The sequence below is a fragment of the Pararhodobacter oceanensis genome, from assembly GCF_003076755.1.
Classification (GTDB): Bacteria; Pseudomonadota; Alphaproteobacteria; order Rhodobacterales; family Rhodobacteraceae; genus Pararhodobacter; species Pararhodobacter oceanensis.
This window is the reverse complement of the sequence record NZ_QDKM01000013.1, coordinates 1-57671: the sequence shown is the minus strand read 5'-3', so window position 1 is coordinate 57671 and position 57671 is coordinate 1. Positions and strand designations below refer to the sequence as shown.

The 57671-nt window shown below is 61.5% G+C and carries 53 protein-coding genes and 4 pseudogenes (1 of these 57 running past the window's edge); 41 read left to right on the top strand and 16 right to left on the bottom strand.

Features of this window, described 5'->3' with window-relative positions:
• Together DDE20_RS17655 and DDE20_RS17650 are read left to right on the top strand one after the other, a co-directional pair.
• Nucleotides 1-142, top strand: partial view of a DUF3008 family protein gene (locus tag DDE20_RS17655; protein ID WP_116559853.1) — the 3' portion only. 44 nt of this gene lie to the left of the window's left edge; 142 of the gene's 186 nt are visible here — the last part of the coding sequence; its start codon lies off the left edge, out of view; its stop codon occupies nt 140-142.
• Between the two features lie 5 nt (nt 143-147).
• Nucleotides 148-243, top strand: a pseudogene (locus DDE20_RS17650) (IS6 family transposase); the annotation flags it as partial.
• A gap of 396 nt (nt 244-639) precedes the next feature.
• Here the strand turns inward: DDE20_RS17650 and DDE20_RS17645 are convergent.
• A complete protein-coding gene (locus tag DDE20_RS17645; protein ID WP_116559852.1) occupies nt 640-1326 on the bottom strand; it encodes a winged helix-turn-helix transcriptional regulator in 687 nt (228 codons plus the stop codon).
• A gap of 191 nt (nt 1327-1517) precedes the next feature.
• Between DDE20_RS17645 and DDE20_RS17640 the strand changes: the two genes are divergently transcribed.
• The 3 genes from DDE20_RS17640 to DDE20_RS17630 are packed head-to-tail and all read left to right on the top strand — an operon-like array spanning nt 1518 to nt 3425.
• A complete protein-coding gene (locus tag DDE20_RS17640; protein ID WP_116559851.1) occupies nt 1518-1871 on the top strand; it encodes a DUF1428 domain-containing protein in 354 nt (117 codons plus the stop codon).
• Nucleotides 1872-1874: 3 nt separating this feature from the next.
• Nucleotides 1875-2534 carry a glutathione S-transferase family protein gene (locus DDE20_RS17635; protein WP_116559850.1) on the top strand — a complete coding sequence of 220 codons (660 nt, stop codon included), beginning with the start codon at nt 1875-1877 and terminating at the stop codon, nt 2532-2534.
• 21 nt (nt 2535-2555) lie between these two features.
• Nucleotides 2556-3425 (top strand): alpha/beta fold hydrolase, encoded by an 870-nt coding sequence (locus tag DDE20_RS17630; protein WP_116559849.1) that lies wholly within the window; start codon nt 2556-2558, stop codon nt 3423-3425.
• Here the strand turns inward: DDE20_RS17630 and DDE20_RS19410 are convergent.
• Nucleotides 3361-3705: a Mu transposase domain-containing protein gene (locus DDE20_RS19410; protein WP_420812379.1), complete on the bottom strand. Its 345-nt coding sequence runs from the start codon at nt 3703-3705 to the stop codon at nt 3361-3363. The genes DDE20_RS17630 and DDE20_RS19410 overlap by 65 nt on opposite strands.
• A gap of 752 nt (nt 3706-4457) precedes the next feature.
• Between DDE20_RS19410 and DDE20_RS17620 the strand changes: the two genes are divergently transcribed.
• The 14 genes from DDE20_RS17620 (at nt 4458) to DDE20_RS17555 (ending at nt 18734) form a co-directional block, all read left to right on the top strand.
• On the top strand, nt 4458-5240 hold the full coding sequence (locus DDE20_RS17620; RefSeq protein ID WP_116559847.1) for a crotonase/enoyl-CoA hydratase family protein: 783 nt from the start codon (nt 4458-4460) through the stop codon (nt 5238-5240).
• Between the two features lie 141 nt (nt 5241-5381).
• Nucleotides 5382-5882, top strand: a complete 501-nt coding sequence (locus DDE20_RS17615) for a MarR family winged helix-turn-helix transcriptional regulator (protein ID WP_116559846.1) — start codon at nt 5382-5384, stop codon at nt 5880-5882.
• Nucleotides 5879-7693, top strand: a complete 1815-nt coding sequence (locus DDE20_RS17610; RefSeq protein ID WP_116559845.1) for a feruloyl-CoA synthase — start codon at nt 5879-5881, stop codon at nt 7691-7693. Before DDE20_RS17615 ends, DDE20_RS17610 begins: the two co-directional genes overlap by 4 nt.
• Before the next feature lie 10 nt (nt 7694-7703).
• Entirely contained in the window at nt 7704-8579 is an 876-nt protein-coding gene (locus DDE20_RS17605; protein ID WP_116559844.1) for an amidohydrolase family protein, read from the top strand.
• A gap of 420 nt (nt 8580-8999) precedes the next feature.
• Nucleotides 9000-10262 carry an imelysin family protein gene (locus tag DDE20_RS17600; RefSeq protein ID WP_116559843.1) on the top strand — a complete coding sequence of 421 codons (1263 nt, stop codon included), beginning with the start codon at nt 9000-9002 and terminating at the stop codon, nt 10260-10262.
• Complete coding sequence (locus tag DDE20_RS19370; protein ID WP_338066520.1) at nt 10237-10578, top strand: (2Fe-2S)-binding protein; 342 nt, start codon at nt 10237-10239, stop codon at nt 10576-10578. Before DDE20_RS17600 ends, DDE20_RS19370 begins: the two co-directional genes overlap by 26 nt.
• A complete protein-coding gene (bfr, locus tag DDE20_RS17590) occupies nt 10575-11060 on the top strand; it encodes a bacterioferritin (RefSeq protein ID WP_116559841.1) in 486 nt (161 codons plus the stop codon). The genes DDE20_RS19370 and bfr overlap by 4 nt, the downstream gene beginning before the upstream one ends.
• Before the next feature lie 61 nt (nt 11061-11121).
• On the top strand, nt 11122-12618 hold the full coding sequence (locus tag DDE20_RS17585; protein WP_240608204.1) for a di-heme oxidoreductase family protein: 1497 nt from the start codon (nt 11122-11124) through the stop codon (nt 12616-12618).
• A complete protein-coding gene (locus DDE20_RS17580; RefSeq protein ID WP_116559839.1) occupies nt 12618-13637 on the top strand; it encodes an imelysin family protein in 1020 nt (339 codons plus the stop codon). The genes DDE20_RS17585 and DDE20_RS17580 overlap by 1 nt, the downstream gene beginning before the upstream one ends.
• A gap of 4 nt (nt 13638-13641) precedes the next feature.
• On the top strand, nt 13642-14721 hold the full coding sequence (locus DDE20_RS17575; protein WP_116559838.1) for a DUF1513 domain-containing protein: 1080 nt from the start codon (nt 13642-13644) through the stop codon (nt 14719-14721).
• Between the two features lie 193 nt (nt 14722-14914).
• Nucleotides 14915-15907 (top strand): ABC transporter substrate-binding protein, encoded by a 993-nt coding sequence (locus DDE20_RS17570; protein WP_116559837.1) that lies wholly within the window; start codon nt 14915-14917, stop codon nt 15905-15907.
• A gap of 45 nt (nt 15908-15952) precedes the next feature.
• Nucleotides 15953-16765 (top strand): ABC transporter permease, encoded by an 813-nt coding sequence (locus DDE20_RS17565; RefSeq protein ID WP_116559836.1) that lies wholly within the window; start codon nt 15953-15955, stop codon nt 16763-16765.
• Nucleotides 16762-17514 (top strand): ABC transporter ATP-binding protein, encoded by a 753-nt coding sequence (locus DDE20_RS17560; RefSeq protein WP_116559835.1) that lies wholly within the window; start codon nt 16762-16764, stop codon nt 17512-17514. Before DDE20_RS17565 ends, DDE20_RS17560 begins: the two co-directional genes overlap by 4 nt.
• Nucleotides 17511-18734, top strand: a complete 1224-nt coding sequence (locus DDE20_RS17555) for an NnrS family protein (RefSeq protein WP_116559834.1) — start codon at nt 17511-17513, stop codon at nt 18732-18734. The genes DDE20_RS17560 and DDE20_RS17555 overlap by 4 nt, the downstream gene beginning before the upstream one ends.
• 115 nt (nt 18735-18849) lie before the next feature.
• Here DDE20_RS17555 and arsJ read toward each other — a convergent pair whose 3' ends face one another.
• From arsJ to DDE20_RS17540, 3 genes are read right to left on the bottom strand one after another with little or no spacing between them, the layout of a single operon-like run.
• A complete protein-coding gene (gene arsJ / locus DDE20_RS17550; protein WP_116559833.1) occupies nt 18850-20136 on the bottom strand; it encodes an organoarsenical effux MFS transporter ArsJ in 1287 nt (428 codons plus the stop codon).
• Nucleotides 20133-21131 (bottom strand): ArsJ-associated glyceraldehyde-3-phosphate dehydrogenase, encoded by a 999-nt coding sequence (locus DDE20_RS17545; protein ID WP_116559832.1) that lies wholly within the window; start codon nt 21129-21131, stop codon nt 20133-20135. Before DDE20_RS17545 ends, arsJ begins: the two co-directional genes overlap by 4 nt.
• A complete protein-coding gene (locus tag DDE20_RS17540) occupies nt 21128-21964 on the bottom strand; it encodes an arsenate reductase/protein-tyrosine-phosphatase family protein (protein WP_116559831.1) in 837 nt (278 codons plus the stop codon). Before DDE20_RS17540 ends, DDE20_RS17545 begins: the two co-directional genes overlap by 4 nt.
• Before the next feature lie 263 nt (nt 21965-22227).
• Here DDE20_RS17540 and DDE20_RS17535 point away from each other — a divergent pair, with 263 nt between their 5' ends.
• From DDE20_RS17535 to DDE20_RS17520, 4 genes are read left to right on the top strand one after another with little or no spacing between them, the layout of a single operon-like run.
• Nucleotides 22228-23187 (top strand): metal ABC transporter solute-binding protein, Zn/Mn family, encoded by a 960-nt coding sequence (locus tag DDE20_RS17535; RefSeq protein ID WP_205961700.1) that lies wholly within the window; start codon nt 22228-22230, stop codon nt 23185-23187.
• A gap of 14 nt (nt 23188-23201) precedes the next feature.
• Complete coding sequence (locus DDE20_RS17530; protein ID WP_116559830.1) at nt 23202-24026, top strand: metal ABC transporter ATP-binding protein; 825 nt, start codon at nt 23202-23204, stop codon at nt 24024-24026.
• Entirely contained in the window at nt 24023-25237 is a 1215-nt protein-coding gene (locus tag DDE20_RS17525) for a metal ABC transporter permease (RefSeq protein WP_116559829.1), read from the top strand. Before DDE20_RS17530 ends, DDE20_RS17525 begins: the two co-directional genes overlap by 4 nt.
• Nucleotides 25237-26172: a metal ABC transporter permease gene (locus DDE20_RS17520; RefSeq protein ID WP_116559828.1), complete on the top strand. Its 936-nt coding sequence runs from the start codon at nt 25237-25239 to the stop codon at nt 26170-26172. Before DDE20_RS17525 ends, DDE20_RS17520 begins: the two co-directional genes overlap by 1 nt.
• 76 nt (nt 26173-26248) lie before the next feature.
• Here the strand turns inward: DDE20_RS17520 and DDE20_RS17515 are convergent, their stop codons facing one another.
• The 3 genes from DDE20_RS17515 to DDE20_RS17505 are packed head-to-tail and all read right to left on the bottom strand — an operon-like array spanning nt 26249 to nt 28373.
• Nucleotides 26249-27046: a metal ABC transporter permease gene (locus DDE20_RS17515; RefSeq protein WP_116559864.1), complete on the bottom strand. Its 798-nt coding sequence runs from the start codon at nt 27044-27046 to the stop codon at nt 26249-26251.
• Entirely contained in the window at nt 27046-27816 is a 771-nt protein-coding gene (locus tag DDE20_RS17510; RefSeq protein WP_116559827.1) for a metal ABC transporter ATP-binding protein, read from the bottom strand. Before DDE20_RS17510 ends, DDE20_RS17515 begins: the two co-directional genes overlap by 1 nt.
• Entirely contained in the window at nt 27813-28373 is a 561-nt protein-coding gene (locus DDE20_RS17505) for a Fur family transcriptional regulator (protein ID WP_116559826.1), read from the bottom strand. Before DDE20_RS17505 ends, DDE20_RS17510 begins: the two co-directional genes overlap by 4 nt.
• A gap of 56 nt (nt 28374-28429) precedes the next feature.
• On the opposite strand from DDE20_RS17505, the gene DDE20_RS17500 reads away from it, so the two are divergent.
• From DDE20_RS17500 to DDE20_RS17485, 4 genes and pseudogenes are all read left to right on the top strand, one after another.
• Nucleotides 28430-29515 carry a zinc ABC transporter substrate-binding protein gene (locus DDE20_RS17500; RefSeq protein ID WP_116559825.1) on the top strand — a complete coding sequence of 362 codons (1086 nt, stop codon included), beginning with the start codon at nt 28430-28432 and terminating at the stop codon, nt 29513-29515.
• A 36-nt stretch (nt 29516-29551) separates the two neighbouring features.
• On the top strand, nt 29552-30217 hold the full coding sequence (locus DDE20_RS17495) for a DUF1007 family protein (protein ID WP_133240370.1): 666 nt from the start codon (nt 29552-29554) through the stop codon (nt 30215-30217).
• Nucleotides 30214-31089, top strand: a complete 876-nt coding sequence (locus DDE20_RS17490) for a nickel/cobalt transporter (protein WP_165814562.1) — start codon at nt 30214-30216, stop codon at nt 31087-31089. Before DDE20_RS17495 ends, DDE20_RS17490 begins: the two co-directional genes overlap by 4 nt.
• 230 nt (nt 31090-31319) lie before the next feature.
• Nucleotides 31320-31874 (top strand): annotated as a pseudogene (locus DDE20_RS17485) (IS6 family transposase); the annotation flags it as partial.
• 28 nt (nt 31875-31902) lie between these two features.
• Here DDE20_RS17485 and DDE20_RS17480 read toward each other — a convergent pair.
• The 3 genes from DDE20_RS17480 to DDE20_RS17470 are packed head-to-tail and all read right to left on the bottom strand — an operon-like array spanning nt 31903 to nt 35655.
• A complete protein-coding gene (locus tag DDE20_RS17480) occupies nt 31903-32970 on the bottom strand; it encodes an ABC transporter ATP-binding protein (protein ID WP_116559822.1) in 1068 nt (355 codons plus the stop codon).
• A 1-nt stretch (nt 32971) separates the two neighbouring features.
• A complete protein-coding gene (locus DDE20_RS17475; protein ID WP_116559821.1) occupies nt 32972-34651 on the bottom strand; it encodes an ABC transporter permease in 1680 nt (559 codons plus the stop codon).
• Between the two features lie 8 nt (nt 34652-34659).
• Entirely contained in the window at nt 34660-35655 is a 996-nt protein-coding gene (locus DDE20_RS17470; protein WP_116559820.1) for an ABC transporter substrate-binding protein, read from the bottom strand.
• A gap of 1223 nt (nt 35656-36878) precedes the next feature.
• Here DDE20_RS17470 and DDE20_RS17460 point away from each other — a divergent pair.
• From DDE20_RS17460 to DDE20_RS17450, 3 genes and pseudogenes are all read left to right on the top strand, one after another.
• Nucleotides 36879-37109, top strand: coding sequence for a hypothetical protein (locus DDE20_RS17460; protein WP_116559819.1), 231 nt, complete (start codon nt 36879-36881; stop codon nt 37107-37109).
• 264 nt (nt 37110-37373) lie between these two features.
• A complete protein-coding gene (locus DDE20_RS17455; RefSeq protein WP_116559818.1) occupies nt 37374-38576 on the top strand; it encodes a Fic family protein in 1203 nt (400 codons plus the stop codon).
• A gap of 147 nt (nt 38577-38723) precedes the next feature.
• Nucleotides 38724-38852: pseudogene (locus tag DDE20_RS17450) on the top strand (IS5/IS1182 family transposase); the annotation flags it as partial.
• A gap of 339 nt (nt 38853-39191) precedes the next feature.
• On the opposite strand, the gene DDE20_RS17445 reads toward DDE20_RS17450, so the two are convergent.
• Nucleotides 39192-40250, bottom strand: a complete 1059-nt coding sequence (locus DDE20_RS17445; protein ID WP_240608202.1) for a hypothetical protein — start codon at nt 40248-40250, stop codon at nt 39192-39194.
• A gap of 236 nt (nt 40251-40486) precedes the next feature.
• Here DDE20_RS17445 and DDE20_RS17440 point away from each other — a divergent pair, with 236 nt between their 5' ends.
• Nucleotides 40487-41374 carry a recombinase family protein gene (locus DDE20_RS17440; RefSeq protein ID WP_116559817.1) on the top strand — a complete coding sequence of 296 codons (888 nt, stop codon included), beginning with the start codon at nt 40487-40489 and terminating at the stop codon, nt 41372-41374.
• Between the two features lie 549 nt (nt 41375-41923).
• On the opposite strand, the gene repC is transcribed toward DDE20_RS17440, so the two are convergent.
• The 4 genes from repC to DDE20_RS17420 all read right to left on the bottom strand — a co-directional run bounded on the left by repC (nt 41924) and on the right by DDE20_RS17420 (nt 46479).
• On the bottom strand, nt 41924-43093 hold the full coding sequence (repC, locus tag DDE20_RS17435; protein WP_116559816.1) for a plasmid replication protein RepC: 1170 nt from the start codon (nt 43091-43093) through the stop codon (nt 41924-41926).
• 174 nt (nt 43094-43267) lie between these two features.
• A complete protein-coding gene (gene repB, locus DDE20_RS17430; protein ID WP_116559815.1) occupies nt 43268-44170 on the bottom strand; it encodes a plasmid partitioning protein RepB in 903 nt (300 codons plus the stop codon).
• 10 nt (nt 44171-44180) lie between these two features.
• A complete protein-coding gene (repA, locus tag DDE20_RS17425; RefSeq protein WP_116559814.1) occupies nt 44181-45359 on the bottom strand; it encodes a plasmid partitioning protein RepA in 1179 nt (392 codons plus the stop codon).
• A gap of 457 nt (nt 45360-45816) precedes the next feature.
• Complete coding sequence (locus DDE20_RS17420; protein WP_116559813.1) at nt 45817-46479, bottom strand: TetR/AcrR family transcriptional regulator; 663 nt, start codon at nt 46477-46479, stop codon at nt 45817-45819.
• 174 nt (nt 46480-46653) lie between these two features.
• On the opposite strand from DDE20_RS17420, the gene DDE20_RS17415 reads away from it, so the two are divergent.
• The 10 genes and pseudogenes from DDE20_RS17415 to DDE20_RS17370 all read left to right on the top strand — a co-directional run.
• Entirely contained in the window at nt 46654-47979 is a 1326-nt protein-coding gene (locus DDE20_RS17415; RefSeq protein WP_116559812.1) for an ABC transporter substrate-binding protein, read from the top strand.
• A 66-nt stretch (nt 47980-48045) separates the two neighbouring features.
• Complete coding sequence (locus tag DDE20_RS17410; RefSeq protein ID WP_116559811.1) at nt 48046-49242, top strand: cytochrome P450; 1197 nt, start codon at nt 48046-48048, stop codon at nt 49240-49242.
• A gap of 10 nt (nt 49243-49252) precedes the next feature.
• Nucleotides 49253-49570: a 2Fe-2S iron-sulfur cluster-binding protein gene (locus tag DDE20_RS17405; RefSeq protein WP_116559810.1), complete on the top strand. Its 318-nt coding sequence runs from the start codon at nt 49253-49255 to the stop codon at nt 49568-49570.
• Between the two features lie 406 nt (nt 49571-49976).
• Nucleotides 49977-51629: a CocE/NonD family hydrolase gene (locus DDE20_RS17400; RefSeq protein ID WP_165814561.1), complete on the top strand. Its 1653-nt coding sequence runs from the start codon at nt 49977-49979 to the stop codon at nt 51627-51629.
• Nucleotides 51626-52930 carry a TRAP transporter large permease gene (locus DDE20_RS17395; protein ID WP_116559808.1) on the top strand — a complete coding sequence of 435 codons (1305 nt, stop codon included), beginning with the start codon at nt 51626-51628 and terminating at the stop codon, nt 52928-52930. The genes DDE20_RS17400 and DDE20_RS17395 overlap by 4 nt, the downstream gene beginning before the upstream one ends.
• A 12-nt stretch (nt 52931-52942) precedes the next feature.
• Nucleotides 52943-53455 carry a TRAP transporter small permease gene (locus DDE20_RS17390; protein ID WP_116559807.1) on the top strand — a complete coding sequence of 171 codons (513 nt, stop codon included), beginning with the start codon at nt 52943-52945 and terminating at the stop codon, nt 53453-53455.
• A 23-nt stretch (nt 53456-53478) separates the two neighbouring features.
• Complete coding sequence (gene dctP / locus DDE20_RS17385) at nt 53479-54507, top strand: TRAP transporter substrate-binding protein DctP (RefSeq protein ID WP_165814560.1); 1029 nt, start codon at nt 53479-53481, stop codon at nt 54505-54507.
• A 59-nt stretch (nt 54508-54566) separates the two neighbouring features.
• Nucleotides 54567-56144: a sulfatase-like hydrolase/transferase gene (locus tag DDE20_RS17380; protein ID WP_116559805.1), complete on the top strand. Its 1578-nt coding sequence runs from the start codon at nt 54567-54569 to the stop codon at nt 56142-56144.
• A gap of 54 nt (nt 56145-56198) precedes the next feature.
• A complete protein-coding gene (locus tag DDE20_RS17375) occupies nt 56199-56783 on the top strand; it encodes a TetR/AcrR family transcriptional regulator (protein ID WP_165814559.1) in 585 nt (194 codons plus the stop codon).
• Between the two features lie 103 nt (nt 56784-56886).
• A pseudogene (locus DDE20_RS17370) lies at nt 56887-57549 on the top strand (IS6 family transposase); the annotation flags it as partial.
• Nucleotides 57550-57671 lie beyond the last annotated feature (122 nt).

The window sequence follows — 57671 nt, the reverse complement described above, 5'->3', positions numbered from 1 at the left end:
CCTGTCGGCGAAGCGCGGAGAGACCGAGAAGAGCGAGCTTCAGGGAGCGGCGCTTGAGATGTACGAAACAATGTCGGAAAGCGAGTTGGACGAGATGGCTTCGACTCCGCGCAAGGGCAAGCCAGAGTATAAGGATGATTGAGCGTGGCCCGTGCGGCCAAGAGATTTCTCCGTAAACTGATGCAGCAATGGGGCATACCACGGGTTCTCGTGACCGATACGCTGCGCAGCTATCGCGCCGCATCTGCAGGAGGGTGAGGTGAACGTCCTTCGGCTAAGCCTTCATCCAGAAGGACTCGCGCCGCGCATTCTTAACCTCGGCGAATGGCGAGGACATATCGCCTCGCGGCTCGATCATGAGGTCGAGGTGACAACAGACACCAGGCCAGCGGCGCTCGAACTAACTGCACTTCCCAGCAGAGCACCAACGCGCCGTGCTGCGCGCCAAGCGCAGAATATTGCCGTCCCGCTGCACCTAATAAGCAATGCAGGACCACGACCTTTTATCAGCACTGCTGACAGTGTTCGGCACGGTGGTGGATGTCACCCTGCCCGAAGTCATAATCGAGACGTTTTTCCTGCTGATCAGGAGACTGCGGATGTGATGGTGAGGCTAGGGCAAGGGGCCAAAAAGCGGCGCTATGTCGTGCATTGCGTAGGCAGCTCGAACAGGTCGACGAACCTTTGGCACAGGCCCGCATCACCAGTAATCACAACGCCAACCGTTTCGGGGGCCACGTTGCCGTAGAACACCGCAGCTAGCGGCGGAGCGGCGGGCGCCGTGAAATGCAGGTTGGGGGCATCCGTTTCCCCGCGTGTCACAGGCATCGCACCGTTTTCAAGGCGGGCGGTGAATTGTGCCGTGCCGATCGAGAACTGAGCCACAGTCGTAACACCCCGCGCGGCGCCGGTTTTGAGCATCGTTCTCAGTGACAGCATGAAAGACACCGGCGACAAGGGCAAAGTCGGATCATGCAGCGGCGAAGCGGCGGCCCAGCGTCCGAGCTCGCTCATGATCGGCTCAGCCGCATATCCCCAGTTCGTCAAGCCATATAGCTGCGCTGGCGCGGGGTCCGGCGCAATGGACCGCACAATCACGCCATGTCCCTCAAGCCCAGCGAGCCGCTCGGTCAACACTTTGGCGCTTAATCCGGGAAGGCTGGTGCGGATATCACTGAAACGGCGCGGCCCGAACATCAGCTCGCGCACGATCAGCATAGACCAGCGTTCGCCCAGCAACTCCAACCCAAAGGCCGTGCCGCAGGCATCTGCGTACCAGCGCCCATGGGGGGATTCTGCCAACTTGGTATCTTTTTGTAACTTCATAGTTGCCTTAAGTAACCCGTTTCCGATAGCGTGTCCATATCGGCCATGCGAATCGCAAAAATGCCATGTCACAGCACATGCAATTTGCAAGTTCGTAAATGGTGGTGCTGAGGAGTCATAGTCAAAGACGTCATGCCGCCCAGTCGTGATCAATGATTGGCGCATGCCAAGACGCAAAGAGGAGACAATTGATGACCTATGTTGCTGGGATCCTGACCCCCGTCCCGAATGAAAACAAAAAGGCCTATATCGCAAGCGTCCGCAAGGCCTGGCCTCTGTTCAAGGATTACGGTGCGTTGCAGATGGTGGAAGCCTGGGGCGATTTTATCCCCGAAGGCGAACATACCGATTTCAAAAGCGCTGTGGCACTTAAAGATGGCGAAACCGTCTGTTTTTCATGGATTATTTGGCCCGACAAGGAAGCCCATGACAAATGCGGCGCCAGTATGCAGACCGATCCGCGCTGGCAGGATATGGATATGCCCTTTGATGGCAAGCGGATGATGTGGGGTGGCTTTACCCCGATCGTTGAGGAAAAGGCTTAAACCATGGAATCGGGCAACCAATCAGAACTCACCATCTGGACCTTCGACTGGGTGCCCGATGGCCCGCGCGGCTTTGTGCGGGACCTGCGATTGAGGTGGGCCTGCGAAGAGGCGGGATTGGATTATCAGGTTCTTTCCGTGCCTTTCGAGGGTCGCGGCGAGGATCACTTGGTCCAGCAGCCATTTGGGCAGGTGCCGTTTTTGACGGATGGCGACTTGCGGCTTTTTGAAAGCGGCGCGTGCCTGCTGCATATTGCCGAGAAAAGTGAGGTCCTGATGCCCCAGGACGTAGCGGAGAAAGCCGGCACGCTATCTTGGTTGATTTCGGCGTTGAACTCGGTCGAGATGGTCAGCCTACCCTGGTGGTTCGTTGGCTTGTCAAACCCGCCCGAGAATCCGCTGGAAGGCTGGCTCCGCTCGCGTCTTGACGTGCTGGAGGGTGTGTTTGCCGCGCGTGACTGGCTGGTCGGCGAGCGTTTCACAGCTGCCGATCTGATCATGGCGGACGTTCTGCGTTTGCCTTGGGTCCGCGACCTTGGCAGCTATCCGGCAACGGATAGCTATGTGGCGCGGATCTGTGCGCGACCCGCCTTTGAAAAGGCTCACGCTGACCAAATGGCCCATTTCGCCGCAGCAGACGCGGCCCGGGCCGATGAAATGTGAAATCTCTTGGAAAGAAGCGATATGATCATTCTCCCCAACTCACTTTTGGCCGCCACCGCGCTTTGCTCTGCACTTGCGCTGCCCGCTGCCGCGCAGGAGGCGACGGGTCGTGTCATGTCCGGCGATCTTGGTATCTATTACGAGGTTCATGGCGATATCACATCAGGCGTTACGCCCTTTCTTGTCCTGCATGGCGGCATGGGGACGATCAGCGGCGACTTTGGCGATTTGCTGCCCGTTCTGGCCGAACAACGCCCAGTCATCGGTGTCGAACAACAGGGCCACGGCCACACCGGCGGTCGCGATGTGCAGGTAACACTGGAAGTCATGTGCAACGACACGCTGGCCGTGCTTGACGCGTTAGGGGTCCAGCGCGTGCATGTGGTCGGTTATTCTATGGGCGGCATGTTGGCGCTGGAACTTGGCGTGACCGCGCCAGAGCGGCTTGAAACGCTTTCCGCGATTTCAGCCAGCCAGAACCAAGACGGCATGCACCCCGCCATTGTCGAAATGAACCGTGACCCCGGCGCGACGCCATCACCCGAGGCACTGGAACTTATGCCGACACAAGAGGACTTTGCAGGGATGCAGGCGGCATATGCCGACAACCCGGACGGCCCCGAGCAATTCGAGCGGACAATGCAACAGCTTCATACACTGATCGTCGGTGATTGGGGCTGGAGTGATGAAGAACTGGTGGCGATGGAAGTGCCTACGCTGCTGTTACTAGGTGACAACGATTTCACGCCGGTCGATCACGCCAGGCAGATGGCGGCGAAGATCGGGGCACAGCTCGCGGTTCTGCCCGACACCACGCATATGTCAATTATGTCCCGCGCCGATTGGCTGGCCCCCATGATCGCGAACCGTATCGCGACGGCAGTGGAATAATGGAAGCCAGCACAAGCAAACGGTGCAGCATGGCAAAGGCATCCGGCAGGCTCCACCCCTGGAGAGGCGCCGCCTGATCCAAAGCACTTGCTTTTCGGTCCCGCAAGGGCAGGAAATGTATAGGATCGTAGATCATCTCCGCCTTGTTATAGGGCCGCTTGTGCAGCGCGATCACCTCGAGACCGCAACCGATCATGTCCACATGGGCATATACAAAGACTTGGAAGTCATGATGCGCATAGGCCACCGGCACCGAGTAACCGTTGGATCGGTAGCGCATCGCTGGCACGTTAGGATACTTATCAGGCCAAGATGGCAGACTGTGACGGCAAGCTAAAGACAATGGTCGCCGCGCTTGCGGGAGGGACACGTCAGGCGGTTGTGGCCCTGATAGCTATTGATCGGCAGGGTGCCGTCAAAGCCTTGCAGGACCCGTTCTGCGTTTTCACCGGCGAGGCCAGCGGCGTAGGTGGAGGCCACGCCGTGCGGAACGGTACCGCCCCATCCTCGATCACCACTGGCCTGGTTTTGCGCCGCCACGTGGCCGGTTTTTACTCCGCCGTTGACGCGGGTCCAGTTTTCCGGGGGCAGAGCACAGGTGGGGCAGGCTCTATATCATGGTGAAGGATTGCGCGGGGTGGTCGCGGTGTTTGTCACGTCGGGATTGGGCAAGCTGAATATGCTTTTCAGCATTCCGGCCGGTGCCCGAAACGCGGGTTTCTTTGAGTGGGTGGCGAGTCGGGTGAGGGTGTGTTCAGTTGGGAGGAATGCACGGGAGTTGCCTGAAGAATATGATAATAAACAATAATTAATGTTCATTGACTGAACAATTCAATTGTTGAATTATCTGCTGCAGGGAGGGCCGGAATGAAACTTACCGCGACATCTGTGATGAGACCCTCAAGGCTGCTTTCGATCCGCGTTTGATGGGGAAGCGATGGTGCTGCCTTATCTTGCGGCAAGCAGGGATGAGGCGCCGCGGCTGGAAGATGTGGCTCCCGGCTACGATGCCGCTCAAATAAGGATCCTGACGTGACCAAGACCAAACCCGAAAACGACGTCCTGCTGATCGAAATCGAGGATCATGTGGCGACGTTGACGATGAACCGTCCGGCCAAACGCAACGCCATGTGCGATGAGTTGCTCGACGCAATCGACGCGTTTTTCTCCAAGCCGCCCGAGGGGGTGCGTGTGGTGATCCTGACCGGAACCGCCGGCCATTATTGCTCGGGGCTTGATCTGTCGGAACATGTCGCGCGCGACGCCGAAGGCACCATGCGCCACTCGCGCAATTGGCATCGGGTGATGGATATAATCCAGCTGTCGGGTCTGCCGGTCGTGTCGGCGATGTTCGGTGCGGTGATTGGCGGCGGGCTTGAGCTTGCGGCATCGACCCATGTGCGGATTGCCGAGCCCTCGTGCATCTTTCAACTGCCCGAGGGCCGACGGGGTATTTTTGTCGGCGGCGGGGCGACGGTGCGCGTTGGCCGTATTCTGGGGGCGGACCGCATGTGCGAGATGATGCTGACCGGACGCAAATTCGGCACCGAGGAAGGTCTGGCGCTGGGGCTGACCCATTACGCGGTTGGCGAGGGGGAGGCGATGCCGCTGGCGCGCAAACTGGCCAGGGGCATCGCCTATAACGCGACCCTGTCGAACTATATGATGATTCAGGCGATCAGCCGGATTTCGGATATGTCGCGCAGCGACGGGTTGTTCACCGAAAGCCTTGCGGCCGCGGTCTCGCAGACCAGCGCGGATGCCGAAGAAGGGCTCAAGGCGTTCTTGGAAAAGCGCAAGCCTGTGTTTCGGTAAGGGCGCGCCGCGGCTCTCGCATTCTGGCGGATGCTGCGCCGTCTTTGAACAGGCGCCCTGATCAAGCCAAGCGAGACGCCGATCTGCTTTTCCGCCGTGCGCTATTGGCGGGGTGATCCGGCGCAGAAATGAGGAAATGCTATGCCCTTTGCGACCCCCTCGGACCCGATCGACACAACCGCGGATCAGCGGGCGAGCGATGTGCTGTTGCGCCAGTTTGTCGGCTACCGGATGAAACGGGCCTATCTGTTGATTCAGGACGATATGGCCGAAACACTGGCCCCTTTTGGCCTGCGCACTGGCACGTTTTCCGCTTTGGCGGTGGTCATCGCCAGCCCCGGTATCTCGCAAAACGACCTTTCCGAAGTGCTCGATATCAAGCGCTCGGGGGTGGTTGTGGTGGTCGATGAGCTGGAGAGCGCCGGAGTGTTGAAACGCAAGCCCGTGAAGGGCGACCGCAGGACAAATGCCCTGACGGTGACGGCGGCAGGTCGGCGGCTTTGGCAGAAAGTGGAGGCAGAGGTGCGGGCGCACGAGGCGGCGCTGTTTGCCGGACTGACGCCAGAGGAGATCACCCAGCTGCGCGAATTGCTGGGTCGGGTGCGCAAGGGGCCAAAGACAGATGCGGAGCACAGACAATGACCGACCAGCAGACCGGCCTGAACCTCGTGCCGCATTCTGTCGACCTGTCGCGGCAGGGGGAGGCGTTTATCCTGACGTCAAAGACCCCGCTCGCTCCGGTCGTGGATCGAACGGCGGATTGGTTGCATCATTGGGCGCAAAAAACCCCCGATCAGGTGTTTTTAGCCGAACGCTCAGAGACCGGCTGGCGGGAGGTGACGTTCAAACAGGCGCTGGCGGCGGTGCGCGCCATCGCAACCTCGCTGCGCGCGCGGAATATGGGGCCAGAGACGCCGATCGTGATCCTCTCGGGCAATTCGGTCAATCATGCGCTCTTGTCATACGGCGCCCAATACGCGGGGGTGCCGACGGTTCCGCTGGCCGAGCAGTACGCGCTGATCACCGACGCACATGGCCGTTTGACTTATGTTCTGGATAAGGTGCGCCCGACAATGGCCTATGTGGAGGGTGCCGCGGCCTATGCCTCGGCTTTGGCCCTGCCGCAGCTTCGCGGGGTCGAGATTGTCGCCACGCAAACTGATGGCGCCCCATGCAAGGTGACGCCCTTTTCAAGCCTGCTCGCGGGAGACGATGGTCAAGACGCGGATGCCATTCTGGCGGCGACGGGGCCGGATACGGTGGCCAAGATCCTGTTCACCTCGGGCTCGTCTTCGGATCCCAAAGGGGTTTTGACCACCCAGCGGATGATGTGCGTCAACCAAAGCCAGATGGCCTCGGTTCTGCCTTTTCTGAGAGACCGCGCGCCGCGGATCTGTGACTGGCTGCCGTGGAACCATGTATTCGGCGGGTCGCATAATACGAATATGATGCTGGCCCATGGTGGCACGCTGGTTATCGACGACGGCAAACCCACTAAGGATCTGTTCGCGCGCAGCGTGCGCAATATCATCGAGCGCCCCGGAACCCTGTCATTTAACGTGCCGGTCGGCTTTTCCATGCTGGTGCAGGAAATGGAAAGCAATCTGGCGCTGCGCGAGGCGTATTTTGGCGATCTGGACCTGATCTTTTACGCCGGTGCGTCGCTGCCGCAGGATGTCTGGACGCGGCTTGAGCAGATGGCGATGGAGGTGCGCGGGCGCCTGCCGTTGATGATCTCTAGCTGGGGCATGACCGAAACTGCGCCAGCAACGTTGATGGTGCATGAACCCATCGGCCGCTCGGGTGTGGTCGGTGTGCCCTTGCCTGCCACGCAGATCAAACTCAGGCCGGATGACGAGATGCGCTGCGAATTGCGGGTGAAGGGGCCGAATGTGATGACCGGCTATTTCGAGGATCAGGCCAAGAGCGCCGAGGCCTTTGACCGCGACGGCTATCTGATCACCGGCGATGCGCTGCGGTTTGTCGATCCAGAAGACCCGAACCGGGGGCTGGTGTTTGACGGGCGGGTGTCCGAGGATTTCAAACTCTCGACCGGCACTTGGGTGCAGGCCGGCAGGCTGCGGCTGGACGCGCTTGAGGCGTTGCGGGGGCTGGTGCAGGACGTGATGATCTGCGGCCATGATCGCGACGCTATCGGCCTGTTCATCTTTCCCCGCCCCGAACAGGTGCAAGGCGACAACACTTCGGCGGGAGCGGTGTTTGATCCGCATCTGCAATCGCAGATCGAGACCCGTCTCAGCGCGATGGCGAAAGCGGCCTCCGGCTCGGCCAGACGGATATCGCGGGCGATAATTCTGGCCGAGCCGCCATCGCTCAAGGACAGCGAGATCACCGATAAAGGCTCGCTCAATCCGCGCAAGATCATGATCCGGCGGGCCGACCTGCTGGACCGGCTTTATGACAATGAAGACCCCGCATTAATCCGGGTTTGAGGAGCACATCATGATAGATTTCAAGAACATACGCGCCATTGATTTTCATACCCATGCCGAGGAAGCCTGCGGATGCCATGCCGATGACGGCTATGACGAATTGCAAAGCACGATGGCAAAATATTTCGGCGCCCCGTGGCAGCATCCGCCGACGATTGATGAAACCGCCGCGCATTACCGCGACAAGAACATCGCGGCGGTGATCTTCCCCGTCGATTCAGAGCGCGAGACCGGCTACCGGCGGTATGACAATTACGAGGTGGCGGACGCCTGCGCCAAGAATAGTGACATCCTGATCCCCTTCGCCTCGATTGATCCCGCCAAGGGCAAGCTGGGCGCGCGCGAGGCCCGTGATCTGGTCGAGAACCACGGGGTTCAGGGGTTCAAGTTTCATCCGACGATGCAGGGTTTTTATCCCAATGATCGCTCGGCCTATGTGCTCTATGAAGCGATTGCCGAGTCGGGCAAACCGGCCCTGTTCCACACCGGCCAGACCGGCGTCGGCTCGGGCATGCGCGGCGGCAACGGGATGCGGCTGAAGTATTCGAACCCGATGTATATGGACGATCTGGCGGTGGATTTCCCAGATATGCCGATCATCCTCGCGCATCCCTCCTTTCCCTGGCAGGAAGAGGCACTCTCGGTCGCGCAGCATAAGCCGAATGTCTATATCGACCTCTCGGGGTGGTCGCCGAAGTATTTCCCCAAAATCCTCATCCAATATGCGAACCGGATGCTGAAGCATAAGATGCTGTTCGGATCGGATTGGCCGATGATTGCGCCCGAGAAATGGCTCGATGCCTTTGATCAGGCCGATTTCCGTGACGATGTGCGCCCGCTTATTCTGAAAGAAAACGCCATGCGGCTGCTGGGCATCGCCGCTTAGGGGCGGGTTAGCGGGGCCTTGCCGCCAAGATCACGCATTTCGCGCGGCAAGAGACCTGCCTGCTGGTGGATTTGATCGGTCAGATATGAGTGACCCGAGGTGATTCGGGCGCAGGGCCTCGGCATGCCGTTGGTGGCGTGGATTTGCCCTGCGCGCGGGAGTTTTGACCGGATTTTCAAAAGACTAGCACCGAGTTGGGCGCACGGAGTCGCAGGCGCTGCGGGGTCATGCGCGCATTGGGGCGTTTGGTTTAAGGTGATTTCTATATCCAAGTGAAACAATCAGGTATTGAATTGACGCGGCGCGTTCCTCAATACTGCGCCCATAGCGAATCGCTTTACCGCGCCAAGCCACGCACGTCGGCCGCACCGGACGTCGCCAGCCAAGGGCAACATTTGAGAAAACCTAAGGATGACCGCGATGTTCAGATCTCTTCTCGCCAGCACGGCTCTTGTCGCTGCTTTTTCCAGCGTGGCTGATGCCCAAAGCGCACAGGATGTGCTGGATACCTATGCCGATATTGCCGAAGCGAAATATGAAGACAGTCTGATCGCGGCGCGGCGTCTGCAGGCTGCCGTGGATGAATTGATTGCCAACCCCTCCGCCGAGGCGCTGCAGGCCGCCCGTGCCGCTTGGATCGCCGCCCGCGTGCCCTATCAGCAGTCCGAGGTATACCGCTTTGGCAATGCCATCGTTGATGATTGGGAAGGCCGGGTGAATGCGTGGCCGCTGGATGAGGGGCTGATCGACTATGTCGGCACATCCTACGGCGGGCCGAGCGATGAGAACCAGCTTGCCGCGCTGAATGTGATCGCGAACCCGCAATTTACCCTGTCGGGGCAAGAGGTTGACGCCAGCCAGATCACTCCTGAATTGCTGCAAGACCAGCTGCATGAGGCCGATGGTATCGAGGCGAATGTCGCGACCGGTTATCACGCGATCGAGTTTCTGCTCTGGGGCCAGGATAACAACGGCCATGATGCGGGTGCGGGCGAGCGGCCATGGACCGATTATGCGCAGGGCGAAGACTGCACCAATGACAACTGCGACCGGCGCGGCGCGTATCTGAGCGCGGCGACCTCGCTTTTGGTGTCGGATCTGGACTGGATGGCGGCGCAATGGGCCGAGGATGGCGCCGCGCGCGTCGCCCTGATGGCCGATGAAACCGCCGGTCTCTCGGCGATCCTCACCGGCATGGGGTCGCTGTCATATGGCGAGCAGGCCGGTGAGCGCATGCGCCTTGGCCTGATGCTGAACGATCCCGAAGAAGAGCATGATTGCTTCTCGGACAACACTCATAACAGCCATTACTACGACGGGCTCGGTGTGCAGTCGGCCTATCTGGGCAGCTATACGCGGATTGATGGCACAAGCGTCAGTGGTGCCTCGCTCTCGGATCTGGTGAGCGCAGCGGAACCGGCGCTGGATGCGGAAATGCGCCTGCGGCTCTATGAAACCATGCATGCGCTTGGCCAGATCAAAACCGCCGCCGAGGCCGGTTTCGCCTATGACCAGATGCTCGAGCGCGGCAACGCGGGCGGCGAGGCGCTGATCATGGCGGGAGTGAACGGGTTGATCGCCCAGACCCAATCCATCGAACGGGTGGTTGTGGCTCTGGGGCTGGACGGGATCGCCTTTGAAGGCTCTGACAGTCTGGATGATCCATCGGCGGTGTTCCAGTAAGCCCTTCGGCCGGAGCGCGCTCACGCTCCGGCCATTTCCCAACGAAATTCTGCTTTTTTGGAGACACCGGATGATTGTTTGCCATTGTGCGCATATTTCGGACCGCGATATCTCGGCCGCTATCGACTGGATGCGGGCGGCGGATGCGGACACATTGGTGACGCCGGGAAAAATCTATCGTGCCCTGGGGAAGTCGGCGGATTGCGGCGGATGTATGCCGCTGTTTCTGTCGACGATGCAAGCTAACGTAAACTTGACGGTTCCTGCTATACTACAGGGGCTGAACCCCTCACGCCAAAAAGGAGAAGCCAGATGAAGGGCGACGAAAAGGTTATCGAGTATCTCAACAAGGCCCTGCGCCATGAGTTGACTGCGGTCAGCCAGTATTGGCTGCATTACCGTCTGCAAGACGATTGGGGCCTTGGCAAGATGGCCAAGAAAAGCCGCGAGGAATCGATCGAGGAAATGGAGCATGCCGATAAGCTGATCGCGCGCATCCTTTTTCTTGGCGGGCATCCCAACCTGCAAAAGCTGAACCCGTTGCGCATCGGCCAGACTCCGCGTGAAACGCTGGATTGCGATCTGGCCGCCGAAGTTGAGGCCCGCGCCCTGTATAAAGAAGCGCGTGAATGCTGCCATGCGGCGGGCGATTACGTGTCGATGGCGCTGTTCGAGGCGCTGATGGCCGATGAAGAGGGGCATATCGACTTTCTGGAAACCCAGATCGACCTGTTCGAGCGTGTCGGCGCCGAGAAATACGCCTTGCTGAATGCAACCACGATGGACGAGGCCGAGTAATATGCGCGGGTGGTATACTCTGGCGGCGCTGCTGATTCCGACAGCATTGTCAGCACAGATTATGCCACCGGAAGACTGGTCGCATCTGCAGGATTTGCACCTGTCGATCGTCCCACGCACAGCAGAAGAGGCGGCGCGGATTGCTGCGGTGACCGCGCCGCCAACTGATTTTTCCGCGCCGCGCGCGTTTGAGGAAAACGGCGGCGGCGCAGCGACGGTGCGGGCGCGGGCGATGGCGGATGCGTTTTCGCTGCCTTCGGCCAATCTGAGCTTTGAGGAAGAGCTGCAATTCAGGGTCGGCAACGGGTTGTTCCGGCGGGTCTGGGTCTCGGCTCCGGCCTCGACGCTGGCCTCTGACGGGCTCGGGCCGCTGTTCAATGCGCGTTCCTGCCAGCGCTGCCATCTGAAAGACGGGCGCGGGCACCCGCCCGAGGGGCCCGACGACAGCGCGGTGTCGATGTTCCTGCGCGTGTCGATTCCGGTGACCGAGGCAGAAACGCCCGATCTCGAGGCGCTGGAAACCTATATCGCCGGCACCCATCACACCGCGCCAGATCCGGTCTATGGCGCGCAATTGCAGGATTTCAGCCTGCCGGGTCATGCGCCGGAATACCGCCTGTCGGTCCGCTATGAACCCCTTGAGCTGCGCCTGTCCGGCGGTGAGGTCGCCAGCCTGCGCCAGCCGGTCTATGAGGCCGCCGATCTGGGCTATGGGCCTTTGGCCGAAGGGGCGATGCTCAGCCCGCGGGTGGCGCCGCAGATGATCGGGCTGGGTCTGCTCGAAGCGATTCCGACAGCGGATATTCTGGCCTATGCCGACCCCGAGGATGCGGATGGCGACGGGATCTCGGGCCGTCCGAATGTGGTCTGGTCGGCGGAATTCGGTGCGCCGATGCTGGGGCGGTTCGGGCTGAAAGCCGGTGAGGCGACGGTGCGCGCGCAATCTGCGGCGGCTTTTGCCGGTGACATGGGGATGTCGACCCCGCTGCACCCCGAGGGTTGGGGCGAATGCACGGCGGCGCAGACCCTGTGCCGCGAACAGGTGGACGGCGGCGATCCCGAGCATGGCGGTCTCGAGATCGACCAGACCGGGCTTGATCTGGTGGCTTTCTACAGCCGCAATCTGGCGGTTCCGGCGCGGCGCAATGTTGACGATCCGCAGGTGTTGCATGGTCGGGAGGTGTTCTACCAGACCGGCTGCGCCGCCTGTCACCGGGCGAATTATGTCACCCACCGGCTGCAGGATGGCGGCGCGCAGAGTTTTCAACTGATCTGGCCCTATTCCGATCTACTGTTGCACGATATGGGCGAGGGTCTGGCCGATCACCGCCCCGAAGGCCGCGCCACGGGGCGCGAATGGCGCACGCCGCCGCTCTGGGGGATCGGCCTGACGCAAACCGTGTCCGGTCACAGCTATTTCCTGCATGATGGCCGCGCGCGCTCGCTGCTCGAAGCGGTGCTCTGGCATGGCGGCGAGGCAGAGTCTCAGCGCGATGCGGTGATCACCATGGCGCCCGAAGACCGCGCCGCCCTGATCGCCTTTCTGGAGAGCCTATAATGCGCCGCCTCTTTCTTGCCCTTGGTCTTTGCATCCTGCCGCTGGCCGCAATCGCACAGACCGAAGCGCAGCTCAGCGTCGCGCGGGTTGTCGATCAGCATATCCTGCCCGGCTATGCGGCGCTCGAGCGTGAGACCGGCGCTTTGGCCGCGCTGGCGCAGGAGGACTGCCGCGCCCTCTCGCCAGACCTGCGCGTCGCCTATGGCACGGCATTCGACGCATGGATTCGCGTCAGCCATCTGGCGTTCGGTCCGGCTGAGGAGGAGAACCGGCTGTTCTCGCTCAGTTTCTGGCCCGACCAACGCGGCATGACCCCGCGCAGCCTGCTGCGTCTGATCGAAGAGGAAGATCCGGTGATCGACAGCGCCGAAGGGTTTGCCACGGTCTCGATCGCGGCGCGCGGCTTTTATGCGCTGGAGTTCCTGCTCTATGACGCGCAGGTGATGACGGCGGGATCCGACGCCTATCGCTGCGCGCTGGTGCAGGCGGTGACCGCGGATATCCACCGCACCGCCGCGCAGATCAACGCCGCATGGCTTGGGGACTTCGCCGATCTGATGCGCAGCGCCGGACAAAACGAGCGGTTTCGCAGCGATGCCGAGGCGCTGCGGGCGCTGTTGGGCGCGCTGGGTCACGGGCTGGAATATACCGCCGATCTGCGGCTGGGGCGTCCCTTGGGCACATTTGACGCGCCGCGCCCGTTGCGCGCCGAGGCGCGGCGCTCGGGCCGGTCCCTGCGCCATGTGCAGCTTGCCTTGCAAAGCCTGGCCGAGATGGCGGCGCTGATCACGCCCGCACGGGATGGTATTGGCGCGAGGATCATGCCCCAGTTCAACGCCGCCATCCAACGCGCGCAGGCGCTGGATGATCCGGTGTTTGCCGGTGTCAGCGAGCCGCAGGGCCGTCTGCGCATCGAGGATTTGCAACGCCGCGTGCGGGGTGCGGATGCCGCGGTGCAAGCGGTTCTGGCGCCGGCGCTCGGGGTTGCGGCGGGGTTCAACGCGATGGACGGGGATTGAGGTTTTGACCACGCGTCGCGCCTTCCTCGCCGGAGCCACCGCCGCCCTATCCCTGCCGGTCGCAGGCTGGGCCGAGGTCGGCGATCCGGCGTTTCTTTCAGCGGCGCGGCAGGCCAGCGGCGCCTATGCGCTCTATGGGTTATCCGCAGGCGGGGAGGTCCGGTTTTCCCTGCCGCTGCCCGCGCGTGGCCATGCCGCCGCCGCCCATCCGCACCGCGCCGAGGCGGTGGCTTTCGCGCGGCGTCCGGGCTTTTTCGCGCTGGTGATTGACTGCCGCGATGGTCGGGTGCTGGCGCAACTGGATGCGCCGAGCGGGCGGCATTTTTACGGGCATGGGGTGTTTTCGCGCGATGGCGCGCTGCTTTTCACCACCGAGAATGACCTCGAGACGCTGGAGGGGCGTATCGGCATCTGGGACGCGGCCAATGGCTATGCGCGGATTGGCGATATTCCTTCGGGCGGGATCGGACCGCATGATATCGCGCGCCTGCCCGATAGCGATCTGCTGGTCATTGCCAATGGCGGTATCGCCACCCATCCCGACAGTGGCCGCATGCCGCTGAATTCGGCGAGCATGCGGGGCAATCTGGCCTATATCTCGGCGGATGGGGCGCTGGTCGAGCGTGTCGAACTTGATATCGGCTTGCGTCAGAACTCCATCCGGCATCTGAGTCTGCGCGCCGACGGGCTGGTCGCTGCGGCGATGCAATGGGAGGGGAGTGCGGGCCGGTTCCCGCCGCTGCTGCTGACCCATCGGCTCGGCGATGCGCCGCGTTTGCTCGGCGCACCAGAGGGCGAGCAGCGGCGGATGCGCAACTATGCCGGCAGCGTCGGATTTTCGCGCGACGGGCAGTTCTTGGCGATCACCTCGCCGCGGGGCGGGCAGCTGCACCGTTTTGACGCCGCAACTGGTGACTTCCTCAGCGCCACCGCGATGGAGGATGTCTGCGGGTTGGCAGCGACGGCGCAGGGTTTTCTGGTGACCACCGGATTGGGCCATGTCGCGCAGCTTGCTGATGAGCCGCTCACGGTGACCCGGCTTGCGGGTGTCGCATGGGACAACCATCTGATCGCGATTGGCTGAGCCGGCAGGCCGCTGGCGCGCGCCGCGATGCGGCAAATCGTCCGGCGAAGCCGTGCGGGGCATCGAAGAATTGACAGGTTTTTCGCCGCGCGTTAGGTGTTTTTCATTAACTTGACAGATTTACTCAGGCTAAGCCGCACGCATCCCAGCCAAGCCGAGTTTCACAGCCTTCGCGCTTTGAAAGGGATAGCAGATGTTCACCAATACACGCCACAATCGCCGCACGGTTCTCATCGGATTTGGCGCCGGGGCCATGACCCTTGCCGCGCCCGCGATCCTGTCAGCGCAGACCGCACCGCGTTTGGCGGTCTATGGCCCGCCCGCCGGTCCGACGATCACGCTGGCCCATGCGGTGGCCAGTCAGGCGCTGGCAGAACTCGCCGGCGAGGTCAGCCTGACGGTCTGGCGTACGCCGGATGAGCTGCGCGCCGGGCTGACCTCGGGGGCGATTGACGTCTCGGTGGTGCCGACCCAGGCGGCAGCCAATCTTTACACGCGCGGCATGGGGCTGCGGCTGGTCAATGTGATGACCAACGGCCTGTTGTATATTCTGGCGCGCGACGGAGAATTGCCCGATATCGCAGCGCTGGCGGGCAAGGTTCTGGCGGTGCCATTCCCCAATGACACGCCGGATTTCATCACCCGCGCCCTGCTCGCCGAGCACGGGATCGCGGGCGAGGTGACGCTGGCCGCGACCGGATCACCGATGGAGGCGGCGCAGATGCTGCTCGCCGGACGGATCGACGCGGCGGTGCTAAGCGAGCCGGTCGCCAGCGCCGCGATCCTGCGCGGACGCGAGGCGGGGGTGAGCCTGACCCGTGCGGTGGATTTGCAAGCGGAATGGGGCGGCGTGACCGGTCTGGGGCCGGTGGTGCCGCAAGCCGGTCTGGCGGTGACCCAAGGGTTCTCGCAGGCGCATGGCGGGTTGATCGCGCCCCTGCATGCGGCATTGGAACAGGCGACCGCCGCCGTGCTCGCCGATCCGCAAACCGCCGCCGCGCAGGCTGCCGAGGCCTTGGGGCTGCCCGCGCCCCTATTGGCGGCCTCGATCCCCTTTGCCAATCTCACCGCGACACCGGCCAGCGTGGCGCGTCCGACGCTGGAGGCGATGTTCACCCTGATGGCCACGCAAGATCCGGCGATTCTGGGCGGGCAGCTGCCGGATGACGGTTTTTATGCGCTGTAATCCATGAGGCGAAACCGATGAGCCGCAACCGATGAACGGGAGTCTATGACACGTATCCTCGCAGATCGGGCGGCGCGCCTGCTGGATTTCCTGTGGTCGGGCTGGGCCGGACTGGCGGCGTTGGCGCTGCTCTTCGCCTGCTGGCAGGCGGGGCATGAGACATGGGGCGATTTCATCCTGCCCGACCCTCTGGCCACGCTTGGTGCGACATGGTCGCTGGCGATCTCGAGCGAGAGCCGCGGCTTGCTGCTGCTCACCGCCCAACGCGCCTTGGCCGGGTTTACGCTGGCCGCATTCAGCGGCGCGGTTATCGGCATCATCGCCGGTTACGCGCCAGCGGTGATGCGTCTGGCGCGACCCTTGCTGACGGTGGTGCTGGGGGTGCCGCCGATTGCCTGGATCGTGTTGACGATGATGTGGTTCGGCACCTCGGGCGCGACGGTGGCGGCGACGATCCTGATTTCGGCGACGCCGGTGGTCTTTGTCGCCGCCGCCGAGGGCATCGCCAGCCGCGATCGCGGGTTGGGCACGATGGCCGAGGTCTTTCGCTATGGCGCCTTGGGCCGCTTTTGGTTCATTGACCTGCGGCAGGCGGCGGCGCCCTTGTTTCCGGCGCTGGCACTGGCGCTTGGCACCTCGTTCAAGGTCGCGGTGATGGCCGAGATGCTGGCCAATGCAGGCGGCGTCGGTGGCGCATTGGCGCGGGCGCGGGCGATGCTGGACGTGCCGCAAGCGCTGGCCTGGGTGGTGCTGGCGGTGATCGCGCTGGTGGTGGTCGAATACGGGCTGATCCGCCCGATGCAGGCGGAAATCGAAGGCTGGCGCCGTGCCGCGCAGCCCTGGGGGGTTAAGAAATGAGCGCCGCGCTGGAATTGCACCGCATCGGCCACGCCTATTTCGGGCAAAGCGTTCTCAACAGTATCGACCTGCAGATCGCGCCGGGCGAGGTGGTGGCGCTGGTCGGTCCCTCGGGCTCGGGCAAATCCACGCTGGCCCATATCGCCGCCGGTCTGGTCGAGCCGCGCGAGGGGCGGGTGACGCCGGGCTACGCGCGCCATGCGATGATCTTTCAAGAGCCGCGCCTGCTGCCTTGGGCGACGGCGGCGCAGAATATCGGCTTTGCCCTGCGCCGCGCCAAATTGCCCCGCCGCCTGCGCCCCGCGCGGGTCGCCGAGGCGGCGCGGCTGGCCGAATTGGAGCCTCAGGATCTGGCGAAATATCCGGTTGAGCTGTCGGGCGGGATGCGGCAGCGGGTGGCGATTGCCCGCGCTTTGGCGGTGCGGCCCGATTTCATCTTTTTCGACGAGCCTTTCACCGCGCTGGATGTGGCGCTCAAACGCCGGATGCAGGATCTGGTGATTGCCGCCGCCGAAGAGGCGCAGTTTGCTGCGCTGTTCATTACCCACGATCTGGTCGAGGCGCTGCGCATTGCCCATCGGATCGCGGTTCTGGACCTGCGCGGGCGCGGCATCGCCGGTCTGCGCATCCTGCCCGGCGACCCCGGCGCGCGCGATGAGGCGACGACCTTTGCCCTGCGCCAGCGGTTCCTCACTGAAGACCCGCTGTTTCGCCATATCCACGACGTTGACGAAAGGCGCCGCCCATGAGTGATCGCAGCCTAGCCAAGCGCCTAACAGATCCGCCCGCCGCGCCGATTCTGCCGGTGCTCAGCGACGAGGGATTCCGGCTGTTCTTTCCCTTGGCGGCACTGCATATCGCGCTCTGGCCGTTTCTCTGGGTGGCCCTTTGGTCGCTGCGCTTGCCCTTCGCGGTGGCACTGCCGCAGGGCCTCTGGCACGGGTCCGAGATGATCCTCGGCGCATGGGGCGCGGTGTTGATCGGCTTCATGACCACCGCTGCGCCGGAATGGACCGACACCAAGCGTTTGCAGGGGCGGGCGCTCTGGCGATTGGCGGCGCTTTGGGGGGTGGCGCGGCTGGCCGGGCTCTTGGGCATCGAGCCGATGCTCTGGCTGTCGCTGCTGGCCGATCTGGGCTGGATGCTGCTGCTGCTGGGCTATCTGCTGCGCCTCACCGTGCAAAGGCGCACCGACCGGCTGTTGCCCTTCATCGGCTGGATTGCGGCGCTGATCGCGGGGGCGGCAGTAGTGCGATTTGGCATGGCCAGCGGGCAGGTCGAGCTTGCGCAGCGCGCTTTGGTGCTTGCCGGATTGATTTTCATGGGCATTCTGGGGCTTGCGATCAGTCGAATCGCGGTGCCGGTGGCCAATCATGTGCTGGACCCCAGCGAGGAAACCGTGCCCTTTCGCCCGCATCCGGGGCGGATGAACCTTGCGCCGGGGCTGGTCGCCTTGGCGCTGGCAGGGGAGCTGTCGGGGCTGAGCACGGCGGTCACCGGCTGGCTCTGGATCGCGGCGGGGGCGGCGTTTATGGACCGCGTCGGCGAGGGGTTTCTGGGCCGCGCCAGCTTTCGCACCGAAGTGCTAAGCCTGATGGCCAGCGCCGGTTTCGCCGGTCTGGGGCTGATCGCGCTTGGCGCGTCGCGGCTGGGTGCGCCATGGTCCGAGGTGCCGGCGCTGCATCTGGCGGTGATGGGCGGGATCGGCATGGGGGTGATCTCGGTCTTTGCGATTGTCGGCAAATTCCACACCGGCCAGAAGCTGGGGCAAGGCCCGTTGACGCGATTGGCCTGTCTGAGCGTGGCGGCGGGCGTGTTGCTGCGCACTTTGCCGGAGATGGGCTTGATGCCATGGCCGCCGGGACCGGATTACCTGCTGGCCAGCCTGTTCTGGGCGGCGGGATATCTGCTCTGGCTGATCGATACATGGCGCGACCTGATCGACCCCGAGACCATGGGCAGCGGCTGAACGGGTGTTCGGCCGATTGGCAGTGACACCAGCCCCCGCCTGCGTCTTGCATCAGGGGGTTGGCACTCACCTCTGACCTCCCCGCCGCGTCGGCAGGTAGCAGGCGCGAGCGGGTTTAATCCGCCGCCGGTTCAGTCTGTTGCGGCTTGAGGAAACCCACGGTGATCGCGGACAGGCCCACCATCACGCTGGCCACGCCCAGCATCAGGGACAGCCCGCCAGCTTGATAGGTCAGGCCGGACAATAGCGTGCCGAGCAGTCGTCCGGCGGCATTGGCCATATAGTAGAACCCCACGTCCATCGTGACCCGCTCGGCCTTGGTGAAGGCGAGGATCAGATAGGAATGCAGCGAGGAATTCACCGCAAAGACCGCCCCGAAGGCCAAGAGACCAGCAACGAGGGTCACGGTCAGCCATGTGTGCGGCCCGGCCGAGAGCGCCGCCGCCAGTGTCAAAACCGCGGGCACCAGAGCCAGCGCCCAGGCCCAGCCACGCGCCGCGGAGATCAGCTCGCGCTCGGGCCGTGATTTTGCCCGCAACAGCCGCGGCGCATTGGTCTGCACCATGCCGTATAGGATGATCCATGCCGCCATGAAGCTGCCGATCAGGAAGAAAGCGCTGCGGTTGTCCTCTGCGCTGCCGTCCGAGAGCACCGCGTAGAAATAGATCGGGATGCCGACCACGAACCAGACATCGCGGGCGCCGAACAGGAACACGCGGGCGGCGCTCAGCCAGTTTACATTGGCCGATCGCGAGAAGACTTCGGAAAACCTTGCGCTCTTGCGGCCCTTGGGCAATCCCGGCGGCATCGCAAAAAGCACCGCCAGCAGGATCACCGCCAGCACTGCCGCCATACCCAGCACCGCCCAGTGGAAACCGAGCAGCGCCAAAAGCGCCGCGCCCAGCAAAAAGCCCAAGCCTTTCACCATATTCTTCGAGCCGGTCAGCAGGGCCACCCAGCGGAACAAGCCGCCCTCTGTGGTCGGGGCAAGCAGTTTCACCGCTGACTTCGAGGACATTTTGGCAAGGTCTTTGGCAACGCCGCTGACGCCCTGCACCAGCATCACAAATGTCACCGACAGCGCGAGCCCCCATGCCGGATCAAGCTGCGTCAAAGCCAGCAGCGCCAGCACCTGCAACCCGAGACCGGCATAGAGCGTCGAGGTCAGGCCAAAGCGCGCGGCAATCCAGCCGGCGCAAAGATTGGTGATCACGCCCGCGATCTCATAGAGCACGAACAGATAGGCCAGCTGCACCGGCGAGAAACCGAGCGTGTGGAAATGCAGCAGCACCAGCATCCGCAGGGCGCCATCGGTGAGCATGAACGCCCAATAGGCCGCGGTCACCGCGATATAGGCCGAGAGCCCCTCGGGCCGTGCTTTAGGATCGCGGGTTTCGCTCACAGGCTGTCACCGACCATTAAGGCGACATCGACCAACCGCTGCGCATAGCCCATTTCATTGTCATACCAGGCGTAGATTTTCACCTGCGTGCCATTGATCACCATCGTCGAAGGCGCGTCGATGATACTGGAACGCGGATCATTGGTGTAATCCGCCGAGACCAGCGGCCGCTCTTCATAGCCGAGGATACCCTTCAGCGGCCCTTCGGCGGCGGCTTTGAACAGGGCGTTGACCTCTTCGGCGGTGGTCGCGCGCTCGACCTCGAACACGCAATCGGTGAGCGAGGCATTGAGCAGCGGCACGCGCACCGCATGACCGTTGAGGCGGCCGGTCAGCTCGGGGTAAATCAGCGTGATCGCGGTGGCGCTGCCGGTGGTGGTCGGGATCAGCGAATTCAGCGCCGACCGCGCGCGGCGCAGGTCTTTGGCCGGACGATCGACGATGGTCTGGGTGTTGGTCACATCATGAATCGTGGTGATCGACCCGTGTTTGATGGTCAGCGCCTCATGGATCACCTTGACCACCGGCGCGAGGCAATTGGTCGTGCAACTGGCGGCGGTGATGATGCGGTGGTGCTCGGGCGCGTAGGTATCATGGTTGACGCCGTAGACGATATTCGCCGCCTCACCGTCTTTGACCGGCGCCGAGACCACCAGTTTCTTTACCCCTGCATCGAAATAGGGCGGGAGTTTTTCCGCGGTTTTGAACGCGCCGGTGCAATCGATCACCACATCCACCCCCGCCAGCGGCAGATCGGTAAGATTGCGGGTGCCGATAAAGGGCAGGCGGGTGCCGTCGATGGTGACGCTATCGGCATCATGGGTGAAATCGGCCTGCCAGCGGCCATGAACAGTGTCGAACTCCAGTAGATGGGCATGCATCTCGGGCGTGCCGACCGCATCATTGATCCAGGCGATTTTGGCCCCTCGCTCCAGCAGCGGTTTGAGGGCAAGTTTGCCGATGCGGCCAAGGCCGTTGATGGCGTAGACGGTCATTGCTTTGGTCCTTCGTGATGGGATTGGCCGATGGTATCGAGCGCCTGTTGCAGGGGCAGTGGCGCAAGTTCGGCGATGGGCAGCGCGGCAAAAGCGCTCAGACGCTGATGAAGCGTGGCATAGGTTTGGGCAAAAGCGCGGCTCATCTGCGCGTCGGACCCTGCCGCTGCGGCGGGATCAGCCAGCCCCCAATGCGCCGTCACCGGCCGGCCGGACCATGTCGGGCAGTCCTCATTGGCGGCCTGATTGCAGACGGTAAAGACGAAATCGAACTCCGGCGCGTCCGGCTGCTGGAACTCGGCGATAGGCTTGGAGCGCAGCCCCGAGATATCATGCCCCGATTGCTCGAGCAGCGCGCGCGCCGCAGGGTGCAGGGTCGCGCGGGGGTTGGTGCCGGCGGAATAGGTGGCAAAGCGGTCTCCGGCGATATCGCGCAGCACGGCTTCGGCAAGGATCGAGCGCGCGGAATTGCCGGCGCAGACAAAGAGAACATTGTATTTGCCGCCCGTCTGCGCGGGCGCGGGAGTGGCCTCGGGCGCGCAAATCTCGGGGCGTCCGCGACAACAATCATGCAGCAGATAGCCGATGGTGTCGCGGGCGGCGTCCATGTCGATTGCATAGCGCAGCGAGGTGCCGTGGCGTTGCTGGCTGATCAATCCCGCCTGCATCAACGCACTTACGTAGGTCGACAATGTATTCGGCTTGAGACCCAGCGCCTGCGCCAGTTCGGTGGCCGGCACACGGTCGGGATAGCGCCGCATGAGCAGCCGGAAAACCGCCAGCCGTTGCGGATGGCCAAGCGTCGAGAGGCGGTGGGGAATCAATGCTTCCATGATTCATGGATAACTGAATAATAGGGCGGAGCAAAGTGAAGATTTGATGACAAATCACCGGTTTTCACCGCGACAGTCCTATCAAAGCACCGGCATGCACTCCGCAGCCAGCATAACTCCGCCTTACCCCTGTTTCTTGTGGCAGATCCAGTGAACGCGCTAGTTGCAAGTCATTCGCAACTGTGCAATGAGTTGCGAATGCGTCGCAATAGCAATTGCACGCCTTAAACGTGCATCACTCAAACCGTAAGGGGAGCCACTTCATGATCAACCTGAGCAAACGCAGCTTCATCGCCGCCGCGCTGGCCTTGGCCACTGCGTTACCGGCGGGACTGGCCGCCGCCGAGACCCGGCTGAATGTCGTCGCCACCACTGGCATGATCGCCGATGCGGCGCGCAATGTTGGTGGTGATCTGGTCGAGGTCCGCGCGCTGATGGGGGCGGGGGTCGATCCGCATGCCTATCGCCAGACCCGCACCGATATTGTCGCCACCACCAACGCCGATCTGGTGCTGTGGAACGGTCTCTATCTTGAGGCGCAGATGGAGGGTTTCCTGCTCGATCTCGCGCAGGATCATCACGTCGTGCCGGTGGCCGAGGTATTGCCCGAAAACCTGCTGATCGGCTCCGAGGATTATGAGGGCCAGTTCGATCCCCACGTCTGGATGAACCCGAACCTCTGGTCGCGGGTGGTGCTCAATATCCGCAACGCGATGATCGACGCCGAGCCCGAGGGCGAGGCGGTGTTTCGCGCCAATGCCGAGGCCTATCTCGAAGAGCTGAACGGGCTCGCCAGCTATACCGCGAATGTGCTGTCCTCGGTGCCCGCCGAGAGCCGCATTCTGCTGACCTCGCATGACGCGTTCAACTATTTCGGTAATGCCTACGGTTTCGAGGTTGTCGGTATTCAAGGTATCTCGACCGAATCCGAAGCCGGTCTCCAGCGCATCGCGGAACTGGTTAACCTGCTGATCGAGCGGGATATTCGCGCGGTCTTTGTCGAGACCACGGTCTCGGACCGCAATATCCGCGCTCTGGCCGAAGGCGCGCGCGCAGCGGGGCATGACGTCGTGATCGGCGGCGAGCTCTATTCCGACGCGATGGGCGAGCCCGGCACCTATGAAGGCACTTACATCGGCATGATCGACTCGAATGCCACCACGATTGCAGCGGCGCTCGGCGGTCAGACCCCGGCGCAGGGCATGCAGGGTTTGCTCAATTGACGGGTTTGGAACTTATGCGAAGGCAACAACCAACTATTGCCGCAGAAAACGGCCGGACCGCTGGTGCGGCCCTCATTCCGGCCACCGCGCCGCTTGCTGTGCGCGGGTTGACCGTGTCCTACGGCGAGAAACCGGCGGTGTTCTCGGTCGATGCGAGTTTTCCCGCCGAGTCGATGTCGGCAATCATCGGCCCCAATGGCGCGGGTAAATCAACGCTGTTGAAAGCCGCGCTCGGGGTGATCCCGCGTCTGTCTGGCGAGGTCTATGTGTTTGGCGAGCCGATTGAAAAAGCCCGCGCCCGCATCGCCTATGTGCCGCAGCGCGCCAGTGTCGACTGGGATTTCCCGACCACCGTCATGGATGTGGTGCAGATGGGGCTTTACCGCAAGGTCGGGCTGCTCGGGCGTCTTTCGGGGCGCCTCGCGGGGGTTGCGCGCGACTGTCTTGACCGTGTCGGCATGGCTGATTTCGCCCATCGCCAGATCGGACAACTCTCCGGCGGCCAGCAACAGCGGGTGTTTCTGGCGCGGGCGCTGGCGCAAGATGCCGAGCTGTACCTGCTCGACGAGCCCTTTGCCGGTGTCGATGCGGCCACCGAACGGGCGATCATTGATGTGCTCAAACTGCTGAAGGACGAGGGCAAATCGGTGGTCGCAGTGCATCATGACCTGTCGACGGTGCGCAGCTATTTCGACCATGTGTTCTTAATCAATGTCCGCCGCATGGCCGAGGGGCCGGTCGACGTGGCCTTCACCACCGAGAACCTGCAGGCGACCTATGGCGGGCGTCTTGCGGCGACCCATCTGGACGAGCTTTCGGTTGTGGGTGGTTTGGCGTGACCCCTTTCATTGATGCCTTACTGTTACAGGCTGGCTATAACGCCGCGCTGGTTGCGATTGGCGCGGGGCTTTTGGGCTTTGCGGCGGGCGCCTCGGGCACCTTCATGTTCTTGCGCAAACGCGCACTGGTCTCGGATGCGGTTGCCCATGCCACGCTGCCCGGCGTCGGTCTGGCCTTTATCATCATGGTTGCCTTGGGTGGTGACGGGCGCAATCTGGCGGGGCTGCTGCTGGGATCGGCGGTCAGCGCATGGCTCGGGGTGCTGATCATCGAATGGGTGGTGCGCCGCACCCGTCTGGCCGAAGACGCCGCGATTGGCGCGGTGCTGGGCGTGTTTTTTGGCATCGGGATCGTGTTGTTAACGGTGATCCAGACGATGAGCGCCGGACGTCAGGCAGGGCTGGAGAGCTTCCTGCTCGGCTCGACGGCGGGGATGCTGTTTCAGGACGCGGTGGTGATCGCCATCGGCGGCTCGCTGGCGGTATTCGTGACCTGGCTGTTGCGCCGGCCGATGACGCTGGTGGCGTTCGATTCCGATTACGCCGCCGCGATGGGCTATGACGTGCGCCGCGTTGACCTGTTGATCATGGGGCTGGTGCTGGCGATCACCGTCACCGGTCTGAAGCTGGTCGGACTGGTGTTGATCGTCGCCATGCTGATCATCCCGCCGGTGGCGGCACGGTTCTGGACCGAACGCGCGTCGCGGGTGATCTGGATTTCGGGCGCGATTGGCGGCGCCTCGGCCTATATCGGCGCGGCGCTTTCGGCTTCGGCGGCGGGATTGCCGACCGGTCCGATCATCGTGCTGACCGCGGCGGCGATCTTTGTGATCTCGATGCTCTTTGCGCCGGTGCGCGGGGTGCTGGCTGCGGTCATCCGCCACCGCCGGTTTCAGGCGCGGGTGCATCGCCGTCAGGGACTGTTGGCGCTGGCAGCGGCGCATCCGATCCGCGAGGGCTATACCCTGCGGCTGCTGGCGCGCGAGGGGCTGGTGCGGCCCGATGGCGAGCCGACCGAGTCCGGTCGCGCTCAAGCCGCCAAGATCGCCCGTGACGAGCGCCGCTGGGATATCGCCCGCGAGGTGCATCAAGACGCCGGGCTGACCGGTCGCTATGACGGGCTGACCCCGATTGAAGAGGTCTTTACCGCTGATGAGATCGGCGAGTTCGACCGACGACTCGGACCACCCACACCTGTTGGAGCCGTATAATGGGCACGGAATTTGTTCAATTTTCCCTCACTCCGATCCTGATCGGGATCTTTTCGGCGATTGCCTGCGCGTTGCCCGGTAATTTCCTGATCCTGCGCCGGCAGGCGATGATCAGCGATGCGATCAGCCATGTGGTGCTGCCGGGCATTGTCGTGGCTTTCCTGCTGACCGGCGTGATCGCAACGATTCCGATGTTGCTCGGGGCGGCGGGGGCGGCGGTGGTCGCGGTGATCCTGATCGAGGCGATCAAACGGCTGGGCAATATCGAGCCCGGCGCTGCCATGGGGGTGGTGTTCACCTCGATGTTCGCCGCCGGTGTGCTGGTGCTGGAACAGACCGACACCAGCAATGTGCATATCGATGTGCAGCACGCCTTGATGGGCAATCTGGAATCGCTGATCTGGTTTCGCGCCGAGGGCTGGCAGTCGCTGCTCGATCCCGCCAAACTGGCGTCATTGCCCGACGAGCTTGCGCGGATGGCGATTGTCTGCGCAATGATTTTCGCCGCCATGCTGGTGTTCTGGCGCTGGCTCAAGATCGCCACTTTTGACGAAGGCTTTGCGCAAGCGCTGGGAATTCCGGCCTCGGCGATCGGCTTCGGGCTGGTGATCGCGGCGGCGATTGCGGCGGTGGCCGCCTTTGATGCGGTCGGCTCGATCGTGGTGATCGCGATGTTCATCTGCCCGCCCGCCGCGGCGCGGTTGATGACCAACCGGCTTGAACATCAGGTGATCTGGTCGATCATCTTCGCCACCGCTTCGGCCATATTCGGCTATGTCTTTGCCGGCTACGGGCCGATGTGGTTCAGCGCGCGCAACGCGGTGAGCGCGGCGGGGATGATGGCGACGGTCTCGGGGGTGTTTCTGGTGCTGACCTGCCTCTTCGGCCCGCACCGTTCGCGCGTCGGGATGAAGGCGCAAGACGACGCTGTGTAACTGTTGCGGCTCCGGTGCGTATGGCGCCGGAGCCGTTCAAGTGCTCGCGATCAGTGTCAACCGCATGTCGGGCGCATCATTGAAGCGACGCGCGAATGCTCCCCAGAATGCTGGAGGCCGCGAAAATCAGCGCCGCGACGCAGACAATCGAGGGCCCCGCCGGCGTGTCAAAGATATAGGCCGCCCGCAACCCGATCAGCGCCGAGGCGCTGCCGATGCCTGCCGCAACCAAAGCCATGCCTTCGGGCGTGCGGCTGAAGGGGCGGGCGGCGGCGGCGGGGATGATCAGCATGGCGGCGATCAACAACACGCCGACGACCTTGATCGCCACGGCAACGGTGATCGCCAGCGCCAACGTTAGGATCAATTGCTCGCGCTTGGGGTCGATCCCGCTGGCATAGGCCAGATCGTCGTTCAGCGTCGCGGTCAAAAGCGCCGACCAGCGCCAGCCAATCAGCAGCACGACCAGAGCCGCGCCACCCCAGATCACCGCCAGATCGACGCGCGACACGGCCAGAATATCGCCAAAGAGATAGGCCATCAGGTCGATGCGGATGCCCGAGAGAAAGGACACCGCGACCAGCCCGAAGGCGAGCGCGGAATGCGCCAGCACCCCCAAAAGCGTGTCCATCGCATAGCCGCGTCCGGTCAACAGGCTGACGGTCAGCGCCATTAAAAGCGCGATCACCAGAGCGCCGGCGAAAACCGAGATCGACAGCGCCAGCGACAGGGCGATACCGAGGATCGCGGCATGGGCGGTGGCATCGCCGAAATAGGCCATGCGCCGCCAGACGACAAAGCAGCCCAAAGGCGCGGTTGCCAGCGCGACACCGATTCCGGCCAGTGTTGCCCGCATCATGAAATCATCCAGAATCATTCGGCCGCTTCCGTGTGCTCGTGTTGATGGTCGTGATCGTGGTCGTGCCCGTGGTCATGGTCGTGCGAATGATCATGGTCGTGGCGATAAAGTGCCAGCGCGCCCATCGTGCCCGACCCGAACAGCGCGCGGTATTCCGGCGCCGAGGCGACCACCTCGGGCGTGCCTTCGCAGCAGACATGACCATTCAGGCAGATGACGCGGTCCGAGGCGCTCATCACCACATGCAATTCGTGGCTGATCATCAGCACAGTGCAGCCGGTGTTGCGGCGCACCTTCTCGATCTGTTGATAAAACGCGGCCGAGCCGGGCTGGTCGAGCCCCTGCGTCGCCTCGTCAAGCAACAGCAGATGCGGCTTGCCGATCAGCGCCCGCGCCAGCAAGACGCGCTGGAACTGGCCACCGGAGAGCTGCGACATCTGCGCCGCCGCCAGATCCGGCACACCGGCCTGCGCGAGCGCGTCGTCGATCACCTCAGGCGCAACCCGTGTCGGCAGGCGCAGGAACCGCGCCACGGTCATCGGCAGCGTGCGGTCGATATGCAACCGCTGCGGCACATAACCGATCCGCAGGTCGGCGCGCTGCGTCACCCGCCCCCGCGACGGTTTCACCGCACCGATGATCGACCGCAGAAGGCTGGTCTTGCCCGAGCCATTGGGGCCGACAATGGTCACGATCTCGCCGGGCTCGATGGTCAGGGTGACCTTGGATAACACGGTTTTGGCGCCGTAGCTGATGCTCAAATTCTCGATGCTGACCAGACTCATCCGCGGGCCTCCGAGGTTGCGGACCCCGAGTCGGTGGCCTCTGAGGCTGCGGTGTCCGAACAACTCGGGCAGACGCCTTCGGCCTCGACCACCGTGCGTTCGATCTTGAATCCGGTGGCGCGGGCGGCGGCGCCCAGAGCCCCCTGCGCCGGTGCCGATTGCGCTTCGGCAACAGAGTCGCACAGGCGGCAGATCATGAAGGCCGGGGCGTGGTTTTCCCCCGGATGGGCGCAGGCGATGAAGGCATTGAGCCGTTCGATCTTATGCGCGAGCCCATTGCGCACCAGAAAATCAAGCGCGCGGTAGGCGACCGGCGGCTGCGAGCCAAAGCCTTCATCGCGCAGCCGGTCGAGAATGACATAGGCCCCGAGCGCGCGGTGCTCCTGCAGTAAGATCTCCAGAACCTTGCGGCGCACCGGCGTGAAACGCAGACCATTGCTAGCGCAGCGGGCCTCGGCCGCCGACAGCCCATCGACCACGCAAGAGGCATGGTCATCGCAGGCAAAACCTACCGGTTTGGTCACCGCGTCCAATTTCATCGGAGAACCACTTGTCATGTTATCACGTATCCATTAGAGCCTTTGAAACGTTATAAGATCACATGGAGGACAAGATGTCCAGAATGCTCCTGCCGCTTTCCCTCACCGCCGCTTTGATGGGCGGCACCGCAATCGCCGAGGTGCCGCGTGTCGCCACAGATATCGCACCGGTCCATTCGCTGGTCGCACAGGTCATGGACGGCGTCGGAACCCCGAGCCTGATCGTCCAGCCCGGCGCCAGCCCGCATGAATACGCGCTGCGCCCCTCCGAAGCGGCGGCGCTGCAAGAGGCGGATCTGGTGTTTTGGGTTAGCCCCGAATTGACCCCATGGCTGGCGGGCGCAATCGAGACATTGGCAGGCAATGCCACGGTGACCGAATTACTGGAAACCGATGGAACGATCAAATATGACTTTAGGGAAGGCGCGCTGTTCGAAGCTCATGTGCATGGCGATCACGAAGAGCATGGACATGACGGACATGATCACGATGGGCATGATCACGATGAGCATGCGCATGACGGTGATCATGATGATCACCACGACCATGACGACCATGCCGGTCACGACGACCACGATGATCACAGCGATCACGAGGGCCATGACAATCACGATGATCATGAGGGGCACGATCACGACGCCCATCATCACGAATCCGATCCCCACGCCTGGCTGTCCCCCCAGAACGCCGCGACATGGCTCAACGTGATTGCGGCGCAGCTTTCGGCGGCTGACCCGGATAACGCCGGTGTCTATTTCGCCAATGCCGCTGCCGGACGGGCGGAGCTTGAGGCATTGACCGTTGAAGTCAGCGCGGTGCTGGACCCCGTGCGCGGCGGCCGTTTCATCGCTTTTCATGACGCTTACCAGTATTTCGAGAGAGCTTTCGACTTTCCGGCCTCCGGTGCGATCTCGATCAGCCACGCCTCAGACCCGAGCCCGGCGCGGATCGCCGAAATTCAGGGTCGGATCGCCGATGAGGGCATCAACTGCGTAATGTCGGAACCCCAGTTCAACCCCGGCCTCGTCGCCACCGTGCTTGACGGTGCGGAGGCAGATACCGCGGTTCTCGATCCGCTGGGCTCCGATCTGACCCCCGGTCCGTTGCTCTATCCGCAACTCATCCGTAATCTGGCGGCAACCCTGGCGGACTGCCTGTAACCAAACCGCGGAAGCAATTGACCATGTTGAAATCCGGTGATCGGTAAATCCCGACAAGTGATCAGGGGTATCGCCCTCTTATCGGCAATGTGCCTCGGCCAGAGCGCCGGGGCACATCCGCATGTGTTCGTGGATGCCAAAGCCGGTTTTTTGTTCACCGGGCAGGGGAAACTCCGGGCCCTGAGGATTTCATGGACCTATGATGCGTTCACCACGCTGTTTTTGATCGATGCGCTGGATCTCGACCGGGACGGCGACGGCCAGCTGAATGACGAGGACCGCGCGGCAATTGTCGCCGGAGAAACCGACTGGCCGCCGGATTACAACGGCGATGTCTATCTGGAGGTTGCCGGACAGCCGCGCGTCCTGACCCGCCCCGAAAACGCGGTGGCGGGAATGGAGGGGGATCAGATCACCATCGTCTTCGACCTGCCTCTGGCCGAGCCGGAAACGCTGGACGGCAACCCCGCGGTTTTGCGGCTTTATGATCCGGTCTATTACTACGCCTATCAAATCCTGCCCGATGACACGCTGCTGCAGGATCTTCCGCGCGCCTGCGAAGCCGCCGTTATCCCCTTTGAACCCGACTCCGCCTCGGCCGCGCTACAGGCCAAGCTGGCGGCCCTGTCCCGCGAAGAAACGCCGGAACAAGAGGATGTCGGCCGCCTGTTTTCCGATCAGGTCAGATTGACATGCGAATGAGACTGCTTCTGCCCCTTGGCGCCCTGCTGGCCGCGCTTGCCATGCTCTGGTTTGCCCTGCCTTGGGGCGCCATCCAGCAATGGGCGCTGGCCGAACAGCGCGGATTTCAAAACGCCATGGCCACGGCGCTGCGCGGGATTCAGGCCGGTGAGCCTTTGGCGATCTGGGCCCTTTGCGCGGCCACTGCGGCCTATGGGTTCGTGCATGCGCTCGGGCCGGGACATGGCAAGGTGCTGATCGGCGGCGCCGCGTTGGCCAGTAAGGCGAGCATGCGACGGCTTGGCATTCTGACGCTTCTGTCAAGCCTTGCGCAGGCGGGCACCGCGATCCTGCTGGTCGGAAGCCTCGCCTTTTTGCTGCGCTTGGGATCGCGGGATCTGGTCGATCTCACCGAAGCCTATCTTGCCCCGTTCAGCTATCTCGCAATTGCCGCGATCGGCGCGGTTCTGGTCTTTCGCGGTCTGCGCTCATGGCTGCGCATGGGCAGGCACCAGCATTCCGGGACCTGCGGTTGCGGTCATGCTCATGGGCCCAGCATTGATGAGGTAAGCACCCTGAACTCAAATCGCGATGCTGTGGCGTTGATTGCCAGTATCGCGATCAGACCCTGCACCGGCGCGCTCTTTGTTCTGGTCATCGCGGCACGGTTCGAGGTCTTTTGGATCGGCGCATTGGCGGTCGTCACCATGGGCTTGGGAACCGCGGCGTTCAACCTGATGGTGGCCGGATCCGGCGTCGCCGCCCGCCGTCTGGCATCGCTCGGCGCAGGTGACAGCCAGGGCGTGCAGGCGCTTTCGGCGGCGCTGCATGTGATCGGCGGCCTGACCATCGCACTCCTCAGCTTCGGCATGCTGCTGCCACATCTCTTCTAATGCGGCACGACGGGGTGGCTGGCCGCCCCTGCCATTACCTCCCCCGCCTGCCCGCTGGCTTGGCACTCCAAGGTTCAACGGGGCATCAAAACTCAGCGGTTCCGACAGCTCTTTCACCACCTGCGCCTTGCCAGATCGGGGGTAAGAGCATCCATGCCGATTGCTTGGGATAAAGCGGCCTCGCTTTGTCAGTTTTTGACGCGAGCCAGCTGCATGCTTAGCCACTGGACATGATCAGCCAGGTTTCACAATCTCGCATGAGGGGCTTTCTCTTCCCACGCTCTATCATCGCTTACGCCATCTGGGCGTATTATCATTTTGCGCTGAGGCTGCGCGAAGTCGAGGATCTGCTGGCCGAGCGCGGCGTGATTGTTCCGTATGAAAGCATCCGGGTGTGGTGCCAGCGGTTCGGTTCACAGACTGCCGCCTAAATCCGGCGCGACCGTTCAGCACCAGTCGACAAATGGCACCTCGACGAGGTCGTGATTTCGACCCGAGGCCAGAAGCACTGGCTTCGGCGCGCGGTTGACGCGAACGGCGACGTGTTGGAGATCCTGGTCCAAAGTCGCAGGGACACCCATGAGGCCAAGCGATTTCTCCAAAATCTGATGCAGCAACGGGGTGTGCCACGGGTTCTCGTGACCGACAAGCTGCGCAGCTATCGCGCCGCCGTAAGGGGGCTTTGTCCAAGCATAGATCATCGCTCACACAAAGGATTAAACAATCGCTCCGAGGCGTCGCACCGGCACACCAGACGGCGAGAAAAGATCATGGGCCGTCTGGAGCGGAGCATGCTACGCTTAAGTGATTGGGCTATTCTGCCAAGACGTGGATCGACGAGGGCGGCAAGGACAGGCGCACGGTGTCACCAGCGGTAAATGTCGGGGCTTCCGGTCCGCTCAATTCCACCAGCCAAGGGTCGGTCCCCGGAACCTCGATCAGATACTCGGTGAGATTGCCCAAAAACATCACCCGCCGCACGGTGCCGTTAATGATGCCTTCCGTAGGTGAGAGCGTGACAACCTCGGGCCGCACCAGCAGAGTGACGCTATCGCCCGGGCTAGCCGCGATCGGAGCATCAAGTGCGATACGCGCGCCCGCAAGATCAACGGTATTCGCCTCGCCCACCTTTGCAGTGATGAAGTTCGCGCGGCCAATGAACTCGGCAACAAAACGATTGGCCGGCTGGCTATAGATTTCGCGAGGCGTGCCGACTTGCTCAACCACCCCGCCCCGCATGACAACGATCCGATCTGAAATGCTCATCGCTTCGACTTGATCGTGGGTCACATACAGGCTGGTGATGCCCAGACGCTGCTGCAATTCACGGATTTCAATCCGCATCTGGTCGCGCAATTTGGCATCAAGGTTTGACAGCGGCTCGTCGAACAGCAGAACTCTCGGCTCCATCACGATGGCCCTCGCCAGAGCCACACGCTGCTGCTGCCCCCCCGAAAGCTGGGTCGGCGAGCGATTGGCCATTCCAGACAATCCGGTCATCGCCAGCACTTCGGTCACATGCTTTTCGATCTTCTTTCGGCTTTGTGATTTTAGGCGCAGGCCGAATGCAACGTTCTCAAAAATGCTGAGATGCGGGAAAATCGCATAAGACTGGAACACCATCGTCGCATCGCGTCGATTTGGCGGCACGTTGTTCATCCGCCGGTCGCCGAAGAAGATATCGCCCTCTGTCGGCTCTTCGAAACCAGCGACCATGCGCAGCAGCGTGGTCTTGCCGCAACCCGACGGGCCAAGCAAAGTGACCAACTCGCCTTCGTTGATATCAAGATTCACCTGATTGACCGCCAACACCGGTTTGGCTGGATCGTCGAGATTATCAAATGCTTTACAGAGGCCCTGGATACGAACCGGTTCTGTCATGTCACACCTTTACCGAAGCCGAATGGCGGGTCATCCGTGTGACTCCCGCCTGAATAATGACGATGGCGACAAGAACGATGCCAATCACCACAAGTGAGTAGGCAGCGGCCACCCCGAGCCGTCCCGAGCCAACCTGATTGAGGATCTGCACCGTCATCAGGTTCCAATTCGCCGATACCAGAAAAATCGCCGCGCTGATCGCGGTCATCGCCCGCACGAAGGCGTAGACGAGGCCAGTAAAGAACGCAGGCGCAATCAGCGGCAGCGTCACCTTACGAAACGTGGTCAACGTGCCCGCGCCCAGATTCCGCGCGGCCTCTTCGATCGACGGATCAATCTGGCGCAAGACCGCCACGCCGGACTGGATGCCGACCGGCACATAGCGAAACAGAAAACACAGGACCAGAATCGCCAGCGTTCCGGTCATGACGAAAGGCGGGCTGTTGAAGGCAAGGATATAACCGATGCCAACCACTGTCCCTGGCACCGCATAACTAAGGATCGAGCCGAATTCGAGCGCTCCGTGGCCGGGAAACTTCTGCCGCACGATCAGGAAGGCCACGATCATGCCCAATAGGCCGCTCAGCGGTGTCGTGATAAGCGCGATGATCAGCGTATCGGTCACCGCGTTGAAACCGACGTCAAAGACATATGCAAAATGCGCCAGCGTCGGCGTGTAATCAAAGCCCCAAACGCGGGTAAAGGCACCGATCACGATCACCCCGTAGAACAGCGTGACGATCGCCGCGAAGAGCACGACGATAGAATAGAGCGCCCATTTGACCGGCGGGCTGACAATCCGCGAGGCTGAAGCCGATGGCTTGCCGGTAACGGTGACATATTGCCGTTTGCCAAGATAATAGCGCTGGATCGCGAAAGCGGTGAGCGAGGGGATCAACAGCACCACTGCAAGCATCGCGCCCCGTGACAGGTTGAACGAGCCGGTGATTTCCAGATAGGCCTGCGGTGCCAGCATGGGGAATGCGGCTCCGGCAAGCACCAGCGGATTGCCGAAGTCCGACAAGGATTCGATAAAGACGATAAGGAAGGCGCTGGCGATACCGGGCAGTGACAGCGGAAATGTAACTTTCCAGAAGGTCTGCCACCCCGTGGCGCCGACATTCAGTGCCGCGTCTTCCAGAACCGGATTAATGGATGCGAGCACGCCGCGAAGCGCGAGATATGCGATTGGCGCAAAGGTAAAGACCTGACTGGCGACGACACCATGGAAGCCATAGATACTGAAGTCCTGTAGGCCCAATATCTGTTTCGTCACCACGCCATTCAAGCCGAACAGAAACAGGATCGAGACTGCCGAAACAAAGGGGGGTGAGATGATCGGCAGCATGGTCAGATAATGCAGCACACGCCGTCCCGGCACATCCAGCCGGGTCAGCACAAAGGCGGCGATATAGCCGATCACAACGCCCAGCAGCCCGACCAGAGTGCTAACGCTCAGGCTGTTGACGATCGCGCTACGGTAGAGGCGGCGTTCACCAAGCTGGCCGAAGGTTTCGAGTGTCCAGACCCCGCGGACTTGGAGGCTGGCGATCAGAACCTTGACCAACGGATAAACGACAAAGATCGCCACCGCAGAGAAAATCACCACGATCAGCGCAACCAATACCGGATCGCGCGCCAGCACCTTTAGCTGGCGCGCTGCTTTGTTCACCTTCACCATGGGTCGGACTACTGGCCCAGAACGTCGTCAGCCCAGCGATCCACCAGTCTTTGGCGGTTCTCGGACGCATAGGCGGGATCATACGCGATCAGCTCGATCTCATCGAGCGACGGCACGCCTTCACCAGCATTCACATCGCCTCGCACCGGCAGGAAGTATGTCTTGGCATCAACCAGCGCCTGCTGGCCCTCGGCCGAGGTCATCCAGTCCACCAGCGTTCCGGCGTCTTCGAGGTTTTGCGCGCCGTTCAGGATCGACATCGCCGCGACTTCATAGCCAACACCTTCCGTCGGGAAGACCACGTCAACCGGAAAACCTTCGTCTTTCAACTTCAGGAACCCCGGCGAGAACTGGATCGCAATCGGAGTCTCTCCGACGCTGAGCGCGCCAGAAGGTGCGGTGCCGCTTTGCGTATAGGTCTGAATGTTGGGGTTCAATTCCCTCATGAACTCAAAGGCAGCATCCTCGCCCATGATCTCGCGCAGGGTCAAAACCACTGCATACGCCGTGCCCGAAGACTGCGGCGATGGCATTTGGATCAACCCGCTATAGGCGGAATTGGTCAGGTCAGCCCATGACGTGGGCGCAGGCGCGCCGCGCTCTGCCAGAATGTCGGTGCGAACGCCAAACGCCAGCGGGTTGGTGTAAATTGCATGCCAGAACCCGTCGGCATCCCTGAACTGATCCTGCAACCCGTCGGCATTGGCCGAGATATACCCCTGCGTTAGGCCGCGCTCATGGGCAAGAATGTGGTTCTCGCTGGGTGCGCCGAACCAGACATCGGCTTGCGGGTTGTTCTGCTCGGCCTCAATCCGCGACAGGGCCGGACCCGACGACAGGAACACCATATCCACTTGAACGCCGGTGGCCTCGGTGAACGCCCGCAGAATGCTGGCCGAGTTTTCCTCATCGACGCTGGAATAAACCGTCAGTGCCTGCACAGCGGTTCCACCAAGCAGCGCCAGCGACGCAGCAACTGCGAGTGAACGAACGAACTTATTCATATATTGCCTCCCGAAACGGCACCTTGCCGCGATTGTGCCGGCGAAGACTAGATCAAAGCCATTGTGTGGGCAATCGCCTGTATAAGACTGTTTTGCCAGCAAAAAGAGGGGGTGTCCGCATATCGTGTTGGCGCGCTTCGCTTTCGAATAAAAAGGCCAACATTCTTCCGTGTACACCACGGAGTAAACCCGTTGAGACGCCACATCTTTCGCCGTCTCTTAGATGCTCACGGAGATCTGAACCCTGCTCAGCTCGAGCTTGCCCAGATGATCGTCACGAACCTTCGACGACAAACGAAGGCGATCTCAGAGATTGAAGCGCGCTCAAGCAAAGTGAAACGGTGACCGTCCGGCGGTATCGAATACCGACAGAAGTTGGGAAGAACGCGCACAAACATTCAACGCTACCGGCACCGGGGGTGGCAAAAATTCTTCTCTAGCCCGACTGCCTCTGTCATAGGCCGCATCCACAGGGCCGACATGCTGCGATAACAGCTTGAACGACAGGCGCGGTTTTCTTTGGCGCGCCTTCGGGTTGCCCAGACGGTAGACTGTCAGCATCCGCAGGTGTGCCATGCACAACATCCTCAGGTCCACTTGGCCCGGTCGACGGCGGCATCATCGGTATGGCGCGCACGCTCAGCGGGAGGTTTGCCTGCGGTCCCCCACTCCCAGTCTTCGGAAACGGCAACTCGCCCGGCTACCGAGGTCGTGGATATCCGCTACGCGCTGGAAACAGGGCTGCTCGGAGTTTTCGGCCGCACGGGGGAGCGGGTAAGTAGACGCTGTTTTCGGCGATGTCGTTCGCGCTTTTCGGGGCGTGAACCAAGACCGATCGGGAAACATGTTCGCTGCGTTCGGATCGCTCGGCGCCAGATCTGCCCGCCGAAGTCGAACTTGTCTGTGCACTGGGTGCCAAGACTTACCTGATCCGTCGTCGTCCGGTGCAGGAACGCCCGAAAGCGCACAGCGCTTTCCCAGAAGACCCTTCACAACCACATTGTGTCGTCCAGCAGGCTCCCATCCTGTAAGCGATTGATGCCAGCGAATTGGCATCGCTAATGAATATAATTCTATTTGATTTCAAAGAACTACAACAAATGTGGAAAAATCTTCACTTTTTTCTTCTGTCTCTCTGCCTTCATCAACATGTCTTCTCTGAGCGGCGCGGCCGCTCTTACATTAACCGTAGCACATTTTGTGCGAGCATCAGGAGATCCGCAATGGACCTTAAGAAGTACACCCTCATTGATGATTGCTTTATCAAAGCCCGCTTTGGCTCCAAGAACGGAGATATCGAGATCGAAGCCGAAGTTTTCCCGGGTTGCCCGGCTTTCATCGAGCACGCGATCTGGGTGGAGACCGGTGAGCCGGCATTGGAACATGTTGCCGCAAACATGCCCGCAGTGCAGAAAAAGATTCGCAGCGTGGTTGATGGTTTCTTTGCAAAATGAAGTGCATTGCACGACGTAATACGGCTCTCCCGCACCCGTAAGGGTGCGGGAGAGCCCGCGATGCTGCCTTTGGGTTCATTTCTACAGCACCCACGAATGTTGGGGTGCGCGGCAAACTTTGCCTTCCGCTGCCTTGGATGTGATGCACCTAAATGCGTGACAACGGCAGAAATGATCGGCAACCAACATCGGCAAGAACTTTACCATCATGCGTGTAAATGCTATTGAATCAATAGGATTGCGCGAACAGGACATCGGCAAGATATGCTAGAAACACCCGGCAGAATAGAGCCTTGCTTCTTCGAAGAGCATATACCGGCGAGTTTGGCAGACCTATCGGTCGACATCCAGCGGGAGGCATCCCAGCTCGGGCGGGATCTTCATCCCGACAGCGCTGCCGAATTGGCCGATTTGGTGCGGGTGATGAATTGCTACTACTCGAATCTGATCGAGGGGCACAACACGCGGCCGCGCGATATCGAACGGGCGCTCGCCGGGGCCGAGCTCGAAGCCGAAACACGGCCACTGGCACTCGAGGCGCGCGCGCATGTCATTGTCCAGCGGTCCATCGACAAGATGCACCGGGACGGCGCCTTGCCGCGCCCGACTTCCGTGGAATTCCTGACTTGGGTCCACAAATCCTTCTACGATGAGATGCCCGAGGAATTCCGCAGCATCGAACATCCTGACGGCAGCACCGAGCCCATCGTTCCCGGTCGCATCCGGCAAGAGGGAGACCCTGAGGTTGCTGTTGGCCGCCACCTGCCGCCCTCGTCGGGTAGGGTTCCCGCTTTTTTGGATCATTTCGACAAGCGTTTCCAGATTGCGGCACGGTCTGCGAGTGGTCGGATCATCGCAATTGCCTCGGCGCATCACCGGCTGAATTACATCCATCCATTTCCCGACGGGAATGGGCGGGTCAGCCGCCTGATGTCGCATGCGATGGCGCTTGAAGCGGGCATCGGTGGCCATGGGCTCTGGTCGGTGTCGCGCGGCCTTGCACGCGGGTTGAGCGACCGCAGTGAGTACAAGCGGATGATGGATCTGGCAGTTAGCCCGCGGCGCGGTGATCGCGATGGGCGCGGAAACCTGTCTGCCGCAGCATTGAAAACATATTGCGAATGGTTTCTGAAAGTTGCGCTTGATCAGGTCACTTTTTCGAGCAAACTCTTTGATCTCGGCGGTCTGGAAAAGCGTTACCGGCGCTTGGTGCAAGACACCATCGATGACAAGCGCGCGCCCGATCTCATTTCAGCGGTTCTCCGGCATGGTGCGCTCGAGCGTGGCGATGCACAGATCGTGCTTAAGACCTCCGAACGCACGGCGCGCAACACGCTCAGCAAGCTCACGGCGGCGGGTTACCTGTCATCGGCGTCGCCGAAAACGCCGGTGCGTTTGGCGTTTCCGTTGGATTATCGCGAGCGATTGTTCCCCAACCTCTTCGCCGATGGTGACTTGCCCGAGTGAGCGGCGTCGCCAGATAGGGCGACAAGCAGCAGCGACATCCAAGATGCTTCGGATGCACTCTAGCCCTCCTCCGCCGCTGTTCGCGCATCGAACATCTGCACGGCATGTTGGATCTCAGAATAAAAGCGCAACCGGTCATGTTGCTGACCTGCACCCGCCCGCTACCGCACAACGAACTGGTCTAGCTACACGGCGTCGCTTCGCAAGCGCGGGTCGCTACTGATCTGGCTGGACAAGGGGATGATCTGGCTCGCGCCGCATGACAGCAGCCCCGGTCTCCACAATGCAAAAAGGACGCGTAGTTCCGCCGGCCTTTTTTTGACTGAACTCGACCGATTAGACGGATCAAACTCTGCAAAACCTCAGTTTGGTGCGATTGAGAGGCTGTTTTAGCCGGTATTGGTAGGCAATAGCTCCACCAAGCCCTGATCGCCCTGCGCCAGCGCACCTTGGGTTTGTTGGTGATATCACCCGCAAGGATCAACGCGTCGAGAGACGCCAGGAGCTCCGGATCGAGGGCCGCAAACGGATCACGACCGTCGCTGAGCCAAAAATCAAGGTGTAGGTCAGCAATCACGAGAACAGACATAGATACACCAACAATAAAGCACCCACTCAGATAGCTGCGCGCCACATTCGGAACCGGCCCTGCCCGGTGACTTCGTGAATCAAGCCATTTGCATGCATCCAGTTCAGATTTCTCTGCACAGCGGCGCGGCTTATGCCGGTCAACTCTTCTGCCATCGGGGCAGAGATCAGCGGCCACTCAGACAGCAATTTGCGCAGCGCTTCTGGCGTGCGGCCGGACAGTGTTGCCATACGCACCTCAGCTCGCTGCGCCCACGCCTCAATGTCATCAAGATGGCGCATCGCGCTGAGGATCGCACGGTCCATTCCATCGAGCCACCGCGCCAATCTTTCCGCAGGTGATCCGCCACCACGCAGCCCCCCTGCCCCGCCCATCGCGAGCGGCACGAAGATCGCGCCCGTGGCCTCCTCGGCAGCGATACGCGCGGCTGTTACAGCGGCTTCCGGCGTTTCACTATGGGGGCGCAAACCGACGAGGCTCCAGAGGTGATAGCACATACAGGCGCGGCTGATCGGATGCAGATCGGCACCCGTCTCCATCAGCGCAATCCAGCTTTCCGCGCGGTGAATGAATAGATCCGAGCCGTCCTTCGGGTGTTCGGGATCATGACGGCCGAGGAAAGCGGCGAAATTGCTCATCGGCCCCGGCCCAGCTGTCAATCGGCGCGCGGCCCAGCCCGCGCGAAGCAAGGCGCCGGTGTCTTCCTGCGCCGATGACAGCCGCAGTGCGAGCCATTGTGCCAGCCGGACCGCGGTGATCCGGTCACCGATACTCCAGCTCAGCTCGGCGGTTTCGATCAGCGCGAGGCGATGTCTCCAGCCCTCAGGCCCTCTTAACAGTCGGTCATTCAGCGCACCGAACCGGCCTGCGACCCGCGCCAATGGCGCCGCCAAGCCCGCCTCGGCGTCTAGCCACTCCGCAAGCAATGCGGCCTCGCCCACGTCAGCCCGAGAACTAGGAGTCAGATCATCGGTGTCGTCCCCAGGAGGCCCGGGCAGGAACCACAAATCATCCTCCGCGCCGGCTTGAGCCGGGGCGGTATACTCCAGACATTCATTCGTAAAGTCAGTGCGCTTGGACTTCATATGCGCATAATATGCCCATAATGCTCATTACCCAAGTGTTTTCAAAACATGCATTCTGGGTGCCGCAATCAAAGGCGCAAACAAGACGATGCGATCCGCCTAACCCGCTCTGTGATCATGTCCAGCGTAAGGAAACCAAGGGATTTCCAACGAGCACAGCCACAGAGCACGCGCTTGCATTCGTTTACAAACGATCGTTTAGTTATGACACCTTAAATTGCAAAGCGCCTCTTCTCATGTGTCTTATCGGCTATGCCCGCGTTTCGACCGACGATCAGACCCCCCTGCCCCAGTCGCAGGCGCTGAAGTCGGCGGGTTGTGTTGAGATCCATGAGGAACACGCCTCGGGCGGAGATCGCACACGTCCGGTCCTCGCGCGTGTGCTCGAGCGGATTGGCAAAGGCGACACGTTATTGGTTGTGCGGATCGACCGCCTAGCCCGGTCCCTCTCGCACCTCTTGCAAGTGATTGACCGTCTCGAGGCTCGAGGGGCGTTCTTTCGCTCGCTGCAAGACCCGATTGACACCGCCTCCCCGCAAGGAAAGTTCACATTGCAAGTGCTCGGCGCTGCGGCAGAGTTCGAACGCGCCTTGATCCGCGAGCGCACCAAAGCTGGGCTAGCCAGCGCCCGCAACAACGGGCGCATCGGCGGCAATCCGGGGCTGCGCGACAAAGACCCCGCCGCCCTGCGCAAGATCCAGCTGGCGCGGCAGGAGGGCTATCTGCAACGCCTGTCTAAGACCGCGCCCGATTGGGTGCCGCCTGTCCGGCGCCTGCGCCCCCTTCACGCTTGGGAAGACGTTGTGCGGATCATCAACGCCCCACTGCCACCCGAGCAACACTGGACACAAAGTCGCCTGCTGCGCGCCGTCAAAGCCTATGTGCGCAACGGGTTCCTGCCCGACACCGTGCTCGAGCGCACCACCCGCCGCGACATTGACGACCGCCTGCCCGCCATTGTTGCGGCACTCAAAACGGCCGATCCCGAGATCACTTTGCAAGCGATCTGCGACCGTCTCGAAGCGATGCGCGAACGCACCCCCCGCGGCCGCAGTCACTGGCAACCCTCGTCGGTGCGGATGCTTTTGGAGCAAGCACGACGACTGGGTTTGATGACGCGTTGATCTCGGTCGCAATTCTGCTCAGCAAAATCACTTTCATCCCCGCGATTGACGGCAGAGAAGTTGACAGCTGTCAACTTCGCGATCTCGGCGCTGGCTTCTGGTGACTTCAGGTCAAATTGATGGTGACCGGAACTCCGCATTGCGTCTTCAGTCACATCATCCTGCGGTAGGTCTTGCCACACTCCTGCGCAGTTTCGCTGCCTAGACAAGTCAGCGCAATCGCGTGGCCCTCCTCGAAATAGACACTAACCGCAGCTTTAGTCCCTATATCTGCGTCCGGCACACCGAGTTGACAGCTGTCAACTCTGCTCACGGAAAACTTCCACAACTTGAGAATTCACCACGCTACGGCAGCTGAATGCTCGAGAGAAGCGCTCACGACCGGAACATCTGTTGCAGGAGCGTCTCACTCCGCAAGACAGCGAATGGCTAGGTGCCATCAAATAATAAGGAGCCTCCCAAACAGCCCGAGTGAGATACATGCTCGATGGTTCTGTCAACTTTGAACCTTTCTTGCTTGGGAGCCACAGATCGCTTCAAACACTGAGCTCAGGCGGCTTTGGAGGTTTCGGATCGCAAGAGCGACATCACCATCGGCCCTGGCGAGAATGCCCCCTCGGCCGCTTTGGCGCTTAGAGAGCGCAGGTAGCCGCCAGGGCGGGCGATGGTGTCAAGACGTTGCAAAATATAGGCAACAACAATGGCCGCGACCTCTGGCCCCATAATCCGCTGCGCTTCGGCGAAGGCATCAGGACTGATCCCGATCATCGGGCGCACGATATCCGCGACTCTGATCAGATCATGCCAGCTGCGCAATGGGTCTGGCGCATAGAGCGCGATCTCTGGAACGGCCTTCAACACCAACCCCAAGGGCAAGGGAGGCTCAGTTGGGCGCACGGCCGAAACCTCTTGCTCTTCTAAGCAAGGTTCAGATTCATAAGAGTCTTTCTTTGAATTCTGATAGTGCCGCTCATTTTGAGCGTCAGTGCCGTGCGTATTCTGTGTTTCCAAGACTTTCAGGCGGGCTTTAACTTGCCCCAAAAGGTCGGCTGAGGTCTCGCGCAGCTCTTCAAGTTCAGCGAGTTGCAGGCGCCGGCGGGTGGAGCGCTGTGCCAGCCGGATGGCATCCTCGAGCGCATCCCAATTGCCACCCATTTCCTCGCGCCCCCAGGCGGCGAGCTTGCTGGCATCACGCAGAAGCATTACCACGGCTTCCCGCGTCCGCTTGAGCTTCAACGCGGCGGCTCGGGCGTCATCGGCCTTTGCAGCGATCTCGGGCGCGCGCACGAGGAGGGGCCGCAGATCGAAGCCGAACACCGCCTGCACCTGTCCGCTGCTGCCACGCGCCGCAAAGCGCTTGCCGTTGGGGCTGTCACGGCGCGCCAGAAGGCCGGCCTTCACCAAAGCCGACAGATGCCGCCGTAGGGTGCTCTCGGCCATGCCATGGGCGCGGTCGCAGAGGCTGGCGTTCGAGGGATGCACCACCAATTGCCCGCCGTCGCGCAGCTCGGCATCGGGATGAAACGACAGCAGCGCCGCCAGAACCGCCAACGCGCGGTCGCTCACGCAGAAGGCAACACGCGCAGCGGTAAGGTCGCGCAAGATCGCCCATTTGTCGGCGCTGCCTTGCGGGGCAGGGGCCTGCGCGAGCTGTTGACTATGGATCAGCCGTGCCGTCATCGGCTGGCGCCCGAAGGGGGTCAGGGAAATATGTTCCATTTTTACTGTCACGCGACAATAATCAGCCCCGCGTCCCAAAGACGTTGTTGACAGCTGTCAACGTTGAGCCGTATCTTCAGATTGCTAGATAAGAAGACGGGCCCTTCGGAATGTCATGTTCCGGGGGGTCTTTTCTTTTGTCGGTTGCGTGCCTTTCCTGTTGTTGCTGCTCGGTTACTCTCCGCGCTGGTTCTCCCAGTCGCGGTGAATCTGGTTAATATTCTGCGCCAGCCACTCGCCAAACTCCTGCGGCACATCGATCACGCAGCGGCCCTTATCGGTGCGGATGCTGCCGATCGGCTCGCCCTGCGCTAACAAGCCACGGAAATCATCCGGCGCCTTTGGTTTGCGTTGAGGAGCAAGGTCGTTGAACACAGCGACGAAACGCGCGTCGGAATCCGGGCCTTGCGCCGCCGCAATCAAGGTATCGAGATCGCGGTCCTTGGCGCGGGTGGCGAGTGTCAGCCAGCGGTCACGACCTGCCGAAGGTGCCGCGCCAATCGCCTGGATTAGCGGCTCGGGCAAAGCGTCGACCACGGTCAACATGCGGCTGATAACTGTCTTATCGGCGTGTAGCGCCTCGGCAGTGATCTTGCGATCAAAGCCCATTTCGATCATCGATTTTGCAAACAGCGCTTTCTCGATGAACGAGAGGTCGCGGCGCGCGCTATTCTCCTGTCCCTGCGCGACAACCAAATCGCGGTCGTTGATGTCGCGCACAAAAGCGCGCACCGGCATATCCAGCCGCCGCAGCGCAGCGATCCGGCGGCGGCCATAGACCACCTCATAACGACCCTCGGCGTTCGGTGAATGCCGTAGCATGACCGGAACCTGTTGCCCATGCTCGCGCATCGAGTCGACCAGCGCTTCGAGGTCGGCTTCGGGTTCGAGCCGGTCGCGCAGACCGGCGCCGTCAATCAAATCAGCCGGGACGTCGACCAAAGCGCGGGTGCGCAAATCGGCGATCGAGCGGCTGACCGCGCCGATCGCGCCGCCGGTCATCCGCGGGGCGGAGTTGCGCGGAGACGTAGAGTCCTCGCCGCTCATCAACCCTTTCAAGAGATCTTTACGTGCCATTTTGCTCTCCTCAACCCCGGCCCCACGCGGATTGAACCAAGGCTTCAATCTCGCTGTTGACCGAATTCAGGCTTTCCAGCGCGCGCTCATAGGTCGCGCGGGTGAATTGCGATTTCTCGACTTCGTAGAGTGTTTGCTTGGTGATCCCGGCGTCCGAAATCGCGGTGGATTTCAGCACTGGATGATTCAGCACATGATCGCCGAAGAGATTGCGCATAAAGCTGACCATCTGGTTCTGCGGCCCGTCGCCGGGCTCGTAGCGGGTCACCAGATAACGCAACCAATCGTATTGCATATTGCCGCCAGCATCGGCAACGACGCCAAGCAGGTTCGAGGTCATCAGCAAAAACTGGCACATCGACATCACATCGAGCATCTGCGGATGCACGGTGACCAGAACGGCGGTGGCGGCGGAAAGCGCGGACATTGTCAGGAACCCCAGCTGCGGCGGGCAGTCGATAACAACCACGTCGTAATCGGCTTCCACCTCGGCCAGTTTCTCGCCAACTTTGGTAAAGAACATATGACCGGACCGCGCGGCGAGCGCACGCGGCGTCTCATGCTCGAACTCCATGAGGTCGAGATTTCCGGGAATGATATCGAGCCCGTGGATGTAGGTTTTGCGGATCACATCGCGCAGGGGCAGGGGGTCTTCATAGCGGATCGCGTCGTAAAGCGTGCCCCCGTCAAGCAGGTCAAACTCGGGCTGAAACCCGTGCAACGCGCTGAAACTGGCCTGCGGATCGAGATCGATGCCAAGCACACGGTAGCCGTCGAGCGCCATCTTCTGCGCCAGATGCGCGGCGGTCGTGGTCTTGCCCGATCCACCCTTAAAATTGATCACCGTGATCACTTGCAGATGATCATCCGGCCCGCGCCCATGCAAATAAGTGCCGGGAGCTTTGGCGCCTTTTTCGAGCATCACGCGCAGTTCCATCACCTGCGCGAGGCTGTAATAGCGTCGGCCGCCAGCGCGGATTTCCGGCTCGGGCCCGCGTCCGTCGAGGTGCAATTTGCGCAGATAGGCATCCTTGACGCCCAATAAATCCGCGACCTCACCCGAGGTGAACTTGCGCAGCTCCCGCTGTGCATCCGGCGGGAACAATTGTGCGCGATGCGCTTGCAATCGTTCCGACAGCCGCGCAGCATGCTCGCCGACCAGATGGTCGATGCGGTCCTCACGTTTCATACTCTGCCCTTCGCCGAGTTTCCGTTTGTTACGGTTTTCAGCTGTTTATTCGCTTCCTGCCGTAAATGAATGGCCTGTCCGGGCGAGTCGCGCAAGTCTTTTTCGATATATTGTGTCTAATCCTGCTTGAGCCACAACCTGCGCGAGGCTGGGAAGGCGCGTGCAAAAGAAAAGCCAACCAGTGAAAATCGTTTTTTTTCAGCGTGTTAAGGGTCGATCTTCATGTATTACTTTAACCAACTCCTCCACATACGAGTGGGGCCTCTCGCAACATGCCTGCGCCGAGATATGCCAATCATCGCCTTTTTCCGGCTCAAACAGTGTCTAACAAACCATACCTGCCTCGGCAGCCATGAGGGTCGTTCGGCCTCATGCAGTGCGATTCGCTTGGGAAGAGCAGCGTGTTTTGGCAGCGACCGCCGGTGGATATTGTGCCTGTATAAGGCACAGGCCCCGTTTATGCGTCCTCATTCAGCGAGAAGTTGAAATCGACCTTCAGTGCGGGAAACTGCGGCAGGGGGGCGGCTGCGACGGAGGCAGCGTGCTGCGCGTCGACGCCCAGCACCCGCATGATCGCCTCGGCCATGGTCGAGACCGACGTAGGCGCGGAAACGCCGTCGGTTATATCGGTGATAGTGCCCGCCAATAGCCAGATCAAATAGCTCCAACCCGCGGCCACATCATTGCCCGGCAGGTTCAGATGTCCGGCGTCATGGGCCACGCGCATGTCCTCGAGCCCGAAAGAACGAAACCCGATATTCATCCGGCGCACCATAAGATCCGTGCGTTTCAGCCACCAGTGCCACATCGGATCCGACAGCATTTCATGTGCAGTGAGGCGAACGGAATTGCCGATGACGGCGACCGGATCGGTGACGCCCTCTTGCTGATTCGCCATTCTGTTGCGCTGCCCGAGGTTGTGGATCACGCAATCGAGCACTTTTTCGGCGATCTCGTCTTTGGATTGGAAGTAGCTGTAAAATGTGCCGAAGCCGATATCGGCCTCATCGGTGATCTGCTGGATCGTCGTCCGATCAACGCCTTGATCCGACATAAGTTTATGGGCCGCTGCGATCAGCTTTGCGCGGGTGCGGATCTTTCGCGCGGTAACACGTCCCATGGTCTCTGTCTTTCTGGTTTCACCCTGCCGACCTTATGCCAGAGGCGGTCGAGCGTCAAAGCAGTTGACAGAAGTCCGAAAACGATCATCTATCATAAATGATATGTCATCAGCTTTGCGTCAGGGAGGAACGGCGCGGCCTGAAGACGGGTCTGCAACGGGAGGAACCGGACCATGAAAACCCAGACTGACACGCGCAAACTGGTCGCACCGACACGGCGCGACATACTCAAATACGGCACGGCGATGACGACGCTGGCGGCCAGCGGCGGGCTCGCTGCTCCGGCGCTGGCGTCGACTGGCGGCACCATCCGCATCGGCTTTGTCAGCCCGCAAACCGGACCATTGGCGGCATTTGGCGAGGCGGATGATTTCGTCCTCGCAGGCGTTCGCGCCGCGCTGGCCGAGGGGCTGGTAATCGACGGGACAAGCTATGACGTCGAAATTCTGGCGCGCGACAGCCAGTCCAACCCCAGCCGTTGCGCCGAGGTCACCGCCGATCTGATCCTGCGCGATGAGGTGCAATTGCTCTTGGGTTCGTCAACCGGCGACACCACCAATCCGGTCGCCGATCAGGCCGAGATCATGGAGGTGCCCTGCATCACCACCGACACCCCTTGGGAGGCCCATTTCTTTGGCCGCGGCGGCAACCCCGCCGTTGGTTTTGACTGGACCTATCACTTCTTTTGGGGCTTGGGGGACATGTTGGGGGTCTTTACCGACATGTGGGATACGCAAGAGACCAACCGCTCGGTCGGCGCGTTCTTTACCAATGATGTCGAGGGCGTTGCCCTGTCGGACGCCGAGCTTGGCTTTCCGCGTTTTATCCGCGAGGCGGGCTATGAACTCGACCTGCCCGGTCTGGCGACACCGATGTCCGACGAGCACAGCGCTTTCGTTTCCAGCTTTGCATCATCGAATATCGAGATCCTGACCGGGGCCGTGACACCGCCAGACTTTGCCACCTTCTGGTCGCAGGCAGCGCAGCAGGGTCTGCGTCAGCGGCTGAAATTCTGCACCATTGCCAAGGCGATGCTGTTTCCTGCAGCGGTGGAATCGCTGGGCGACACCGGCGACGGCATCACCACCGAGGTCTGGTGGTCACCAAGCCATCCTTTCTCATCGGGTCTGACCGGCCAATCCTCGGCGGAACTGGCCGGGGCATTTACCGCGGCCACCGGACGGCAATGGACGCAGCCCATCGGCTTTAAACATGCGCTGTTGGAAGTCGCCGTCGATGTGCTCAAACGCTCGGGCAACCCGATGGATGCGGGCGCAGTGCGCGACGCGATTGCAGCGACTGATTACCAATCCGTCGTTGGTCCGGTGAACTGGTCGCAAGGCGGCCCGACGAACCCGATCCGCAATGTCTCGACCACGCCTTTGGTCGGCGGCCAATGGAAGCTGCGCAACGGTGAGTTCAAATACGAGCTCGAGATCGTCAACAACCAGCGCGCACCTGGTATTTCAACGACCGGATCGCTGGAACTGCTGAGCTGATCCCGCCCTCATCGGGCCGTCCTGCCCATCGGCAGGGCGGTGCTTTCAATTGCTTCCGAGGTTCAGATGACAAATCCTACCAATCCTGCACGCGGCGCTGTGTCGTCGAGTGCCAGGCTTTTCGACACCGAAAACCTGATCAATCCCTATCCCCTTTACCAAGAGCTGCGCGACGCCGGACCGGTGATCTGGCTTGAGGCTTACGGGCTTTATATGCTGCCCCGATATGCCGAGACCAAACAGGCGCTCGAGGATTGGGAGAGCTTTTCTTCCGCCGGTGGCGTGACGATGAATGACGAGATGAACGAGAAGCTGCGCGGCGGCCTCTTATGCTCGGACCCGCCACGTCATGATGCCCTGCGTAAGGTGATCGAACGGCCGGTGACGCCGAAAGCCTTGAGCCAGTTGCGCAACCGCGTCGCCGAGGAGGCCAAAGAACTGGTCATTCGTCTGGTCGAGCAGGGCAGCTTTGACGCGGCAACCGAATTGGCCCAGCATTTGCCGGTGACCATCGTGTCCGATTTGGTCGGCCTGCCCGAGAAGGGGCGCGAGCGGATGCTGGCATGGGCGCCGGCGAATTTCGATTGCTTCGGACCGGCAAATTCGGACCGCACCAAAGCGGCGATGCCGATTGTCGGTGAAATGGTCAATTACGCCTTTACCCAATGCGTGCCCGGCAAGCTGAAACCCGATGGCTGGGCGCAGATGATCTGGGATGCGGCCGAGCGCGGCGAGGTCAGCGTCGAGGACGCGCCCTTCATGATGAATGACTATATGGGGCCGTCTCTGGATACGACGATCTTTGCCACCACCTGGCTGGTCTGGCTCTTTGCCAAACACCCCGATCAATGGCAAAAACTGCGCGACAATCCGGCGCTGATCCCCTCGGCGATCAACGAGGCGGTGCGGCTGCACAGTCCTATCCAGAATTTCTCGCGCTATGTTGCCAAGGATGTCGAGATCGGCGGCGTCACCCTGCCTGCGGGCAGTCGTGTGATCATCGCTTACGGCTCCGCCAACCGTGATGAGCGCAAATGGGACAATCCGACCGAATTCGATATCCTGCGTCGCGACAGCAACGATCATCTGGGCTTTGGCCATGGCGAGCATAATTGCGTCGGCAAGAACCTTGCGCGACTCGAAATCCGCGCGTTGCTGACGGAATTGCTCCCGCGGGTCGAGCGTTTCGAGCTGCTGGAGGCGCAGATTTTTCACAACAACATCCTGCACGGCCTGCAATCCTGCCGCGTCACGGTTCACTGACGGAGTTCCCATGCCCAAGGCCACCTATATCCTTCCCGATGGCAGCAAAAACACATTGGCGGTTCCCAATGGCCAAAGCCTGATGGAGGCCGCCATTCATAACGGTCTCACCGCAATTCTGGGTGAATGCGGCGGCTCGCTGGCCTGCGCGACCTGTCATTGTTTCGTCGAAGATGCGCCCGGCCCCTTGCCGGAGATCTCGGATCACGAGGATGCGATGCTGGACATGACCGCGACCGACCGCACCGAGCAATCGCGCCTGTCGTGCCAGATCATCATGAGCGATGCGCTCGACGGGATTGTCCTGCGGGTGCCCGACGAGATGTGACAATAGCCGCGCCGCCTGCAGGATCAGGGGATGCCACTCTGAACCGATGGGCGGCGCGGCTTGCTAATTGTGAAGGGTTAATAAGATCTGCAGCACCATCGAATGCGCGCCGGTTCGGGCGCCGCATAGGGCTGCAGGTTCTCTTTCCCATCCGCCAAATGCGATCTCAGTTCACTCGCGATCCGCAGATATATTTTCGAGCGACGGCATAAGTGTCGGGGTGACTGCTTGTCTTTAGCGTTGTTTTTCAACGACTTATCAATCAACTCCGCGACATACATAAGTGTATTGACTCAGCGCGCATCTGCCCCATACACTTCAACATGCAGATGTGTATGGAGAGCGTCTGGGGAGGAGCTATATGTTTTCGGTCGATTGGTCGCTGTCTAAGCGGCAGCACACCCCTATGCGCGAAACCCTCACGATTCCGGTGTCGGACGGGATCACGCTGGCAGCCGTGGTGACGCGGCCGCAAGGTGCAGGGCAGTATCCCGCAGTGGTCAGCGCGCATGCCTACAGCACGGACGAGCAATTCATGCCGATGCGGCCCATCGGGTTTAGCCATGATCGCGGACATCTGGAGGCCGGTTCAGCCGATTTCTTTGCCCGCCGGGGCTATGCGCATGTTGTGGTCAATGTGCGCGGGACAGGGGCATCGGGGGGGACCTATGAAAACCTCGGTCCGCGCACGATCAAGGATCTGGCCGAGGCGATCGGCTGGCTGGCGGAACAACCGTGGTGTTCGGGCAATCTGGGCATGTTTGGTATCTCGTTCTTTGCCATCGTCCAGCCGCTGGTCGCGCAACTATCACCCCCCGCGCTGAAGGCGATCTTTGCGCCCTATGGTTATACCGACATGTACCGGGACCGCTATTATCACGGCGGCATCCTCAGCCACCGCTTCATGCAGATGTGGCTGCCCAGCCTCGACAATGCGCGGCTGAAAAGCCTGCTGGTCGACGAGATCGGCCAGACCGCTTTTGACGCCGGAAACGCCGAGGCCAGCGCCGATGATGACCTGATGTCGGTCGATTTCCTGCGCAAGATCCTGACCGATCCTCTGGCCGGACAGAACGGCATGATCGCCGACATTCTGCAAATGCCGCTGGATAACGCCTATTTCCGGGCTCGGTCGGTTGACTATGATCGCGGATGCACGGTGCCGGGGTATTTCGGCGCGTGTTGGGGCGTGCATGGGCTGCATTTGCCGGGGGCGCTGCGCAGTTTCCAGAACTGGAACGGCCCGCGCAAACTGACCATCGGCCCGCCGGTCTATCTGGACCGGCCGTTCTATCAGTATCACCTTGAGGCGCTGCGCTGGTTCGATCATTGGCTCAAGGAAAATGATACCGGGATGATGGACGAGCCCGACGTCAACCTATTCGTTGTCGGCACCGGCACCTGGAAAAGCGCCGCCAAATGGCCCTTGCCCGAGACACGCTTTACCCGCTTTTACCTGCATGAAAACGGCGAAATGTCCGAGCGCGAGTATGCGGCAGGCGAGGGGGCCACGTCTTTTGCCGACTCGCCCTACAAGCGCGAAAACGTCGAGTTCTGGTCGTATCCGATGGTTGAAGAAACCGAGGTCTGCGGGCCTATGGTGCTGAACCTGCACGCCAGCACCACCGACACCGAGGCGCTATTCTTCGTCTCGATCCTGCACCGCGACGCCGAAGGCAAGGAAACGCTGCTGACCCGGGGCTGGCTGCGTGGCTCGCAGCGCGCAACCGACCCCGAGCGCAGCACGCCTTGGCAGCCATGGCACCCCCACGACAAGCGTGAGCCGCTTGAGCCGGGCGCGGTGACCGAGTTCGCCATCGAGGTGCGCCCCTATGCCATTGCGCTGAAACCCGGCGAGCAACTAGGGTTGCGGATCAAATGCGCCGATGACGAGGCCCCGGCGCAGGCTCTGGATGCAATCTGTCAGGGCCATTTGTGGAGCGCCAAAGCGGCACGGGTCACGATCCATCACAACGCCGAGCACCCGTCGCATCTGGTGGTGCCGGTGACCGCTGGCAACCGGATCGGCACCTTCGTCTCCGGGGGACGCCTGACATGAGCGCTCAAGGCATAGGGCTGGCCGGATTTGTCGCGCTGCTGGCGCTGATCGCGCTGCGCGCGCCGATCGGGCTGGCACTGATGATCGTGGGCGGCGGCGGCCTGACGCTGATCCACGGCTGGGACACGATGCTCTTTGTGGTGTCGCAAGCGCCGGTTTCCGCGCTGTCGAACTACACGTTATCGACCTTGCCGATGTTCCTGTTCATGGGCGTGCTGGCGGTGCGTATCGGTATGGCGGATGCGATGTTCACAGCGGCCAATACCTTTGTCGGGCACCGCCCGGGCGGGCTGTCGATGGCGTCGATCCTGTCTTGCGCCGGCTTTGGCGCGGTCTGCGGAACCAGCGTCGCCACGGTCAGCACCATGGCGCGCATCGCGGTGCCGCCAATGCTCAAGCTGGGCTATAACTCGCGGCTGGCCGGTGGATCAGTCGCGGCCGGGGCGACGCTGGGGATCCTGATCCCGCCGTCGCTGCCGCTGATCGTCTATGCGATCATCACCGAAACCTCGATTGGACGCCTGTTCGCCGCGGGCTTTCTGCCCGGGTTGATCGCCACGCTGTTCTATATGGCGACGGTCTGGGTTTGGCTGCGGTTCCGCCCCGATTACGCGCCGCTGGGCACCCGGGTTTCGTGGCGCGGGCGCGTCGCCTCGCTCCGCAATATTTGGGGAATCGCGGCACTGTTCACGCTGGTGATGGGCGGCATTTTCGTCGGCTTCTTCACCCCCACCGAAGGCGCAGCCATCGGGGCTGCGGGCGCGATGCTGGTGGGGGTGATCAGCCGCCGTCTCTCCATGCGGGTGTTCCGCGAAGCCATCGCCGAGACCGTGCAGCTCTCAACGATGATCCTGTTCATCGTCATCGGCATCAGCTTTTACGAGTATTTTCTGCAAGCCTCGCGCATTCCCAACGCCATCGTGGATTTCGTGACCTGGATGGATCTGTCGCCGACCGGCCTGATCCTGCTGCTTTTGGCTTTCTTTGTCCTGATGGGCTGCGTGCTCGATTCGATTGCCATCCTGTTCATCTTTACGCCGGTGGTGTTCCCGCTGGTCCAGCAGGCCGGGTTCGATCCGGTCTGGTTCGGCATCATCATGGTGATGGTGGTCGAGTTCGGCCTGCTGACCCCGCCCATCGGCATGAACGTGTTCCTGCTGTCGCGCGTGACACCGCAGATCTCGATCATCGATGCCTTCGCGGGTGTGATGCCCTTCGTGGTCGCCGATATCTTGCGTATCGCGCTGTTCATCGTCTTTCCCGGACTGGTGCTATTTCTGCCCAATCTTTTATTCAACTGAGGAGGCCCTGACATGGTTGATAGGTTGCAAAGGCTACTCTCGCGCCTCGCGCAGATCATGGCGTGGCTGGCCGGGTTGGGTCTGGTTTCGATGGTGGCGATCGTTGTGCTTGATGTTCTTGCGCGGCATCTGGCGCCCGGCTTTTCGATCCATGGTGCCATTGAACTGGTCGCGCTGTTGATGGTGGTTGTCGGCTTCTTTGGCCTGCCGGCGGCCTTTGATCGTCGCACGCATCTCAACGTCGAGGTCGCCACGGCTGCCGCGCCGGCCTCGCTGCGCCGGGGGCTTGACGTGTTCTGGAGCCTCGTCGGCGCGGGCGGCGTGCTGTTCTTGTGCTGGATGGCGCTGGACACCGGCATCTACCTGCAGCGCACCGGACAGGTGACCGAGATCCTGCACATCAAGCCGCTGGTCACTTACGGCATTGCCGCTTTTGGCTTGGGTGTTGCCCTGCTGGCGGCGCTGAACGGGGCGCTGGGGATCGCCCAGGGGCGGGTGTCCGTCGAGAATTCTACTGAACTTTAATGTCACAATCTGGGAGGAATGACATGACTGCAATCAAGAGCCTGGCCTTTGCGGCCGCCCTCACGCCGCTGGCGACGCTGGCCTATGGTGCTGATTTCACCTTGCGTTACAGCACCATGGGGTCGCCGACGGCACCGCTGTTCGTGTGTGGCGCACAAAGCATGATGCAGGACCTCGCCGAGGCCTCGGGCGGCAGGATCGATTTTGAATCCTATCACGGCGGCACCGCCTTTGCGAACCCGACGCTGCAATTCGAGCAGGTCGTGCGCGGCGTCACCGATATCTCGCAGGGGCCGCTGACCTATGTTCCCGGCCGCTTTGCCCTGTCGGAACTCGCCACCGTGCCGCTGCTGGTCGAGGACAACGTCGCCGGGTCGATCGCGATGACGCGCCTTGCACAGACCTGGCTGGCCGAGGAATTTGCCGATATCCACTTGCTGGCCATCATTCTGACCACCCCTTACCAGTTTCACATGGCCGCGCCGCTGGACGAGTTTACCGAACTTGAAGGCCGCCGGATGCGGGTCTCAGGTCCGGGCCTGACCGCGCTGACCGAAGCCTTCGGCGGAGTTCCGGCGGGGATGCCGCTGCCCGAGGTCTATGAAGCCATGCAGCGCGGCGTCATCGACGGGGCCATCGCGCCATGGACCGCGGTGCCGACTTTCCATCTGGACGAGGTCGCGCAACAACATATCCAAGGCGATCTTGCTGTTGGCCTCACTTTCATGGGCATGAGCCACCAGTTTTACGACTCGTTGCCCGCCGATCTGCAGGAACTGGTGGACACCCATTTCTCAGGTGATGCGGTCGCCCGACACGAAGCCGAGTGTTTCCAGCAGATCGACGCGCAGGCGATTGCCGCTGCGCAAGAGCGCGGCAACGAGATCATCGTTGTCTCGCCGGAAGATCGCGCTGCGGCGGCCGAACGCCTGCAACCGGTGATCGAACGCCTGATCGATGAAGTCGAGGCAACCGGCCGACCCGCGCGCGATTTCTACGAAGCCCTGCAGGCCGAGATGGCCAATGTTTCGGCCGAACTCGCCGCCGAGTAACCCGACAGCGCCGCCTCCGACCAACGGGAGCGGCGCACATTCATCATAGGGAGCCGCCCATGTCCCCCCGTCCGAACATCTTGTTCATCATGTGCGACCAGTTGCGCTGGGATTATCTCGGTTGCGCGGGCCATCCAGCATTGCAGACCCCCAACATCGATGCCCTGGCAGCTCGCGGCGTGCGGTTTGACCGCGCCTATGTTCAGGCACCCGTTTGCGGACCCTCGCGCGCCTGCACCTACACCGGACGCTATGTATCATCGCATGGGGCCAGCTGGAACGGCGTGCCGCTGGCACCGGACGAGATGACCATGGGTGATCATCTCTGCGCGGCATACCGCGTGGCGGTGGTGGGCAAAACCCATCTGCGCCGCGATCCCGCCGAATTGCGCCGCCTTGGGATTGATCCCGGGTCGCCGCGTGGCCGACACCTGATGACGGGTGGCTTCGAGCCCTTTGACCGCGATGACGGAATTCATACCGAACAGCTCATCTCGCGGCGGGGTGATGTGGCGTATAACAGCTGGCTGCGCTCACTGGGTTACGTTTCCAGCAATCCATGGCATGACTTTGCAAATTCGGTTGAAACCCCGGAAGGCAGGGTGATTTCGGGTTGGGAGATGAAATCGGCCCCTTACCCCGCCCGACTTCCCGCCGAGCATTCCGAAACCGCCTATATGACCAACCGCGCCATCGAATTTATTGACGAGGCCGGCAAAGACCCCTGGCTCTTGCACCTGAGTTTCATCAAGCCGCATTGGCCCTATGTCGCGCCGGCCCCCTATCACGCCCTCTATTCGGCCGATGACGTATCGCCTGCCGTGCGCACCGAGACCGAGCGCCGGGAACCGCACCCGGTCTACGGGGCCTTCATGGGCCTGCAGCAGTCGGCGTCGTTCTCGCGCGATACCGTGCGCGAGGCTGTCATTCCCGCCTATATGGGCCTGATCACACAGATCGACGATGAGATCGGCCGGCTGATGGAACATCTTGCCGCTTGCGGGCAGCTTGAGAATACGGTTGTCGTGTTCACCTCGGACCACGGCGATTATCTGGGCGATCATTGGCTGGGCGACAAGGAACTCTTCCACGATGCCTCGTCCCGCGTGCCGCTCATTATCGCTGATCCGCGCGCCTCGGCGCAGGCGACACACGGCAACGTTGTGAATGATCTGGTGCAGTCGATTGACCTGCTGCCCACTTTTCTGGATCTGGCGGGGCTGCCGCCAGATGATCAGTATCTCGAGGGTGTAACGCTGGCCGGCTATCTGGACGGGACGCGCAGCCAGCCCGCGCATCAGGCGGTGCTTTCCGAGGCCGACTACAGCTATTCCGCCGCCCGTCTGGAGCTTGGTCTCGGCCCCACAGGGGCGCATGGTTTCATGCTCCGCACCGACCGCTGGAAGTATATTGCCTGGTTGGGGTATCAACCCCAGCTTTTCGATATGCAGGCAGATCCCGACGAAGTCACCGACCTCGGAACCTGCCCGAACCACCAGAATGAACGCAACACCTTGCAGGCGTTACTGTTCGACAAGATTGCCCGGCGGCGCTACAGGACCACAGAAGCCGACGCCGCCGTCGACAAGCGCACGGCAAAAGAGCATTTTGTTGGCGTCCGCATCGGAGAGTGGTGAATACCTGTGTCAAAGCAACCGACAACAAAACCCGGAGAAAGCCAGAGCGTGCATTTGACGCGCGACGACTGGATCGACGCCGCCTGGGGCGCGTTGTCCGAAGGGTCGTTGGATACGGTCAAGGTAGACCCAATTGCCAAGCGCCTGAAAGTCACGCGCGGTAGTTTCTATTGGCATTTCAAGAATCGTCAGGATCTGATTGATGCGGTTGTTGACCGGTGGATTTACCGGCTCGGGCGCACGACGGCAGTGCATCACCTGATCGATTCAGAAAAGCCGCCTGCAGACCGGCTGTGGGACGTCTTCGAATACGTCATTCGAATGGTGAGCGGGCCGCAATCGGTGTTCCTGCGTCTGGCAGCGGCGAGTGATCCGCAGTTGCTGCAGCGCATCCAAAGCGAGGATGAAAACCGGATTCAGGGCTATACCCAGATTTTCTCTGCGATGGGACTCGATGAGGTTCGGGCACGGCGGATTGCCGAACATTACTATGTTATCGTGATGAGTGAATTTCTGCGGAATGGTTGCCTTGATCTGGACCAACGACTTGCCGCCGCCCGCGTTCAACATGAATTCGTCACCGAGACAGCGCGCCTGTTCCTCGAACACCCGCGCTGCGCTGTTCCGCCGTCGCGTTAGAACAGCGGTATTTCTTCCAAACGGTTCGGTTGAATTACTCGCCTGATGCGCGCGGGCTTTGTCAGGTTGTTGACGCGGACAGCTGCATGCTTTGCCATTGGACATGATCAGCCAGGTTTCACAATCTCGCATGAGGGGCTTTCGCTTCCCCCGCTCTATCATCGCTTACGCCGTCTGGGCGTATCATCGTTTTGCGCTGAGCCTGCGCGATGTCGAGGATCTGCTAGCCGAGCGCGACGTGATTACTTCGTATGAAAGCATCCGGGTGTGGTCCCAGCGGTTCGGCACACAGATTGCCGCCAAAATCCGGCGCGACCGTCCAGCACCGGCCGACAAATGGCACCTCGACGAGGCCATGATTTCGACCCGAGGCCAGAAGCACTGGCTTTGGCGCGCGGTCGACGCGAACGGCGACGTACTGGAGATCCTGGTCCAAAGTCGCAGGAACACTCATGCGGCCAAGCGATTTCTCCGAAAACTGAAGCAGCAAAGGGGCATGCCACGGGTTCTCGTGACCGACAAACTGCGCAGCTATCGCGCCGCCGTAAGGGGGCTTTGCTAAAGCATAGTTCATCGCTCACACAAAGGATTAAACAATCGCTCCGAGGCGTCGCACCGGCACACCAAACGGCGAGAAAAGATCATGGGCTGTTTTAAGTCCCCATGTCAGGCGCAGCAATTCCTGACCGTCCATGACCAGTCTACAACCATCTTCCGCCCCAAACGACATTGCCATTTCGCAGCAACCTACCGCCAATCTCGATCGTGTCCCAGGAACTGGTGTAACTTTGTTCTTCGGCCTTGGCTTGGCCGCAGTTACAGGGCGGCGATTGTCGCCGGGTCCATGGAGGTAGTGTCGCAAATGGCGGCGACGGTTTCCAGCGTCAT

Coding starts and splice junctions, on each gene's coding strand:
- DDE20_RS17600 (WP_116559843.1), top strand. CDS start 9,000: ATGTTCAGATCTCTTCTCGCCAGCACGGCTCTTGTCGCTGCTTTTTCC.
- DDE20_RS17500 (WP_116559825.1), top strand. CDS start 28,430: ATGTCCAGAATGCTCCTGCCGCTTTCCCTCACCGCCGCTTTGATGGGC.
- DDE20_RS17535 (WP_205961700.1), top strand. CDS start 22,228: ATGATCAACCTGAGCAAACGCAGCTTCATCGCCGCCGCGCTGGCCTTG.
- DDE20_RS17395 (WP_116559808.1), top strand. CDS start 51,626: ATGAGCGCTCAAGGCATAGGGCTGGCCGGATTTGTCGCGCTGCTGGCG.
- DDE20_RS17570 (WP_116559837.1), top strand. CDS start 14,915: ATGTTCACCAATACACGCCACAATCGCCGCACGGTTCTCATCGGATTT.
- bfr (WP_116559841.1), top strand. CDS start 10,575: ATGAAGGGCGACGAAAAGGTTATCGAGTATCTCAACAAGGCCCTGCGC.
- DDE20_RS17635 (WP_116559850.1), top strand. CDS start 1,875: ATGGAATCGGGCAACCAATCAGAACTCACCATCTGGACCTTCGACTGG.
- DDE20_RS17530 (WP_116559830.1), top strand. CDS start 23,202: ATGCGAAGGCAACAACCAACTATTGCCGCAGAAAACGGCCGGACCGCT.
- DDE20_RS17605 (WP_116559844.1), top strand. CDS start 7,704: ATGATAGATTTCAAGAACATACGCGCCATTGATTTTCATACCCATGCC.
- DDE20_RS17560 (WP_116559835.1), top strand. CDS start 16,762: ATGAGCGCCGCGCTGGAATTGCACCGCATCGGCCACGCCTATTTCGGG.
- DDE20_RS19410 (WP_420812379.1), bottom strand. CDS start 3,705: ATGCGCTACCGATCCAACGGTTACTCGGTGCCGGTGGCCTATGCGCAT.
- DDE20_RS17420 (WP_116559813.1), bottom strand. CDS start 46,479: ATGGGACGTGTTACCGCGCGAAAGATCCGCACCCGCGCAAAGCTGATC.
- DDE20_RS17615 (WP_116559846.1), top strand. CDS start 5,382: ATGCCCTTTGCGACCCCCTCGGACCCGATCGACACAACCGCGGATCAG.
- DDE20_RS17440 (WP_116559817.1), top strand. CDS start 40,487: ATGTGTCTTATCGGCTATGCCCGCGTTTCGACCGACGATCAGACCCCC.
- DDE20_RS17480 (WP_116559822.1), bottom strand. CDS start 32,970: ATGACAGAACCGGTTCGTATCCAGGGCCTCTGTAAAGCATTTGATAAT.
- DDE20_RS17610 (WP_116559845.1), top strand. CDS start 5,879: ATGACCGACCAGCAGACCGGCCTGAACCTCGTGCCGCATTCTGTCGAC.
- DDE20_RS17445 (WP_240608202.1), bottom strand. CDS start 40,250: ATGAAGTCCAAGCGCACTGACTTTACGAATGAATGTCTGGAGTATACC.
- DDE20_RS17390 (WP_116559807.1), top strand. CDS start 52,943: ATGGTTGATAGGTTGCAAAGGCTACTCTCGCGCCTCGCGCAGATCATG.
- DDE20_RS17470 (WP_116559820.1), bottom strand. CDS start 35,655: ATGAATAAGTTCGTTCGTTCACTCGCAGTTGCTGCGTCGCTGGCGCTG.
- DDE20_RS17415 (WP_116559812.1), top strand. CDS start 46,654: ATGAAAACCCAGACTGACACGCGCAAACTGGTCGCACCGACACGGCGC.
- DDE20_RS17475 (WP_116559821.1), bottom strand. CDS start 34,651: ATGGTGAAGGTGAACAAAGCAGCGCGCCAGCTAAAGGTGCTGGCGCGC.
- repA (WP_116559814.1), bottom strand. CDS start 45,359: ATGAAACGTGAGGACCGCATCGACCATCTGGTCGGCGAGCATGCTGCG.
- DDE20_RS17630 (WP_116559849.1), top strand. CDS start 2,556: ATGATCATTCTCCCCAACTCACTTTTGGCCGCCACCGCGCTTTGCTCT.
- DDE20_RS17585 (WP_240608204.1), top strand. CDS start 11,122: ATGCCACCGGAAGACTGGTCGCATCTGCAGGATTTGCACCTGTCGATC.
- DDE20_RS17520 (WP_116559828.1), top strand. CDS start 25,237: ATGGGCACGGAATTTGTTCAATTTTCCCTCACTCCGATCCTGATCGGG.
- DDE20_RS17460 (WP_116559819.1), top strand. CDS start 36,879: ATGGACCTTAAGAAGTACACCCTCATTGATGATTGCTTTATCAAAGCC.
- DDE20_RS17455 (WP_116559818.1), top strand. CDS start 37,374: ATGCTAGAAACACCCGGCAGAATAGAGCCTTGCTTCTTCGAAGAGCAT.
- DDE20_RS17640 (WP_116559851.1), top strand. CDS start 1,518: ATGACCTATGTTGCTGGGATCCTGACCCCCGTCCCGAATGAAAACAAA.
- DDE20_RS17580 (WP_116559839.1), top strand. CDS start 12,618: ATGCGCCGCCTCTTTCTTGCCCTTGGTCTTTGCATCCTGCCGCTGGCC.
- DDE20_RS17540 (WP_116559831.1), bottom strand. CDS start 21,964: ATGGAAGCATTGATTCCCCACCGCCTCTCGACGCTTGGCCATCCGCAA.
- DDE20_RS17555 (WP_116559834.1), top strand. CDS start 17,511: ATGAGTGATCGCAGCCTAGCCAAGCGCCTAACAGATCCGCCCGCCGCG.
- DDE20_RS17545 (WP_116559832.1), bottom strand. CDS start 21,131: ATGACCGTCTACGCCATCAACGGCCTTGGCCGCATCGGCAAACTTGCC.
- repC (WP_116559816.1), bottom strand. CDS start 43,093: ATGGAACATATTTCCCTGACCCCCTTCGGGCGCCAGCCGATGACGGCA.
- dctP (WP_165814560.1), top strand. CDS start 53,479: ATGACTGCAATCAAGAGCCTGGCCTTTGCGGCCGCCCTCACGCCGCTG.
- DDE20_RS17405 (WP_116559810.1), top strand. CDS start 49,253: ATGCCCAAGGCCACCTATATCCTTCCCGATGGCAGCAAAAACACATTG.
- repB (WP_116559815.1), bottom strand. CDS start 44,170: ATGGCACGTAAAGATCTCTTGAAAGGGTTGATGAGCGGCGAGGACTCT.
- DDE20_RS17490 (WP_165814562.1), top strand. CDS start 30,214: ATGAGACTGCTTCTGCCCCTTGGCGCCCTGCTGGCCGCGCTTGCCATG.
- DDE20_RS17400 (WP_165814561.1), top strand. CDS start 49,977: ATGCGCGAAACCCTCACGATTCCGGTGTCGGACGGGATCACGCTGGCA.
- DDE20_RS17565 (WP_116559836.1), top strand. CDS start 15,953: ATGACACGTATCCTCGCAGATCGGGCGGCGCGCCTGCTGGATTTCCTG.
- DDE20_RS17505 (WP_116559826.1), bottom strand. CDS start 28,373: ATGACAAGTGGTTCTCCGATGAAATTGGACGCGGTGACCAAACCGGTA.
- DDE20_RS17510 (WP_116559827.1), bottom strand. CDS start 27,816: ATGAGTCTGGTCAGCATCGAGAATTTGAGCATCAGCTACGGCGCCAAA.
- DDE20_RS17380 (WP_116559805.1), top strand. CDS start 54,567: ATGTCCCCCCGTCCGAACATCTTGTTCATCATGTGCGACCAGTTGCGC.
- DDE20_RS17410 (WP_116559811.1), top strand. CDS start 48,046: ATGACAAATCCTACCAATCCTGCACGCGGCGCTGTGTCGTCGAGTGCC.
- DDE20_RS19370 (WP_338066520.1), top strand. CDS start 10,237: ATGATCCATCGGCGGTGTTCCAGTAAGCCCTTCGGCCGGAGCGCGCTC.
- DDE20_RS17645 (WP_116559852.1), bottom strand. CDS start 1,326: ATGAAGTTACAAAAAGATACCAAGTTGGCAGAATCCCCCCATGGGCGC.